Origin of the sequence: Hutsoniella sourekii ATCC 700629 (genome assembly GCF_000518205.1) — a bacterium.
GTDB classification, from domain to species: Bacteria; Bacillota; Bacilli; order Lactobacillales; family Aerococcaceae; genus Hutsoniella; species Hutsoniella sourekii.
The window spans coordinates 1-57671 of the sequence record NZ_JADD01000003.1 but is presented as its reverse complement, the minus strand read 5'-3'; the positions used below and the strand labels follow the sequence as shown (position 1 = coordinate 57671).

Below are 57671 nucleotides of genomic sequence, written 5' to 3'. Positions count from 1 at the left end.
ATAAATTCGCTGGCATCTTTAGCTTCATCTTGCAGTTCCACTAAATCTCGGAACCATTTTAGTTGCTTTTGAATATTATCTTCGGTCTCAATTTTTTCAGTGACACCTTCTTTATAAGCCCAGTGGGCAGCCACCCCATATTCTGCCACTTCATGCATTTGGTGGGTACGAATTTGAATTTCCACAGGCTTTCCCTTAGGGCCAATCACTGTCGTATGAATGGATTGATACATATTGGCCTTAGGCATGGCAATATAGTCCTTGAATCGCCCAGGCATCGGCTTCCATTTTGTATGAACCGCCCCTAACACCGCATAACAATCTTTGACCGTATCAACTAATACCCTTACCGCTAGTAGGTCAAAAATATCATCAAATTCTTTTTTCTGATCAACCATTTTGCGGTAGATGGAATAAATATGCTTGGGTCTACCGTACACTTCGGCTTCAATATCCAGTTCACCTAAGGCTGATTGGATTTGTTGAATAGTCTCTTGAATATAACCAACCCGTTCAACGCGTTTACTATTCATTTTCTCAACAATTTGGTAGTAAGCTTCTGGATTGGTGTACCGCAAGGAAATATCTTCAAGCTCCCACTTAAGATTGCTCATCCCAATACGGTCTGCCAGGGGAGCGTATATTTCAAGCGCTTCTTGAGATTTTTCAACTTGTTTTTCTGGCTTTTGGAATTTCATTGTGCGCATATTATGTAGACGGTCGGCTAGTTTCACGATAATAACCCGCATATCCTTTGCCATCGCTAACAGCATCTTGCGGTGATTTTCAGCTAAAGCTTCTTCCTTACTTTGAAACTTGAACTTCCCTAACTTAGTGACACCATCCACTAAGAATGCGATCGAATCAGAAAATTCAGAGCGAATATCTTCAATGGTATAGTCCGTATCTTCAACCACATCATGGAGAAATCCGGTAGCCACTGTATCTGGATCGGCATGCATTAATGCGAGGATACCAGCAACTTGAATGGGATGGATGATATAAGGCTCCCCGGATAGACGATATTGATCTTTATGGGCTAGTGTGGCCATTTCTAGTGCTTTTTCAACTTTAGCAACATTGGAATCGTTCATATATTCCTTACATAGATCAATGACTTCTTGACCGGTTAGATCACGTTGTTGGGCCATAATATCCACTCCTCAATTATTGTAATTATTCTATTATAAAGTAAAAATAAAGTGAATACAATCACCCAGCTAGTAAAGATGATATCAAAATTCCCTTATGATTATAGCTTATTAGAATTTAGCCTCCAGCCAAACTAATTTTGGCTGACGATTGCAATACCTTTAGAAGCACCAATTCGAGTGGCTCCCGCTTCAATCATTGCTAGAGCTTCTTCTCTATTGGATACGCCACCACTGGCTTTAACGCCATAATCTTCACCCACCGTTTCAGCCATTAAACGAATATCTTCTATAGTAGCACCACCAGTTGAAAAACCGGTTGAAGTTTTAACATAATCGGCGCCCGCTTTTACACTGGCTTGACAAGCCTTAACTTTTTCATCATCTGTTAAGAGGCAAGTTTCGATGATAACCTTGACAAGCGTATCATCAGAAACCGCATCAACCACCGCTTGAATATCCTCTTGAACCCCTTGCCAATCTCCATCTTTAGCTAAACCAATATTAATGACCATATCAACTTCATCAGCACCTTCCGCTTCAGCTAGTTTAGCTTCATTAGCCTTGGTCAAAGAAGCATTGGCTCCCAAAGGAAAGCCTATAACCGTACATACTTTAACATCAGAGTCTGATAATTCTTGCTTTGCTAAGGTTACCCAACAAGGCTGAATACAGACTGACATAAAGTCATAGTCCTTAGCTTCTTGACAGAGCTTGATAATCTCTTCTTTCTTTGCGTCTGCTTTCAATAATGTGTGGTCGATATATTTTGCTAAATTCATGGTAATTCTCCTTCTTATAATTCATATTGATAACTAATAGCACTCAACAAATAAACAGGTGCTGTTTCAGCTCTTAAAATCCGTGGACCTAAACTCACACTGATGAATCCGGCTTCCTTCAAGGTCTTCACTTCTTTATCACTAAGGCCTCCTTCGGACCCAAACACACATAAGATGCGACTTGAAGGTGGTAATTTTTGTAGGGCTTGCTTTAATTGACTATGTTGCCCTGACTTAGCCGTTTCTTCATAGGCAATTAATTTCAAATTAAAGCTCTGGCTTTCATGGATTAAAGTATCCAAGGATTCTAGGTAGGATACTCTTGGGATGAATAGTCGATGGGATTGCTCTGCGGCTTCTTTTGCAATTTTTTCCAATCTTTCAAGTCGTTTGCCTGCTTTTTTCTGATTCCATTTAACAACATCGCGTTCCATAGCCACTGGATAGAAGGTGTGGGCCCCTGTTTCTGTTGTTTTTTGAACCAACCAATCTAATTTATCATTTTTAGACAGTCCGCAAGCAATCGCTACTTCAACCGGTAATTCACTGGATTCCTGATCCAACTTTTCAAGTACCGTCGCTTGGATACTAGCCCCATCCACTTGGCTTACTTCTGCCAGCCATCTCAACTGCCTAGTATCGACCACTTCAAAGCAGTCCCCAACACGTACTCTCATCACGCGACTAAGATGATATTGATCTTCTTCAGCTAGCAAAACCGAAGCTCCTATAGTTAATGATTCTGTTACAAAATATTGTTGCATTAATAATCACCCGGCTTTTGAAGAATAATGCCCACCCAATTTTGATACTGATGGATTTGATACAGGTCAAATGGGTATTTTTCTAACTCCAATAAAAGATCCTCTGCCTTCTCTTCCAAAATACCGCCAATAATTAAGTAGCCACCAGCTACCAATTTCTTATAAGCATCTTCAAACAAGTTCACCAAAATATTAGGCACAATATTAGCAACAATAATATCAGCTTGATAATCTTGTCCTTCAAGAAGATCATTAACTTGAAAGTCAATCTTAGCTTGGTCGATCAAGGCTTGGATATTGTCATTGGCACTTTGATAGCGCAAATTATCCTTGGCACTCTCAATCGCTTGAGGATCTAAATCATAACCGTGAACTTCTCGGGCTCCCAGGCTCGCTGCAATAAAGGATAAGATGCCCGATCCTGTTCCAACATCAAGCACTAATTCTCCTCCACTCATCACTAATTCTAAGGCTTGAGCACTCAGCTGAGTGGTCGGATGCGATCCCGTTCCAAATGAAACTCCCGGATCTAGGAAGATTAATTGCTCACCCGGTCTACGCTTATAGTCATCCTTTTTCCAGATAGGAACCACAGAAAGAAAACGAGAGATCACTTGAGGCTGGTAGTAGTCCATCCAATTTCTTTGCCAGTCTTGATTGGCAAAGCTTTGACTGGTCACTTGGTAGTCTTTTCCTTGAACCCATGGACTAAGTTCCTGACAACAAGTCTCAATCAGTGCCGATGGATCCTCTTGAAAGTAGCCGACAATTTCTGTCGCATGATCTAATATTTCTTGAGGCAACTTTTCAGGGATTTCCCCAAATAAATTGGGATGATTTTCTAAGTAGCCTTGAGCATAGTTGACTTGGGTACCTAAGGCCCCTAGGTCGAATAGCACTTGACTGATCCCCTCAATGACGATAGCTTCCTTGCTATCTATTGTAACTATTAGTTGATAATATTCATTTGACACTTAATTCACTCCTAATCCATATAAACTCGACTATAACTATAGCGATGTCGGTCCATCATCAGTTCACGGTGTTGATTAAATTCTTTGTCGTTCCACTTTAATTGAAAAGTTCCTGATTGATTTTGCAAAATAAATTCCCACCATTGGCTTCTGGAGGAATTGGCAATAATTCTTAAATATTTAACAATGACAACCAGCTCCCCATACGGAATACCTAACTGAGGATCCACCGGAAAAGCACAAAGACACCGATCTCTATTGGGAACCAAAATATCCGGGCGATAAAAATATATGTTAGTCTCAAAAGGGACCGGATCCGCATGAACTTCTTGTCCCTGCTGGTCAATAAAGGTGATATGATGAGGGTTATCAAATTGAAACTGCAAGGTCAAAGTTAATACAGGAGAAGACTGCTGCCCTTCTACTAACCATTCACATTGAAAATAAGCCTCATCCATGAGTAAGATCAGCACATCTTTTAAATTGGTAATCTCCACGCTGCCCACCTTCTTTCTTCTATATTATTATGACTGAGCTGACTGCTGATTTCAATTTATTTCAAATCCTTCTTAATCGAATAAATGATGAAATAAAATCCCAGAAAAGTTCTTTTGATATTTTAGTCAATTCATAGTACAATTGATTGTGGCTTATTAAAAAACAAACGCATATCTTATTTAGTAAATACATGAGGTGAGGAAATGGCTGATAAGAACTTAACAGCAAAAGATATTTTACAAAAAGAATTCTCAAAAGCAGTGCGAGGATATAACACGGCTGAAGTTGATGAATATTTAGACAGCATTATTCGCGACTATGACTCCTATCAAAAGGACGTTGTTTACTTAAAAAACGAAAATGAGCGTTTAATCAGTAAGGTTGATGAATTAAGTAAGCAACTTGCTTTAGCTAAGAAAAACGCGCCAGCAAGCCCTGGCAGTGGGGTCACAAACTTTGATATTCTTAAACGCTTATCTAATTTAGAAAAGCATGTCTTTGGTTCTAAAATTGATTCAACAGATAATACGATCGATTACACAGAATCAACTAAATTCTAAGGACACTTGTAAGTAAGCTTATGGTAATTGCGGCAGTATGCTGAGGAAAGTCCATGCTCACACAAGCTGAGATGCTTGTAGTGTTCGTGCTTAGCGAAACAATAAGCTAAGGTATTCATTTAACGGCGGCAGAACAACCTAAGGTCCATCTAAGGTTCAGTAAGCCATAAAGTGCCACAGAGACGAGTCTTAGTGGAAACACTAAGAGTGGAACGTTGGTAAACCCCTCGAGTGAGCAACCCAAACTTTGGTCGGGGCACTCTTTCCAGTAGGAATTCAACCAAAGAAAGAGATACACAGGCGTGTATAGATAGATAATTACCCGGATTAAGTTGGCCTAAACTTAATCTTGACAGAACATGGCTTAAATAAGTTTACTTAATAGGCAAAAGAGCTGGAATTCCAGCTCTTTTTTTAATACAAATTTCCATAAGTATAAGCTTCTTTCATCGCTTCAACAAAGTAGCCATCTTGATTTAAAGGTGTTGGTTCATTCAAGGATAATAAGAAACTAAAATCTGGAATAACATCTTCCACAAAAGGATAGGCTGACTTGGAAAGCTCTTGAATAAGTCTCTTAAAATAAGGTATCAAATTGGGGTCTTGATCACTTAGTAACTGGTCACACTCTCTCAATAAACGCTTATAAATAGGCATATTGGTAAGTTTAACTAGACGTGACAAATCCAACTGATAAATTTGACCAAACCAAGAATAGGTCACTTCTTGACTAACCCCTTGATCTAGCAACCATTCAAGCATTTCTGTCTTTAAGTAATTAGCAAGCTGGTCATTAGCTAACAACTCCAGTATCACAGGGTAAGCATCCAGACCCAGTCGCATCAAGTGTCTCAGATCACGCATAATTGTTTGATCTTTTGAAGCCAGCAGACTTTCTAGCACGCCTTGGTAGGAATTTGAAGCTGTAGCTTGAGCGAGCTGGCGCTTTAACCCTAGTAATTGATGGGCTTCTTGAAAGTAGTCATCCAACCATTGATCTTCTTCTTGGGATACTTGTAGATATTCTCGAACTTGATATAATTCAATTAGATAGTCTTCCGGATGGACTTGATTGAATAAGGTCTCCAACCAAAGTTTGAGCCGGTCCTGGTCTTCATAGATTTGTTCAGAGTCTAAATACCACTGATCAAACAATTGATAAGCCTGGGTATATTTATTTTGTTCAAGCAGGCTTGTGATCCAGAGATTAAACACCTCTGGATCTTGATTAGCTTGGTATAATTGCTCTAAGTAATAACAAGCTTGATCAAGCTGATTTTGCTCCAATAATAATTGAATTTTTAAGAATTGTTCATACTCATTTAAATGTTTACTCAAGATACATCCCTTTCTCACTCACTAGATTGGAGTTCATATGATTACCCTACAAACTGACGCTGCCTACCAAGCCAAAAACAAAAGTGCCGGACTTGCCGGCATCTTAAGCCATCAAGGTCAAAAAGAGACCTTTCAATATTTTCTTACTGAAGTGGACGATAACCATCAAGCAGAATTTCAAGCACTCGTAAAAGCCTTGGATTTGATCGAGCGTATGGGCTGGCATTCCGAAATCATTATTATCAAGACGGACAGCCAAATTTTGGCTTCAAGTATCAATAAAAGATTTGTCAAATCCAAAAGCTATCAGCATTTACTAGCTGAAATTTTGCATTATTTAGATAATTATTCCGAATCTATCATTACTTGGGTTAGCGAAAATGATAACAAGCAAGCGGACTACTTAGCCAAACAAGCCTTGCATCAGCAGATTTCATCTTCTCAACTTTAAGCTTGGGACCAATATTGATAAAAGTCAACTTTAAGTGGACCATTGTATAATTTTCGTTTCTTGGTTGCTGGTTCACCATAATATTCTTCAAAATTTTCATCACTCGTGAGTATATATTTACTCCAAGTCTTCATCGGTCGATAAATATCACCCATTTGTCGATAAATCTCGTGAACTTGGTCCTCATCCAACAAGCGATCCCCATAAGGAGGATTGGCTATGAGAATACCATATTCTTTACTCGGGCGATAATCAGCTACTTGCATTTGCTTGAAAGTGATGCTCTGTTCAACTCCGGCTGCTTTAGCATTTTCTTGAGCCATCTCAATCATCCGGTGGTCGATATCTGCACCTAATATCTCCAAATCAACCTCCCAATCAATTTCGGCCTCCGCTTTTTGGCGGACAGCTTGGCTGGCTGATAAAGTTGGATCTAATAAATGCCATTTTTCAAAAGCAAAGTCGCGTTTTAATCCCGGCGCAATCTTGTGGCCCATCATGGCCGCTTCAATCACAATCGTTCCCGAACCACATGTAGGATCATAAAGAGGCCGATCTGGTCGCCACGTTGTCAACATAATAAGAGCAGCCGCCATATTTTCCTTTAAGGGTGCTTCTCCCTTAAATTGGCGGTAGCCTCGCTTGAAGAGACTCTCACCACTAGTATCTAAATGAAGTTCCACTTGATTTTTTCTAATAACTACTTCAATAGGATATAAATGACCTGTTTCTGGGAGGTGTTGACGACGATGGTAGAAGTCCATTAGTTTTTTACTGATAGCCTTCTTCGTTATCCGTTGAACGTTTGGAACACTATGCAGCTGACTTTTAATCGAGCGCCCTTTCACTGGGAACTCCCCATCCAAGGGGATAATATCCTCCCAAGCTAATTCATAAACTTGATCAAACAGCTCTTCAAAAGTGGTCGCTTTGAATTGTCCGACAATAATTTTGATACGATCAGCTGTTCTTAGATAGATATTGGCCTTGGCTATGTCTTCAATGCTTCCTTGGAAGCGAACCCGACCATTCTCTGTAGCTACTTGATAACCCAAGTCCTTAAGTTCTCTGGCTACTAGCGCTTCTAATCCAGCACCTGCTGTAGCAATTAGTTCATATTTTTTCATTTCATCCTCCTCAAATAACTAATATCATATTAGCTTGCTTGAACAAAAAAAACAACTTAGAAAGCAATTGCTCCTAAGTTGTTTAAGTTACATTTCTAGATCTTCAGCTTCTTTGAATTCGTTCTGGTCCTCCATAATTATGATATGGTCATCTTCTTCTTGGTGAGGAAGGCTAATAAAATCTTCAATATCTTTAAAATTAACAATCGTCCGATCTTCCATAATATCCTGCATAGAAGCATCTGAATAAGACCAATAAATCTCAACTACCGCACTATTAGTTAATAACTTAATAATTACTCCTGCCATCTGATTGTCCCGGAATCGGAACTTTATCTGGTCACCAAGCTCTGGTCTAATGGATTCTTTAACTTGATCGATCATTTCTTGCCCAACTTCGTATTCTACTTCAAGTAAAGTGGCAATACGAGATTTACTTGTGCCACGTCGCAATTCCTTTTCAATGATTTCACGTTGCTTTTTGGAAACTTTTGACTTTTTTGCCACGCGTATCCCTCTTTCTCTTAATAAACCAAACAACAAATGAATAGAGTATTAGAAATATTCGCTATTTATACACTATATCGTTTTCATTATATCATATTTTTGATTTTTAAGCTTGAATAGGGCTCAACTTAATTCACTAGTAGGCGCTTACGATTGGGAACATATACTCTGAGCACTTGGGGTTTAACCTCGAGCCGTAGGGGCAGACAAGGGCCTGGATCACCATCAACGTTCGTATCTACTGATGAACTAGATGCCTCCATTTCATCAATTAAGAAGAATTTATCTTCTAAGAATAACATTCGATCTGGATCTGTCTCCAAGATCCCTCCTTGAAAGATACTAGTAACAGCTTCTAAAGGATTAGCCCCCTTAACCGCAATTAAATACATCTTGCCGTCATTATATTTGGCTTGAGGATTCATTAATTCAATTCCCCCAACACTATTCGTTAAGCCTACCAAGAGTAGGTTCGTGTGAAGCTGTCTGACTTGTCCTTGACTATCGGTCACCTTTAAGTGATAACTCTTATCAGAGAAGAAGGCTGAGACCCCATCTTTAATATAAGCCAACACACCCAAGCGATTCTTATCTGAGGAATCTGTATTCATAACCGTCTCTGGAATGGGTCCAATGGCTACCACATTAATAAAAACCCGGTCATTGACCAAACCCACATCCATCGTATCAATTGACATATCCTTAAAGCGTTCGATCGCTCGATCGGGGTTCATGGAATATCCCAAGGCTCTTCCTAGGTCATTAACCGTTCCAAGTGGAACAAATGAAAAGCAAGGAGGCCTTTCCCCCTGCATGAGACCTTCAATCGTCTCTTGAACGGTTCCGTCCCCGCCAAGGCAGATCACAGAATCATAGTGCTCTAATTCAGCTTGTCGCGCCCAGTGGAAGGCATCTCGGTCACCTTGAGTTTCTTTGATGGTCACTTCGGATTGATAGTGATCCATCAACAACTGTCCCAACTTCAGGCCGTAGTGACTGGCGTGCCCCTTACCGGCGACTGGATTCACAATAATCAGCACACGCTTAAACATGGTTGGCCTCCTTTCTATTTAAATGCTTTATTAATTTTAGCATATTTACATAATCTTTGAAAAAAATAAGACTAAATATCTAGAAAAGATCAGATAAAGTATGACTAACAGGCTAAATCTTGTTATTAAAAAATCTTTTAAGTATAATATACCAGTGAAAAGCCTTATGCAACGATAGATTCAGAAGGAAGGTGACTTATGACTGACCAACCATCCAATCATACTCAACGCAAAAGCCGCTATTCTTCTAAAGAAGAAGAAAGAAAGGCTATCCAGTTACAACGATCCGTAAAAAAAGTGCGTGGAATCGAGCAAGAAGAAACTCAAACCAGTCGACCGCTTCCTAGTCCCGATGAAATTGACCAAGAAAGAAAAAGAAGAAGAGCCACTGAACAGTCTGAAAACATTGACTTAAGCGAAGAAAACTTAACCTATCAAAACAAGGTAAAGGCTAAGGAGCCTCAAAGCTCGGATAAGAAAAAAGAAAAAAGAAAAAAGAAAAACAAAGCCAAGATTAACTTGCAAGATAAGTGGATTCGATTCCGAAAGAAAACTAAAGATGAAGCAAGCAATCCCTACTCTCTTTCTCAATATGATGGTAAACAAAAAACTTTGTTTGGATTCAATGTAACCCTTAACATTTTAGGTAAGCTGTTCTTATATCTCCTCCTACTAGTCTTGCTAGGAGCTGCATTAGTGGCCGGAACCGGCTTGGGCTATTTTGCCAACCTAGTCGGGAATACAGAACCACCTAGCCATCAAGAGATGTCTAAACAACTGGGACAATTAGACCAACAAAGTACTCTTTTTTATAATAATGGCCAGCCGATTGCTAATGTCCAAACAGACCTAGTACGGACCAATATCCAATTAGACCAGGTCGCTCCAGATGTTATCAATGGATTTTTAGCTACTGAAGACGAATACTTTAAGATTCACAAGGGAATTGTTCCCAAAGCAATTATACGCGCGGCCCTACAGACCCTCTTAACGGGATCAGGAACAGGGGGGTCCACTATTACTCAGCAACTGGTCAAACAGCAGATGCTTTCAAATGATGTCACATTCTTTCGTAAGGCCAATGAAATCCTATTAGCATTAAGAGTTGAAAATCATTTTGATAAAGATGAAATTTTAACGGCCTACTTAAATGTCTCCCCTTTTGGGCGAAATAATAAAGGAGAGAATATAGCTGGTATAGAAGAAGCTGCTCAAGGTATCTTTGGTAAATCAGCTAAGGATGTCAATCTTAACCAGGCAGCTTTCCTAGCTGGTCTTCCTCAAGACCCATACTCCTACACTCCTTACCAACAAGATGGTCAGCTTCGTGAAGACCTTTCAGCAGGTATCGAGAGAATGAAGGAAGTCTTATTTAGGATGTACCGCGAGCAATTCATCGATAAGTCCACTTATGAGCAAGCCTTAAATTATGACATCGCACAAGATTTCATCGCCCCTCAGGCTAGACAAATTGAACGCCAATCCTATCTTTACCAAGCAGTCTTACACGGTGCCATCGAAAAAATTATGCACCTGAACATCGAAAAGGACGGTTATACTTGGCAGCAAGTTTATCAAGATGATGATTGGTATAACGATTATTATAATCAGGCTGAAAAAGAGATTCGAACCAGTGGCTATCAAATCTATTCGACTATCGATAAGGAGATTTATGACCAATTACAAGTTTCAGCCAAAGAATATGAGGACCAATTAGGTGTTACCTACGATGGCGTCTATGTAGACCCAGAAACGGGTCAAGAAACTTACTACGTAGAAAAAGTCCAAACCGGTCTTGTAATGATTGATAATCAAACCGGAAAAGTCCTCGGTTTTATTGCAGGTACTGATTATGAGAACAATCAAATTGACCATGCCTTCCAGATGAGACGTTCACCTGGATCTACTATTAAGCCCCTAGCCGTTTATGGTCCGGCAATGGAACACAATATCGTTAATCCAGCAACAATTGTACCTGATACGGCCTTTTATGAAGTCTATGAAGATGGCAGTTCTTGGGCCCCAACTAACTATGGGAACTATGTTAGCAATGAATTTATGTCGGTTAGAACGGCTCTTTATAAGTCGGATAATATCCCTGCTGTTCGAATCTACCAAGAGCTCTTAAATCAGAGTGTTCCAATTATTGACTATTTAAGCAAAATGGGCTTTAACACCGTTGATTCTTACACCAAAGAAGACACTGAAAATCTCGCCTTCTCACTGGGTGGTGTTACGACGGGTCCAACAGTCTTTGAGGAAACTCGCGCCTTTTCTACCTTTGCTAACGGAGGAAATTACCACGAAGGCTATCTTATTGAAAAAATAGTGGATTCAACTGGTAATACCATCTTCCAACAAGAAGCAGAACCGGTTCGCGTCTTTTCCGAAGATACAAACTATCAAATTTTAGATATTCTCAGAGATACGATGACTCAAGGAACGGGTCGAACAGCCAATGAATGGTTAGAAGTTCCTGGCGACTGGATTGCTAAGTCTGGAATCAGCGAAAACTCAAAAGATATTTGGATGATCGGTTCGACCCCTACTGTTACCATTGGATCTTGGATTGGTTATGATAGTCGTTACCAAGATTATTCAATTGATATCAACGATGGCTACGACCGAGAAAGTGTCCGCAGCCAGACCTATTGGGCCAAGATCGTTAATGATATCTACCGTATCCGGCCGGATATTTTTGGCTCCGACCAACAATTCACACCACCTTCCAGCGTACAAAAACAAACAATTCTTGAAGCAACCGGAACTTTACCTGGTAATATTACGATTAACGGTAATCAAATTAGTATTACCGGCCCAACCCGTGAAGATTGGTTTAAGGTTACCCATCCAGCTCCGAGCCTGCATTATGATTTTATGTTTAATGCAACCGATGAAGATCATGCTCGTTTCTGGAGTGAATACTTAGACAAAGCGAAAAAAGAGGCAGAGTTAAGAAGACAAGAAGCTAATAGCTCTAGCCAAAGCGATCAGAATTCATCTTCTAATCAAGATGAATCTGTTCACCAAGATGAAGCTTCACGTCCTAACCCAGATGGAGAGAGTCCTCCGGTAAATCCAAATCAAGTAAGCTCAATTGAAGCGGAGATTGTAAGCTAGATGTTCGTTTCATTCAGAATTCAAATAAGCCAGCAGAAATACAATCTGCTGGCTTATTTTTATTTAGCAATTATCTTATTTGTAAAGAGGATATTGAGCCGTTAAACTTAAAACTTCTTGAGTAATCTGCTTACGTTTTTCTGAGTCCTCCTTGGCTTCCAATGTTCTAATAATCAAACGTGCCACTTCGCGGCAAGCTTCTTCATCGAAGCCACGAGTTGTAATAGCTGGTGTACCAATCCGGATCCCACTTGTCACAAAAGGACTCCGTTTATCAAAGGGAACTGTATTCTTATTGACGGTTATTTTTACTTCATCTAATAATTCTTCAGCTTGCTTACCTGTTAAGTCAAAATCAGAGACATCAATTAACAAAAGATGATTATCAGTCCCACCTGATACCATACGTGCCGGTGAATCTTTAAATACTTCAGCCATGGCTTTGGCATTAGCTACCACTTGATGAGCATAATTTGTAAAGTTTTCTTCCAAGGCTTCCTTTAAGCATATGGCCTTAGCGGCAATAACATGCTCTAAGGGACCGCCCTGGCTTCCAGGGAAAACAACACTATTCAACTTCTTAGCGTATTCTTCCTTAGCCAAGATCATCCCACCACGAGGACCCCTTAATGTCTTATGGGTTGTAGTAGTAACAATATCTGCATAAGGAATCGGACTCATGTGGCTACCACCGGCTACCAAACCTGCAATATGAGCCATATCAACCCACAAAATAGCACCACAAGCATCCGCAATCTCACGGAAACGCTTGAAATCAATGGCTCTTGGATAAGCTGTGTAGCCTGCTATAATTAACTTAGGTTGTTCAGCAACCGCTAAGTCTTGGATAGCATCATAATCCAAAGTCTCGGACTCAGCATCTAATTGGTATGAAATAACCTGGTAATCCTTACCGGAAAAGTTGGCCGGGCTTCCATGCGTTAAGTGCCCGCCATGGTCCAAGTCCAGTCCCATATACTTGTCTCCATGATTGAGCATAGCTCTAAAAACGGCCATATTTGCCTGAGAACCTGAATGTGGCTGAACATTAACATACTCCGCCCCAAATAGCTCTTTGGCTCGGTCAATTGCCAATTGTTCAATTTGATCGATATACTCACAGCCCCCGTAATAGCGTTTATTAGGGTAGCCTTCAGCATATTTATGAGTTAAGATACTACCATTAGCCAATCTCACTTCTTCAGAGGTGAAATTTTCAGATGCTATTAATTCTATGTTATCCTCTTGTCTTTGCTTTTCTAATTCGATTAAGTCAAAGATTTCATGATCGAAAAACTGTGCCATTTATATCCCCTCATCCTCTTTTAATTAATCAAATAATACACAAAGTAAGAATTTTAGTCAATGTTTCTTAGAATTTAATTTGAATCGGTCAAAATTTTTAATGTAATTTGTTATACTGTGTGATCAAGGAGGTAAATATGACACTCAAAAAACTTTCCTATTTGTCTTTTATCTTACTTTGCTGTTTAGTCTTGACCATCTTTCTGTCTTCCAGCATGACCTACCAAGAACAATCACTGGTAAGCCAATTAGCTTCTTGGTGGCCCGAGCAACCGGGCTACAATTACTTAGCAAAAATACAATTTGTCTATGGAGGCCAACCGATTAGTATTGCTTCCAGTAATTATTATGCTTTTATTGAATTCTTTATCCGAAAAGGCGCCCACTTCTTGTTATTTGGCTTGATCGGTGCGCTCATATTTACATGGTTGACTCCCTACATTCGCCCCCTAGCTCTAAATGGATTCATTAGTGTCTGGCTCGTCTTCGGCTATGCTAGTTTTGATGAACTCAGACAAGCCTTAAATCCTGGTCGAAGTGGCTTAATAAGCGATGTTATTCTCGATACAAGTGGAGCCATCACTTTTATTTTACTTTCATATGTTATTATCAAGCTATTTGTAATAAAGGAAGACAAGCAAGTCAAGGATCCACATAAGGATGATCCTAAATAATGAAGACCCTATAAGCGAAACCATTACTAAGTAGTCTCGCTTATAGGGTCTTCATTATTTTAGTTAGATCTAGCCTTCTGCTTGATTCATTTCTGAGGCCAAGTCTCCATAATCAATGGAGCTTTCCATGAATTCCTGATGGTCCGTGGCAAAATTTTGCACCAATTGATCAATCGTTTGAATTGAAATTCTGGCATTCATGACTTGATGGTCGAGAACGTGGCCACCAAACTTTCTATCAGCACTAATAAAATGTGAATGATAACCAGCAATCGAAACCCCGTCAAACAATTTGGGGGTATATATCCCCACCACTGTCCCTTCCAAATTATAGGCTTCAAATTCTGGTTGAACTTTTGTCGCTTCAATGATTCTTGGATAGGGCTTATTTTGTTTTTCAACTGCACGGGTTTTTACATATTGGAAAAAGCCATCAATACGAAACACTGAAAAAACATTGGGACTCTTGACCTTATCCGTCAAAGTATTTCTCAAAATACTTAAAGAGCTAATACCATTCAAATTAATACGGTGGTCCGGCTCAAAAAAAGATACCGCCGCATAGGGAGTCTTCTGACTAGGTTCAACTTCTAGAACCTCCCCACTGGATTTGATTTGGTAAGCTTGCCCGTCAAGGACAATCAGTTCTCCATCAAAAGCATGAAAAGACCCGATGCCAGTATCGCCGTGCTTCAGTAAGTCTTCGATAGTCAATGTTCCATCAAAATAACCGGCCATTAAATCCCCTAAAGTCTGATGTTGAAATAGTTGCTTGGTCATTATAATCCTCCTAATAGAGTATATTTTGCCGAACTTGAGAGATAAAATAAAGTGAACCTGTGACTAACAACATTCGATTCGGATTATCCTTATATTCATTGATGAAGTGTTGAATATATTGTCGCCAATTAGCTTCATATCTTATTGGAAAATCGATAGTCAAGGAGCTTTCATCCACAATTTCTCTAAACTTATCCAATGGGACTGCTCGGTAATTATCAAATTCAGTAAAGATTAATTCTTCGGGTGCCATCTCAATAAGTAAATCAACTTGACTTTGTTGGTCTTTGGTAGAGATACCTGTATAAAGAATCGTTACTTGTTTATCGTAAAAGAATTGTTCCAGCATTTGCTTCATGGCCGTTAATCCAGCAGGATTGTGGGCACCATCTATATAGATCATCGGGGAATCAGAGGTTAATCGTTCCATTCGACCTTGCCAGACAGTTGATTTTAAGGCGGATTCAACGGCTTCACCTTCGACATTCAGCTCGTGATGGTCCATCCAGCGATAAAAACAGGCAAGAGCTACGGTAGCATTTTGAATTTGATGTTCACCTATCATTTGAATTTGCACAACTTGAGACTCCGGTGTATGATCAACCTCCATCTCCTCTTCATCACCTTGCGGATTAAGAAAATGATCCACATATTTAAAGCGTGATCCATCCGGCCCCAAAGAGTCGGGTTCAATATAATAATAGGAATGATTATAAATGGCATAATTACAATTCAAGCGCCGTGCCCGTTTCACTAAGATTGAGGTAGCCACATTCGGCACATTTCCTATAATGACAAGTGAGTTAGGCTTAATGATACCGGCCTTTTCAATAGCAACGGATTCCAATGAATTTCCAAGAATCCCTTCATGGTCTACACCAATCGTTGTAATAATTTGGGTATCTGTTGGAAATACGTTCGTACAATCTTGAAAGCCACCAATACCCACTTCAAGTAAGACTACATCAGGCTTTTTTTCCTTAAAATAAAGAGCAGCCATCACCGTATACAATTCAAAAAAAGTTAAAACACCAAATTCCGTAGTCTCCATATAGTCATTAACCGGTAGCATTTGGTTGATGACTTTGAGAAGATCACTATCCGAAATATATTGACCATCAAATCTAAAACGCTCGTTAAAATACATAATATGGGGTGAAGTAAAGGTTCCAACCCGTAAGCCTTGCTGAGTAAATAACTCCTTTAAAAAAGCACTAGTAGAGCCCTTACCATTGGTACCGGTGATGTGAATGATATGATCAATTTCTAAATGAGGATTGCCTAGATAATCTAAGGCTAGCTCAATTTTTTCAAGGTTAGGACGAGGAATATTGCTTTGCTGATTATCTAGCCAGTTAAGCGCCTCATTTAAATAAGTAAACGACATACGACTTCCTCTTTCTTTTCTTATTAGTTTATCCATGCTCCATCCAAAATATCTTCTTTAGCACCTACTGTTACCTTTGTCCCATCTGTGATAAAGGGGCGCTTGATTAACATGCCGTTATCTTGAAGTAGGTCTAGTATTTCTTCACTACTGAGTTGATCAAGCTTATCTTTTAACCCTAAGTCCCGATATAGTTGACCCGAGGTGTTGATTATTTTCTTAGGCTTGCCATTTGTTTCCTCTAATGCTAAAGCTAATAACTGTCTACTTGGCGTTTCTTCGCGATAATCGATACACTGATCAATGGTGACACCTGCTTCTTCTAAATATTTAATAGCTCGTTGAACTGTGCTACATTTTTTTATTCCATATAATTTTAACATGTCCATCCTCCTCAGCTTTATTATTCTATCAAAAAGAGCTGACCATTGAAATGGCCAGCTACTTGTAAGGGGAAATTTATTCTTTAGTTTTTAAGTCATTGATTTCTAAATTCTCTCTTCTTTGAGTGGATTGTTGAAAGGCTTGACGCAAATTATCAAACTTATCTGCCACTAGGGCATCTTTAATGTAGTCTAACTCAACTTCGAAATTTTCAATGGACTTCAATAGTTGCTCTTTGTTAGTGACAAATAACTGAGTCCATAGTTCATCATTAATTTTGGCAATTCGTGTCAGTTCTCGATAACTGTCACCAATAAATTTAACTGTTTCCCGCTCTGGATTATCACTATTAACTAAGGCTACCGAGATGACATGGCATAATTGGCTAGTATAGGCGATCATTTCATCATGTAAGCTTGATGAAACTTGACTAATTCTCTTGAAACCTAAGACTTGAAGCAAGCTTATGAACCGATTAAGATTCTCTTCAGTACTCTTCTCATGAGGCATCAACAAATAGTTAGCCCCCTTGAAAACTTCTGCGCTAGCATAGTCAAAGCCTTTTTTCTCCTTCCCCGCCATCGGATGACCGGGAATAAATTCTAAACTCTCAGGCAAATATTCCAGGATTTGGTGAATTAGGTCTCCCTTAACACCGGTCACATCGGTTACAATCGCCCCAGGTTTGAAATAATCCTTATTAGCCTTAATAAAGTCAACTAAGTCAAATGGATATAGGGTAATGATAACTAAGTCTGCCTCTTGTAGGATGGTTTGATTGTTTACCTCCCCCCGACTAATCACATTCGCTTGTTGAGCCTTCTGAAGTGTCACCAAATTGTGATCAATCCCCATTACATTAACAGGATATGTATCTTGTTGGGCCAAGGCTAAGGCAAAGGATCCTCCAACCACACCAAGGCCAACAATTGCTATATTGATTTGATCCATATCTAACTCCTAATCTAGATAGTCCATTAGTATCTCTAAAGGCTCATAACAAGCAATCACCTGCAAATAGGCCGTCGCATAGGATAAGGTTGACCAAAAAACATTCATATCCATTGATAAGTTACCGATTTCAACTTCTACAAAGAAACCATAGTTAAAAGGCTTATCTTTAATGGGGCGGGCGTCTAAGCTTTGTAAATTACAATCAAATAATTGGAAGGCATTTAGCAGCTTAGCCAAAGCCCCTGGTTGGTGAAGTGTCTCCACATACAACAGTAAACGGGTTCGTTCTGGAGATTGGTCTCGCCACTCATTTAAGTAGTCCCCATAGGATTTTTGCTCGAGATGTAATTTTTCGGTTGCAAAGAATTTGGTGGTATTCGTTAACTCCGATTGAATTTCACTTTCTAGTGCTTCTAACTGGTATAAAAGACCTGCACGAGGACTAGACAGGGCTGCTATTTCCGGATTCTTACTCTCAGATACCATCAAGGCGGCGCCAGCAGTATCAGTATAAGAGATGGGTTCTATCCAAGGGTGATCTTGGAAGAATTGCTGGCATTGGGACAATGCCTCTGGGTGGGAATAGACTTGTCTAATCTGGTTTATTTCACTACCAGGTAATCCCCATAAAGAATGACGCACAGGTTGGTATAGTACTTGAACCCCACATATCGGTTGATAGCGAAATAAATCCAAGGTTCGGGTAATCAAACCAGTGGTTGAATTTTCTACCGGTAAAATAGCTAAATCAAGTTCTTCAGATAGGAGACTTGAGGTAATCAAATTGAAAGCCGAAAAACCCCGTAACTCAGCTTTCTCCTGGAGAATTTGATGGTCTTGAAGATAGTCTTGGACTGTCATCTCGCTATAGGATCCTTGAATTCCTTGATAACCAATACGCATAGGTCTTTCCTTTCTAGTAGCTCGTAATACCTTGAATAAACTGAGCAGTTCTCTCTTCTCTTGGATGGTCGAATATCTGGTCAGGACTTCCCTGCTCTAGTATTCTTCCTTGATCCAAGAAGATAACTTGATCTGATACTTGTTTAGCAAAATTCATTTCATGGGTAACCATAATCATCGTTGTTTCATTATGGGCAATCTCTTGAATAAGGTCTAGAATACCCCCAACCAATTCAGGATCAAGAGCCGAGGTTGGTTCATCAAATAAAATAACTTCCGGCTTGATAGCTAGTGCTCGGGCGATACCAACCCTTTGCTTTTGCCCTCCAGATAATTTACTTGGATAGTAATGAATCCGATCTTTCATCCCAACCATTTCCAAGTATCCCTCCGCAATAGTCTGGGCTTCTGCCTTAGGAATTTTTTTGACCATTACCAAACTTTCCATCACATTTTCTAGGGCTGTTTTCTTAGAAAATAAGGCATAATTTTGAAAAACCATAGCTGTCTGCCGCCGGATCGCAAGAATATCTTTATTAGTTACTTGACTCACGTCTCTAGTGATCTCACCAATTTGCATGATTCCAGAGTCAGCTGGCTCTAGAAAATTAATGGTCCGGAGTAAGGTTGACTTACCAGATCCACTGGCTCCTATAATGGTTAATACGTGACCGGTCGCTACTTCAAGATTAATATCATTCAAGACACAATTATTCTTAAATGACTTTGACCATTGACTTAACTTAAGCATGACTAGCCTCCTCTACTCTAATATCTTCAAGTTCATGATTATCCACATTTAATCGCCCTTCCAACCACTTAACTGCCTGCTCAATCAAGATACAACAAATCCAATAAATTAAGGCTACAGCTATGTAAGCTTCAAAGAAACGTAAATTAGAACCGGCAATAATTCTCGCTTGTCCCATAATATCTATAATTGTAACGGTAAAAGCTAAAGATGTTCCCTTTAGTAATGAAATTAAACTATTCCCTAAGTTCGGAATTGCCACAATTAAAGCTGACGGCAAAATAATCCGGCGCATGGTCTGACTAGAGGTCAAGCCAATAGATTTAGCCGCTTCAACTTCACTTTGATCGACAGACAAGATAGCTGCTCTAAAGGTTTCAGAATTATAGGCTGCTTCATTTAAACCAAAGGCGATAAAAACATACGTTAAAGCCGGAATATTATTAACATCAAAGGTCCAGCCAAATTGTTGATTCAACCATCTAACAACCAACGGGAAACCATAAAAAGCTAAAAATAGTTGAACCAGTTGCGGTGTTCCTCTCATAAAGGAGACGAAAACGTTAAATAATTGAGATAAGACCGGCACACCTCGAATCTTAGTGATAGCAATAATAAATCCCAGAGATAGACCAATTAAAGCGGACACCAAAGTCATCAGTAAAGTAATCGGCAATTTGGACAAGATCGTTGGCATAATTTGACCGATCACTTCTGGTGCAAATAATTTCCCGTCAGTTGAAGACTTCGCTTCTGAACTTACGAGATCACTAGATTCCCTTGAATTTTCTTGGCCCGTTCGCTCTGCTTCGATTTTATCATTTTTTTCAATGATTTCAGGAGTTAACTGCGTATGATCTTCCCCTAGGTATTTCTCACTAATGGCAGCTAGAGTGCCATCTGCTCTCATTTCTGCGAGAGTCTGATCCATTAAGTTACGTAAATCTTGATCATCTTTACGATAGATAAAATAGGAACCGGGTGGACGAATGGCGTCCTCATTTTCAATGGCATGACTTTGTAGTTTAATTCCAAAAGTATCTTGGACATCGTTTAAGTAAGTCGTATTGTAAATCGTCGCATCAAACCGACCATTATAGACATCTCGAATAATTGTAGATGGATCAGAGTCTACATATTGAATGTCAACGGCTTGGTCAGGGTGGTCTTCATTCCATTTTTCTAAGAACATGGATTGAGGAGAAGCGGGGACAACTCCGAATGATTTACCTGTAAAGTCCTCCATTTTCATATTTTCTGGAGTACCGGTTTGTGTAATGACAACATTATGAGTAATAATATAGGGATAAAGTGAGAAGAGAAATTTTTCTCTTCTTTCTGGATTTTCTCCTAAGTTATTAGCCACTAAATCAAACGCTTGCGAATCGAGTCCTGCAAATAAGGAAGCAAATTCTGTAATTTCATAGTCGATAGTAATTTCATCTAATCTTCGATCAATTTCATTAAGGATATCGACTTCAATTCCTGTCAATTGGTTGGTATCTTCAGTGAAATAATTTAGTGGTTTGGTTTGACCACTGGTACCCACAATCACCTTTCGAGCAGACGATTGATCTGCTTGAGCAAGTGAATCATTATAGTCCATAATCTCTTTGGATAATTGACTATCATCTTGGCCAAAATATTTCTCGCTTAATTCTTTAAGGCTACCATCTTCACGCATTTCAGCTAAAACCTGGTCAATGGCATCTCTTAGTTGAAGTGATTCTTGGTTATCCTTACGGTAGAGGAAATAAGCACCTGGTGGCTGAATCTCATCTTCATTAGCAATCGGATGTCCTTTTAGTTTGATCCCATAGGTATCTTCTACATCTTTTAAGTAGGTGGTAGAATAGATCGTCGCATCATATTGACCCGATTCAACCCCTCGAATGATAGTGGAAGCATCTGTATCAACATAATCTAGACGTACGGCCTTATCAGGGTTAGCTTTGTTATAAGCCTCCATAAAAATCGACTGAGCAGAGCCAGCCACAATCCCCATCGAACGACCGGCTAAGTCAGTTAAATCTACTTTCTCACCCAATTCTGGCTTAGTGATCAAGACATTATGAGTGATCACATAGGGGTACTGACTAAATAAATATTTTTCCCGACGTTCTTCTTTATCACCAATATTATTGGCAATCAGATCGAATTTACCAGCATCCAAGCCAGCAAATAAAGAGGCAAATTCCGTTGTTTCATAGTTAAATTGATAAGCATCTAATCGTTGATCTATTTCTTTCAATAAATCAATTTCAAAACCGGTCAACTCCTGCTTGTCGTTGTGATAATTATAAGGCTTTGATTGAGCACTTACTGCAACTGTAACTTCTTGGGCAGCTTGAACTTTCAGCATATTCACTGATAGCACTAGAGCTATCAAGGCAATTGCTTGAAAAATCCCTTTAATTCTATTCTTCACTTTTTCCCTCCATACTTTTTTCAAAAATAAAAAACCTACATTAATCACTAATGTAGGTCAATTATAAGAATAATCATGTTCACCCTCAGGCCTACATTAGATTTATGATAATCTAATAAGGCACTTAAATAGGCTCCTATTAGATGCAATCAGCTACGTGCTTGCATCTGGAGAATGCAAGCACTATCTAAAGAAGCGATAAAAGTTTGACATAGATAGTTTACACTTAATTTGAGACATGGTTATTCTCCTTTCTGATAGAATTTATGATAACAAGGATCAGGGTTTATGTCAAGTATTTTTAATAATCTGTTCATTTTGTTCTCATTAGATATTAATTTTAGTTTTTTATCTATTTATTTTCTAATTACGAATTTGTATATTTGAGCGAATTTTATCGAATTTTTTTAATACATCTATGCTATAATGTTACTATTGTTTAGAGAAAGGTGTTCACAATGAGACGATCTTTGTATTTACCCCTTTTAGCCGTTAGCTTAATGATTTTAACGGCTTGTGGCAAAGAGCCTATGATTCAGTTTTCTCAGGAAAATGATCCTGCTAACCGAGCTCCAGTGCCCCAGCAAGAGCAAGCACTAGCCCAAAAAGAAGCCGAGGCCACTCAATATTCCCAAGATTATGATGAATTTAATAATGTTGACCATTTGGTTCAGTCTGTTATCACTCAGTATAACTATCCCTTGGATCAGATCAGTCTAGCTTATTATAATTACCAAACTCAAGAAGTCTACCTATTAAATGAAAAGCAAGCTTTTCCTGTAGGATCCATTCTAAATATTGGCTTGGCTCGCCTCTATTCAGATCTGGTCAATCAAGGCTTAGCTAATTGGCAAGATCAAATCAAATATGATGTCAATTTCCATCAAGTTGGTGAAGGTACGATTACGAATGGAGCTAAGAAAGAATCTTATTCAATCTATGAACTCATCTACCATGCACTCACAGAAGCCGATCCTACTGCTAGCAACCTTTTGGTAAACCATTACCAAACGAATTTTGGCGATTTAAGTCAAGCGCTAGTTAATCTTAGTAGCCTTCAATATCCTCAAGCCTACCCAGACAAGCAAATGGATGTTGCCATGATCTTAAATATTTTATCGCCAATCGCATTTGAAGAGAATTATGACTATATCCGAACTTGTCTATCAGAAGTTCACTTACCAGAAACTTTTCCAAGTTATCATGATACCCAATTACTACCCCAGATCAACCCTGATACAGACAACTATCATTTTGTTACCCTGGCCAATAAGTCTGGTCAACCACTTTATTCACTGGTAATTTTATCACATGGGGGAACGGACATTGGTCCCCTGGTTTCAAGTCTGAACTTGAAGCTTAATGAATGGTCTTGTTATAGTATGGATCATCCTGAGAAATTACTGCCAGCAGCGAATCAAGTTGAAACAGAAACCCACGCGCTTGAAGCGAATACCCAAGAATAGCTAAGCGTTGAGAAAGGAATAAAGCCGTGATTTTAGATTTGCTTACTTTTCTAACCGATACCTTGAGCCCGATTGTTGTTCATACCTTGGAGCTGATCGGTATTTTCATTATTGCTTATGGCAGTATCAAATCTTTCTTATATTTGTTGAAAAGTCGCTTTGATTTTAATAACTCTCTCGTCAAGCTTACCTTGGGGGAAGCACTAGCCCTAAGTCTAGAATTTAAATTAGGCGCTGAAATTATTAAAACTGTCCTCGTTCGTGATTTCCAGGAACTTGTTATCTTGGTCATTGTCGTCATTTTACGTGTCGTCTTAACTTTCTTAATTCATTGGGAACTACAACAAGTTGATTTAGAAACCGAAAAAGCTAAAATCATAAATAAATAAAAATAGGCCTCAACCAGATAAATGGTTGAGGCCTATTTTATTCTTTTGCTTAGTCTTATTAGTATTTAATACGACCTGGTTGTTCACCGTAACCTAGATAAGCATCTTCCATGATTTCCTTCATATGATCAACCATTGCTAAACGAGGGTTAACAGGTGTACATTGGTCACCATAAGCGTCATAAGCTAATTGCTCTGTTGCTTCAAACCATTCGTCACGGTCAATACCTTGATCTTTAAAGCTCATTGGGATACCAATCTTAACCCCTAGCTCATAACAAGCCTTGGCATATGATTCCACTGCTTCTTCCGGTGTAGAAGCTGGAAGGCCTAACATTCTTGCTATATCTTGGTATTTTTCATCCGCTTGGTAATGCGTATACTTCGGCCAGTTAGATAATTTAGTTGGGCGAGTACCATTGTAGCGGATAACATATGGCATTAAGATAGCGTTAGTTTCACCGTGAACGGTATGGAAGCGTCCACCAATCTTATGAGCCATTGAGTGGTTGATACCTAGGAAAGCATTACCGAATGCCATACCAGCCATTGTAGCGGCATCGTGCATTTGGTGACGGGCATCTAGATCCCCTTCATTAACAGATCTCACTAAGTTATCAAATACTAGTTTGATTGCTTGAAGAGCTAAACCATCAGTATAGTGACTAGCCATAATAGATACATAAGCTTCGGTCGCATGGACTAATACGTCATAACCCGATGCAGCAGCTACCTTGGCTGGTACTTTTTCTACTAAGGCAGAGTCAACAATCGCCACATTCGGTAAGATGGAGTAGTCTGCTAATGGGTACTTAAGTCCCTTAGCCTTATCAGAGATAACCGCAAATGGTGTCACTTCTGAACCTGTACCTGAAGTTGTTGGTACGGCAATGAATTGTGCCACAGATCCTAGGTCAGGGAAGCGGAAAGCACGTTTACGGATATCCATAAACTTCTGATGCATATCTTCAAAGTTGATATCTGGCTGCTCGTAGAACATCCACATAACCTTTGCCGCATCCATTACAGATCCACCACCGATAGCTACAATCGCATCTGGCTTGAAGCGGGTCAGGGCATCAGCACCCTTACGAACTGTTGTAATGTCAGGATCTGGTTCAACATCATTAAAGATATCATAGATAACATTATTATCACGAGCTTCGAGGCGGTCAACAACTTGCTGAACATATCCTAAGTCAGTTAAAGCATGGTCAGAAATGATCATCACTCGGTTCAAGTTATCCATTTCAGTTATATATTTAAGGGCATGTTTTTCGAAATAAACACGCGGTACTTTAAACCATTGCATATTATTTTGACGCTCTCCAATCTTCTTAAAGTTCAATAAATTCAGAATTTGTACATTATCTCCAACAGAGTTATTACCGTAAGATCCACATCCAAGAGTTAGAGAAGGGATAAATGAGTTGTAAACATCCCCAATTCCTCCCAGAGCAGAAGGAGCATTACGGACAATTCGAATGGTTTTAACGCGTTTACCATATTCTAATGCTACTTCATCATCTTGAGTATGAATAGCTGCCGTGTGGCCTAAACCATTGAATTCAACCATTTTCTCAGCTGCATCAAGTCCCGCTTCTGTTGAATCAACCTTTAATACAGCGTAGACTGGCGATAATTTTTCACGAGTGAGGGGTTCATTTTCACCCACTTCTGCTACTTCAGCTGCCAAAATACGAGTTTGTTCTGGCACTTCGAAACCAGCTTCTTTAGCAATCCATGTTGCAGGCATACCTACTTGCTTAGAGTTGAGGGCTGCCCCAGAGCAAGCTTGAGAATTAGCTTTCGCTCCAAACATGTATTCTTCAAGTTTGGCTTTTTCCTCAGCATTAACAAAGTATACTTGGTAGCTCTTCATCTCATCGATGACTTGGTCATAGATTTCATGATCAATAATGGCAATCGATTCAGTGGCACAGATCATACCATTATCGAATGACTTACTCATTACTAAGTCATTAACGGCCTGTTTAATGTCAGCTGTTTTTTCAACATAAGCTGGCACGTTACCGGCTCCAACACCTAAAGCAGGTTTACCGCATGAGTAAGCTGATCTAACCATCGCGTTACCACCGGTTGCAAGAATGGTTGCTACTCCATCATGATTCATTAAGGCATTAGTAGCTTCCATTGATAGTTCTTCAATCCATTGGATACAATTTTCTGGTGCACCAGCAGCAATTGCTGCATCACGTACAATTTCAGCTGCTCGAATTGAACATTTCATCGCACTTGGGTGGAAGGAGAAGATAATTGGATTTCTTGTCTTTAATGAGATCAGTGACTTAAAGATTGCAGTAGAAGTTGGGTTGGTTGTTGGTACAATCCCGCAAATAACCCCAACAGGTTCAGCAATGGTTGTGGTTCCTTTGAATTCATCACGGTCAACCACCCCTACTGTCTTAACGTCTCTCATATAGTTGGTCACATGTTCTGAAGCAAATAAGTTTTTTGTAGCCTTATCTTCAAAAACACCTCGACCAGTATCTTCTACGGCTAATTTGGCTAATTCACCATGGTGATCTAGAGCTGCAACTGAAGCTTTGCCGACAATATAATCTACTTGTTCTTGGTTTAAGCTCATAAAGTCATTCAGCGCTTGAAGACCTTTTTGAACCATTTTATCTACTTGTTCTTCTGGAGTTACAACTTTCTCTTGTTCAGTCATTAGTTAAACTTCCTTTCAATCTTTATTACATGTACATGTTAACTTATTCACAATGTTTTGTAAATAGGTTTGTGCATATTTTTTCAATGTAAACGTTTTCTATAAAGCTTTTGGAAGATAATGACTTTTAATTGCGAGGATATCGACACTTCTATTTGTGATTATATGAGCATATAGTTTTATTATTTTACAGATAGCTTTCTTTAGAGGCCTTATTAGATAGTCCCTATCTTTAGATAAAATAAAACAGCTAGACTATTCTTAGTCTAACTGTGATTCAATAATTAACCATCTAATCGCTGATCGGTGCTTCTTAAATTTAATCCAATTAATAGTAGGGGCTTCCATCTGCTTGAGTCCATAGAACTGGCTTATTTTCTTGAAGACTTTTCTTGACGTCAATAATTCGTTGATTTGATGACCCTCTGAATTGAAGCGTTAAATCTCTTAATTGATCTAAATAGCGACCATCAACTAAGACATCAACGTAACTAAGTAATTGTAGCTTGTCTTGAGATTCTTCCATCAACTCTTCCCAAGTATAACCTGTCCAACACCAAATATCCTTGCTACTAGCAAATCGGTCCCGTACTTTTTGGCAGAGGGGTAGTAAAATATTAGTATTTAACATCGGTTCCCCACCCAACAAAGTTAGCCCTTGACAATAAGAAGCCTGTAAGTCATCAAGAATCCGCTCTTCTAATTCATCTGTGTAATCAACACCATAGTTAAAGTTTTGCACAGCTAAATTGTAGCAATTGGGACAGGCAAAAAGACACCCACTCACGTAGAGCGAACATCTAACGCCCTCTCCATCGACAAAATTGTAAGGTTTATAATCAGCAATTTTTCCCCTAGACCAATCACTAGCCAACCATTCTTTAGGTAAAGGATTCTTAGGAGCCTTCATCTTCTTTATTCTTCTATTAGAAGCAATACTTGCCTGATTTGTTTCAAAGTCTTGAGAGACAGGCTGAACAGGCTGGAAACTTTCATGTTTTCTATCCGGTTGATGATTCAAGAGCTAGGTCTCCTTCCTATTCATTCAAACCATTGATTACCGTTGAAGAAACATGTTTGACACGTGAAGCGATTTCCTTGTGGCGACCATGGACCATCGGTCTTTGTTGTGGATTACCTAAATAGCCACAAGTCCGTTTAACAACGTCACAGGTTTCTGGATCATTATTACCACATTCAGGGCATTCAAATCCACGTTCCGTTGGCTCGAAATCCCCATCAAAGCCACAGGCGTAGCAATGGTCAATTGGTGTATTGGTACCTAGATAGCCGATCCGATCATAGGCAAAATCCCAGACTGCTTCCAAGGCTTTTGGATTTTGACGCATATTAGGGTACTCGCAATAGTGAATAAAGCCTCCACTGGCATACTTGGGGTAATCTTTTTCAAATTCAATCTTTTCAAAGGGCGTCGGATTTTTACGCACATCATAGTGAAATGAGTTAGTATAGTAATCCTTGTCCGTAATATCTTCTATAAGACCAAATTCTTCTTGGTCTAAGCGACAAAAGCGGTCAGTTAGACTTTCAGAAGGAGTCCCATAAACACTAAAATGATAATTATAGCGCTCAGATAATTCATCGGCTTTGGCTTTGAGCGATTTTACTATATCGATGGTAAAATCTTTAGCTTCTAAATTTGCCTCCCAATTAGGGCCATAAAAACAAGCTGCCGCCTCATATAGGCCAATATAACCAATTGATACGGTTGCTCGTCGATTGGTAAAGAGACGGTCTACAGCCTCTCCTGCTGATAAACGTTCACCAAAAGCCCCATGCATATACAGAATCGGAGCATTCTCTGGTAGCGCCTCCTTGACGCGATTAATGCGATAAATGAGTGCCTCTTCCACCAAGTCTAATCGATCTTGGAATAAATGCCAAAACTGATTAAAATCTCCTTGAGATTTCAAAGCGATTCTTGGTATATTCAAAGTGACTACCCCTAGATTCATTCGGCCATTGTTTACTTCTTGACCATCTTCATTCTTCCATCCTTGTAGAAAAGACCGACAACCCATAGGTGCCTTAAAGCTTCCTGTTAGTTCAACAATTTTATCGTACATAAGAACATCTGGGTACATTCGTTTGGTGGAACATTCAATGGCTAATTGTTTAATATCATAGTTAGGATCTGCTGGTTCCAGGTTAACGCCACGCTTCAAAGTAAATACTAATTTAGGAAAGATTGCTGTCCGTTTTTCTTTACCCAAGCCTTCAATTCTCACTTGCAAGATTGATTTTTGAATCGCTCGTTCAATCCAGCTCGTTCCCAGACCAAATCCCAGCGTTGTAAATGGAGTTTGCCCATGAGAAGTATAAAGGGTATTGATCTCATATTCTAAACTTTGCATGGCATCATAAATATCTTTTAATGTCCGTTCTTTGGCATAGGCTACTTGCTTTTCTTCACCTTCAATCCAATCTTTAGCAACTTCCATATGCTTGTCATAATTAATTTGAGCATAAGGAGCTAACAATTCATCCACGCGATCTGCGGTCGTGCCACCGTACTGACTAGAGGCAACATTGGCAATAATCTGTGCCATTTGAGCAGCAGCTGTTTGAATAGATCGCGGACTTTCCACTTCGGCATTACCAATCTGAAAGCCTTCAGCAAACATTCCAGCAAAATCAATCAAGCTGCAGTTAGTCATGGGTGAATAAGGTTGATAGTCCAAGTCATGAATATGGATTTCCCCTTTTAAATGAGCGAGCGCCACCTCAATAGGTAATTCTTGCAAGCCAATGGCTTTAGCGACTGCCCCTGCGGTTAAATCACGTTGTGTATTAAATACATTACTGTCTTTATTCGCATTCTCATTAATAACTGTGCGATCTTTTCCAAGTAATTTATCTACTTGGGCTTGGATATTGGTCGCCTCACTATATCGTTTTCTCATTTGATTCAAATAATCTTTACTTGATTGCTGTTTTTTATCTTTTATCGCCGGCAAAACAATACCCTCCTTCCAAATGATTAGGCACAACAAATTGTGCCACTAGCTGGTATCTTACCACTATATCTTGTGTTTTTCAAGCCTTCTAGAGACTTCATTAAAACACACTCAGTTATTCTCAAATAAAAATCCACTCCTAATTGGAATGGGAGTGGATTTTAAAGCTAATCATTTATTTCAGCTAATCTAATTGTAATTCTACAATCTCACCTTTGGAATTAAATTTAAAGTGGATATCATCGCCAGATTTGAGGAATGGCAAGTGTTTACTCAGGTCAATCTTAGCGCTGTATATCTCATTGTCTACCAATAGATAATAATAAGTATAACCATCTAAGACGACGCTCTCAATTGCTTCAATCTTACCTTGCTCTTCACTTACATCACCAATCTCTTCTAAGAGCCTTTGATCTTGTCCCTGATCACTAGCATAAGCTTCAATTAATGATTTGACATTGGGAGCAACATAAACATTTTGATAGTTTTGAACGTCCACTAAGGCATAATCTTTAATTAAACCTGAATTATCCTTCAAGGTCAAAATATACATCGGACGGCCTTTGATATTTATCAAGAGCGGAAAAGTTGCCGTATAGCTTGTTTCTTGAACACTACCCTCTGCTGATCGCATGGCTGAGAATTCCTCAGCTGCAGTTAATGGATACATAACTGCTTCTTTGGTCCGCATATTGACTAATATAAAGCCAATATTTGACTCATCGGCTACTACAGAAGTAATGCCCGTGTATAAATACAGATCGTCACCTATCGGCAAATAATTATAACCCGCCGTCGGCTCAGTGACTCCTTCTTTGGCAAATAATGAGTTCCAAAAACCATTGCGATAATGTCCTTGCATAGTAACCTGATGCAGAATGAGATCTGCGCTATAGACTCGGTCAACCCAAGAAGGAATCTGACCTAAGTCATAGGCTTTGGTTTCTCCAGTAATCGCATTTAAGATAATTAAGCCATTAGGCTCGGGTTCCCGCAAGAAGAATCGCTTACGATAGGTAGTAGCAATATAGTAAGGCTCACCTTGATCATCGACTTCAAAACTTGGCTTAGAAAAAATAGTGAAAGGATGTTTCAAACGTAAGGCTCTAAGTACATCACGGTGAAAAAGATCAGAATAACTATATTTCATAGGCTGACTAGGCGTTTGAATAGATACCTCCCCAGAGACATTATCCACTTGAATGTAATGAGGGATTCCTTGTTGAAAATTATTTAACCATCTAAAAAATCCTGCATACTCTAAAGGGGTAACCCGGTAAGGTTTACCTTCGATAGTTACTTGTGTATAATCTGGTGCTGCTTCAAATTGAGAGACAATATGAGTTAAAGCCCCCAGATGTCGATTACCTAAACGTGTAGCTGTATCGCGGTCCACCAAGGGAATTTGGTTTAAATTAGTTTCTGGAAAATCTTTTTCAAATTCTTTAGGCTGGATTTCAATCATTGACGCATAATTAGCTGAAAAGAAAACAGGAGAATAAACAACATATACTAAGCCAGCTATCGCTAGAGATAAAAGGATCAGACCAGTAATGATTCTGTACTTATTTAACCCAGTTTTTGATGCAGATTCGCTCTGATGGGCTTTTGATCGTTCCACTAGATCATTTAGTCCTTCAATAACGATTACACCCAATAAAAACAAGCCTATAAATAACCAAAAATCCACCGAAGCCCAATGGATAGGTGGCAAAACAAAATAATAATAGACTAATAAAGCTAAAAATAAGAAAAAGTAAAGCTTACGTCCATTAAAAGACTGAAACTTACTGGCTTGATTAACAAATTTTTCTTTCACATCTTTGGGAGTTACATCTTTCATTACAGCATCCTCCTAGCTAGGCTTTTAAATAGCGTGGACATCATCAGTAATCTTTTGACCGTAAATATTGACATAGAGGTCTTGGTAATCTTGATAGCTTAGATTCGGTTGATTGGCCATCAATTCCATCGGCTCACCAAAATATGAAACATCCAGATTCTGTAACTGATAATTATTCCACTCATAAAAGGCTAAACGACGCATTCTTTGCTTTTGGTTGCTAACATTTTCAAGAGTGGTTGATTCGATTTCCAAACAGATAGTTACATCTTGATAAAAATCACCTAAAAGTGCTAGAGCCTTTGAACCATACCCCTGATTCGAAGCATTGGGATCAATTGCAATATATTCGATTAGGACTAGGTCCTTGTTTTTTAGGGTCACCGCAAATCCGACAAACTCATCCTGATCATTCAAAAAGACAAAGATATCTGATTTATCTTTTAAGGCATGATCATATAGTTTATCGATGCTTTTACGCTCAACTTCAGGAAAACTTGATAGATACAAAGCTTCCACTTGATCACTATATAGATCTGTAGCTGATTTAATTTGATTATAATACATAATTACCTCCTACCCCATCCACTCTAACAAAGTCCATCACAGGCTTCAAGTTCAAAAAGCTAAGAATCTGCTAAATAATGGAGCCATTAATTTTAACTATTAAAAAATCGGTAAGTCCATGACCTACCGATTTCATTAACATTACTTACTCAGCTGAGTGAAGGATTATTTTAGCAGGAACTCCTACAGCAGTCGCATAAGGTGGTACATCCTGTAAGACAACGGCCCCTGCCCCTACTTTACTGTGGTGACCGATGGTTACATCGCCTAGAATCGTAGCACCTGTTCCAATTTCAACATGATCTTCAATAGTTGGATGACGTTTAACACCCTTTTCCTTACCCGTACCACCTAAGGTAACATTATGGTAAAGCTTAACGTATTCACCTACTATTGCTGTCTCGCCAATCACCAATCCCATCCCGTGATCGATAAAGACAACCTCACCTAATTGAGCGCCTGGATGGATCTCGATCCCTGTTAATTGACGAGCCTGTTCTGAAATTTGACGGGCTAAATATTTCTCCCCTTCCAGATAAAGACGGTGGGCCGTCTCATGGGCCTGCAATGCCTTAATAGAGGGATAAAGATCGTATACTTCCTGCCAACTTGAAGCAGCTGGATCTTGTTCATAAATAATCTTAGCCAAGCGAATCCAACGATCAGGATTAGACTTATTCACCGTCTACTTCTCCGAAGCGCCCAGTAGACAAGTAACGCTCACCTGTATCTGGGAAGACAACGACTACATTTTTGTCAGGTCCTAATTCTTTTGCTAAAGCGAGAGCAGCTAAATAATTGGCACCTGATGAAAAACCAGCTAAAATCCCTTGTTCCTTGGCAAGAGCAACTGCTGCTTGAATCGCATCTTCACTTGCAACTTGGTGAACTTTATCTAATACACCTTGATCTAAAATTTGAGGAATAAAGTTTGCTCCAAGTCCTTGAATTTTATGTGAGCCAGCCTGACCTTCGGTTAATAAGGGTGATTCTTTAGGTTCAACGGCCCAGATTTTTGCTTCTGGTTTTTCAACCTTCAATATTTTACCTACACCTGTGACTGTGCCGCCCGTTCCAATACCAGCAACAAAACCATCGATATTAGGTAGGTCAGATAAAATCTCTTGAGCAGTTGTTTGCTCGTGGGCTTTAACGTTGGCTTCATTTGTAAATTGACCAAAAATCGGTGCATTTTTTTCTTTGGCAATTTCTTGAGCCTTTTCACCTGCCAATTTCATTCCCCCTGAACCTGGGGTTAAGACAACCTCTGCACCGTAGGCCCGCATTAATTGGCGACGCTCAACACTCATCGTCTCAGGCATCACTATGATCACGTGAATACCCATTGCTGCACCGAGCATTGCTAGGGCAATACCTGTGTTACCACTAGTTGACTCAACAACCGTACCGCCTACTTCTAATAAGCCACGATCCATTAAGTCTTGCAAGATAAACTTGGCCGCCCGATCTTTAACCGATCCGCCCGGATTTTTGGATTCCAACTTGGCGTAAATAGCTGCACCTTGGTCATCTTTAGTCTTTAATTTGATTAATGGTGTGTAACCTACCGCATCCACTAAATTTTCAAATAACATACACATTCCCCCATTAGGTTTTGATTAGAATAAATAATAATAAAAGTAAGGTCTTTCGTCAACTTATCTGACTAAGCAAATTAATATTTGATTTTTTATAAAGAAAGAGGAGGCACCATCCTCCCCCTTCTAAGAATTATTTAACTAATTCAGAATATTCAACATAGTCAAAATGACTAGTTTCTGCCACCGCTTCGTTGGTTAGCTTACCGCTAGCAGCATTAACACCCGTATAAATAGTTGTGTTATCTTTAGCCGCTTGAACAATACCTTTATTAGCAATTTCAGTCACATAACGCATGGTTGCATTAGTTAAAGCTAATGTAGAAGTTTGCGGAACTGCTCCTGGAATATTGGCAACAGTATAGTGAATGATACCTTCACGTACATAAATAGGATCATCGTGAGTGGTTGCATGATCAGATGTTTCAAAGTTTCCACCCTGGTCAATGGCCACATCAATGACAACTGATCCTGGTTCCATAGATTGAATCATCTCTTTGGTAACTAAGATTGGAGCCTTCTTACCTGGAATCAGAACTGAACCGAGGACAATATCGGCGTCTTTTACTTCACGGGCAATGTTAAAGGCATCTGAGTGGACAGTATTGACATTTCCTTGGAAGATATTCTTCAATTCAGCTAAGCGAGCTGGGTTAAGGTCCAATACCGTTACTTCAGCACCCATTCCTAGGGCAATACGAGCTGCGTATTCACCAACCTTACCTCCACCAATAATGACAACCTTACCTCTAGAAACACCCGGTACCCCACCAAGTAAGATACCTTTACCTCCGTGGCGGCTCTCAAGGTAGTGAGCTCCTGCTTGAATAGCGTAAGAACCAGCAACCTCACTCATTGGAGCGAGTAGAGGTAGCGTACCATTCAATACCATTGTTTCATAAGCAACAGCAGTCATCCCTGATTCAACAACAGCAGTTGTTAATTCTTCATCTGAGGCCAAGTGAAGATAAGTCATCAAGATAAGATCTTCACGGAAGTATTTGTATTCTTCCTTTAAAGGTTCTTTAACTTTTAAGACCATTTCAGCTGCCCATACTTCTTCAGCTGTGTCTTTGATTTCTGCACCATATTTAGCATAGTCTTCATCAGAGAAGAAGGATCCTTCCCCAGCACCTTTTTCGATGTAGATCTTGTGACCGCTATGAACTAGGTTAGCAACATTTCCCGGTGCAATAGCAACACGGTTCTCATTATTCTTAATTTCTTTTGGTACACCTATAATCATTTAGATTCCTCCTTGATATATTGACTCGACTCTATAGGGTAAGTATAACAAATATATAAGACAATACCAACCAATACACTAATTTAAAATAAACTGTACTTATTTCTTTAAATCAAATTAGGCCTATATTGACACTGAATCGAGGCTTTTATCGAAAATAATAGTACAGGATTATAAGATAAATGATACAGACCCCTTGATATTCTAGAGATTAGTCTTCTCCAACTTCCTGAATATTTCACCCTCTCTTTTATCTAGCTATCCCGTCAACAAGCCAACAAACAAAAAAAGCTTCCAAGCAGAGTTAGAAGCTTTTTCAAATAGAAACCTAAATACTAATCGCTTAATAGATTCATTAGGAATTCACTACTATTTAGTTATGTTGTTGTTTGTTACGATAGGATAATTGACAATACCGCTCATACCAAATATCTATAAATTCTTGAGAAAAAGGCCCCTTCTTCTCTTCAATCCAACGAACTAATTCTTGGATTTGATACTTGATAATTTGATCAATTTCATCGGAATAGTGGTAACGTCTACCGTGCAACTCATATTCATCCAAGTCTAAAAGTCTTTTTTCACCATCAGGAAAAACCTTGATATCTAAATCATAATCAATATACTTCAAGGCTTCATTATCCATCACATAGGGCGAAGCAAGGTTACAATAATAAGTAACCCCTCGTTTCCTTAGCATGGCAATAATATTAAACCAGAAATGCTTGTGATAATAGACTAGAGCCACTTCGCGAGTCGTCCATCGACGGCCATCCGACTCAATAACTAATGTATGATCATTACAGCCGATTATGGATTGGTCGCTGGTCTTTAAGACCATATTATCACGCCAAGTCCGGTGCAAAGATCCATCGTGTTTATAACTTTTAATAGTGATGAATTCCCCTTCTCTTGGTTGTTTCATCACTTGACCTACTTTCTATGTAAAATCTGATTCAATGCTTTGAATCTATACCCACTAATTATAACACAGAGTTCAGTTCAAGTGAAAATGAATTAACTATTTACTAGCCAATAGCACACTAATTATCAGAATAACTTAAACCATTTTGGGCTTCTTGTAACTGATAATAAAAGCCTTTTGCCTGCATGAGCGAATGATGGTTGCCCTGTTCAATGATGTTGCCATCCTTCATAACTAGGATCAAGTCAGCTTTTTGAATAGTTGAGAGTCGGTGAGCAATAATAAAGCTAGTCCGACCTTCCATCAGGCGGTCAAAGGCTTCTTGAATTAGGACCTCCGTTCTAGTATCAATTGAAGACGTGGCCTCATCTAAGATAAGTAGATTAGGCAAACGAACAAAGATACGGGCAATCGCAATCAGTTGTTCTTGTCCGGTTGATAACTTCAATCCACCTTCCCCAATCACAGTGTCATAACCATCTGCCAAGAGACTGATAAAGCGATGAGCGTGAGCAGCCTTAGCAGCCCTAATTACTTCTTCACGACTAGCATCTGGAAAGCCGTAGGCAATATTGTCATGAATACTAGCATATTTAATCCAAGAATCCTGAAGAACCATACCAAATTCTTGGCGAATACTCTTTCTCGTATACTGTCTAATATCCACTTGATCTAGGCAAATACGCCCTTGGTCAACATCATAAAATCGCATCAATAAATTAATAAGAGTCGACTTCCCTGCACCCGTTGGACCCACAATAGCTACCGTCTGTCTGGCCTGAACATTGGCATTAAGGTCTTGAATAAGAGGATGCATAGGATCATAGGAGAATTCAACTGCATCAAAAGTAACTGCACCAGCCACCGATTCAGCAACTAGTTCAAGCTCTCCGGTCTCTTCTTCAGGTGCTAAATCAATCAATTCATAGAGGCGAGCAGCACAGGCTAGAGCCGATTGGATCTCAGCTAAGACACTAGAAATATCATTGAAAGGCTTGGTATACTGATTGGCATAATTTAGAAAGGTAGCCAACTGCCCTACTGTCAAACTCCCCTGCATAATTCGCCAAGCCCCTAATAAGGTCACCACTGCATAAATTAAGGCATTAATGAATCGAGTGGTGGGATTAATTGTTGAAGAATAAAAGGTAGCAGCCTGAGCGTAGTCTGAATAAACCTGGTTAATCTGATTAAATTTTTCCTTTGCTAACTCCTGACCATTGAAATAACGGATTAGGTCTAATTCTTGGATGGATTCTTCAATTAAGTTTGCATGTTTTCCTCGAGATTCAGTCTGTTTTTGAAAAAGTTGGTAGGAACGATTAGCAATAAAGCGGGCAACAAAAATAGATATAGGAGTCAATAAAATCACAGTCAACATCATGTAAGGGTCTAAGCTGGCCATAGTGAAGATAGTTACCACAATTGTTAATATTCCCACTAAAAATTGGTTAAAGACCATCAGTAGGCCATCAGCTAATTGCTCACTATCTGTAGTGATCCGACTTACTAAGTCCCCTGTCGACTGTTGGTCCACGTATGACAAGGGGAGGTGATGAATTTGATAGACCAAGCGATCACGCAGGCTTTGAATCCCTTGATAAATAAGCTTGGAATAAATTCTAGGATTAAGCCACTGAACAAAAGCGTTGACCAGGATAACAATAATCATCTGGCCTAAAATCTGTGCAAGCTGATCAAAATTTACCACCCCTACCGTGACAATTTGATCCACCGCTCGTCCAATCAAGATTGGCATGTAAATAGTTAAGCCGACTTGGATACAAATTGCTAGAAAGCTTAAGACTACCAGTGGCCAAGGGGTAAGAATCTCCCTGAACAGTCGGATTATTAGGCTATTGCGCTTGCTTGTCATGACTCCACCTCCTCAAGATGCTGTGAATGATAAATCTCTTGATATACTCGGTTGTTTTCAAGTAATTCTTGATGGCTACCCAGACCTACTTGATGGCCTTGTTCAAGAATAAGTATCTGGTCTGCCTCAACGAAACTATGTGTTCTTTGCGAGATGATTATTTTAGTCAGATCTTGATATTTTGTATTTAAGACTCGGTATAATCTAGCTTCTGTTAAATAATCCAAAGCCGAGGTAGCATCATCAAATATTAAGAGTTGTCCGGGCCTTAATAAAGCACGAGCGATAGTTAATCGTTGCCGTTGACCACCTGAAAAGTTGCGCCCAAATGCTTCTACAGGAGCATCTAACCCTCCCTTTAACTTGGCTACAAAATCTTTGGCTTGGGCATCTTCTAAAGCTTGCCACATTTCTTGATCACTTGCCTGAGGAGCTGCTAATTGTAGGTTGCTTCGAATTGTGCCTTGAAGCAGAGCTACTTCTCCTGAAACGACACTCATCTCTTGTCTAAGTGTTTGGAGATTAGAAGTATCAAAGAGTCGAGGATTAAAGCTGACTGCTCCGTCCATATTTCTATAAAAGCCTGTCAATAAATACAATAGACTTGATTTACCCGCTCCGGTAGAACCCACAATGCCAAAGAAATCACCTTTTTGGACAACAAAGTCGATAGCTTCAAGTGTCGGTGCTTCAGCGTCAGGATAAGTAAAACTAAGATTATCAACGACAATCGCAGTATCAACTGTTACCGGGTGACCTCCTCTAGTAGAATCAATCGGGGAATATGATTTTTGAATCCAGGATTGGTCTTCTTCTTGAATTTCTAAAACTTGGTTTACCCTCTTAGCACTCGCCCATGAGCGGTTAAGGGTCATAACAATGTTAGCTAATTTTATCAATTCAACTAGGATAGCCAGCAAATAATTAACAAGAGCCACCAGTTGACCTTGACTGATATGGCCTAAATTAACTTGAAATCCACCTTGCCTAATCACTAAAATAAGTGAAATATTAACAATTAAGAAGGTTAATGGATTCATCCAAGCATTTCTTTTCTCAGAGTCTATTTGATCTTGAATCAATTGATCATTAAGACTTTGAAACTCTTGAAATTCACGTTCTTCTTGGAGAAAGGCTCGAATCACTCGGATCCCACGAACCTGCTCTCTAGTTATTTGAACCAGGCGATCGAACTCCTGACGGATGCCAGAAACAATAGGGTTGATCCAATAAATAAGGGAATAGACTACAATAAATAAACAAATAACCATGCTTAAAAAAATCACAGTCATGCTATGATCAATCTGCATGGCCATTACCAATGACCCAAAAACAATAAAAGGTGATCTCAAAAATAATCTAAAGAAACGGTTAAGTCCATTTTGTATCTGAAAGGTGTCATTAGTCAATCGACTAATTAAACTCGCTGAGCTGATCTGCTTAATGCTGGTTCTTGAAAGATAAATAATCCGTTGAAAAAGGTCTTCACTTAAATTTCTTGTAAAACCAATAGCTGCCTTAGCAGCAAAGTATTGAGCGGTCAAGGCAAAGCCTAGGCCAATCAGGGCAATAGCAAACATACCGCCAATTGATAAGAACAATAAGTTTAAGTCCTGACTAGGAATTGCCTGGTCAATAATTGAGGCAACTAATAATGGAACACAAAGCTCCAATAAAGCCTCAGTCAGCTTAAACAGAGGACTTAGAATCGCTTCTTTTCGGTAACCGGTAAAATATTTCAGTAAATTTTTCATATAGACCCCCTTTATCTATCATCTCTTTTGACGAGTGAAAATAGTTTCTCTTGCAGTGTAGAGTGTGGCAAGTTAGTAATTTGATCCGGTGAAATCCATTTAAGATCTTCTTGATTTTCAATTTGGTATTTATTTGATTTTAGCTTTGTAGGGATAATTTGAAGATGCCATATTCGGTGGCTAAAGACATGCTTCACAGGAGGGAACCGTTTATCAAGTTGATCCCAACTCTGCTCTCCTAGATAACTGCTATCTAATTCTAGCGGGGATTCTTCAAGCAAGAGCTTACTTTCCTTGTTGTACCATTCAGAAGCTGCCTCTATCAGTTCTTTGGGGCTCGCTGACTCAAGAACTATATCCCTTTCAATCAAAGGGAAATGCCATAATCCTCTCAACAATTCTCCTTCCTGATGACGTCTCATCAACCACTCGCCCTCAGGGTTGCTTATTAGATAAGCCAATCCAAAATGCTCGCTGACTTTCGTTTTTGATTTTTTGACAGGATAAAGATGGCTGGTGCCATTTTTAGCGGATTGATCAAATGAGGCTAGAGGATTATTGCTAGGTTGATAATTAGTTGGTGTCATAATGGTAGCACCCAGATCCATCAAAGCCTGGTTAAAGTCTCCTGGTCTTTGAGGGTCAATCAATTGATAACCGATGCTTTGAAATATTTTCTTAGACTTTGCCTTGGAAATATCTTCCTCCACTTCAAAAAGTCTGGAAAAGACCCGCATCAAGTTACCGTCAATTGCAGGTTCCACCCGGTCAAATGCCATTGAGGCAATAGCCCCTGCTGTGTAGGGGCCGATTCCTTTGAGGGTTAGCAGTCCCTCTAAAGTATCAGGCATTTGCCCAGACCAATCTTCCATGACTTGTTTGGCAGCTGTCTGCATATTCCTTACCCTTGAATAATAGCCTAGTCCCTGCCATAGAGACATGAGCAGATCTTCAGATGCACGAGCCAAGTCCTGAACAGTCGGTAAGTGAGTGATAAAGTTTTCGTAGTAGGGAATTACGGTATCTACCTGCGTCTGCTGGAGCATGATTTCACTAACCCAAATCTTATAAGGATCCTTTGTTGAACGCCAAGGTAAGTCTCTTTTATTAGCGTCATACCAATCTAATAACAATCGCCTAAATTCTAGAATTTGATCCGGTGATAAGTTGATTGGATATAAAATTTCTGAATGATTTTCTTTCACGATAACACCTTATTTCTATAACATTATGAAGATTGAGAGCTTGTCGACTTGGACAAGCTCTCAATCTTCGATAAATAAGTCTTCATGTTGATTAATCCAAGTTTGTATCTGGTCCATATGAAATCCTTTACGATACAAAGCTTGTACCAGCTTTTGCTTGAGTGTCCAGCCCCTATCACGTCTTGAACGTTTACGATACTCCTTGGCTGCCATTTCTTCAAGCAGATGCTCTTCTGATTCGGAGTCTTCCTGATTTCTAACACTTAAATAAGCATTAATCAGATCATTAGGAAAGCCCTTAGCCACCAAATGATGTCTTAACTTCTGAGAAAGCATTTTTGCTGTTAATTTCTTTTTACTGCGAGCATATTTTTCAGCTTGATAATTTAGGTTTTCAATTTCTTGATCTTGGCTATATTCTAACAAAGCCTCTTCTATTTCATGATCACTTAAGCCCTTGGCAATCAAGTCTCTATAAATCTGCCTAGAGCCTTTACGATTGACTGTTGCTAGGGTTCTAACATAACTTTGCCCATATACTAAATCATTTAGATAGCCTTGATCTATTAACTTATCAATAACGGCATCAACGACCTGGTCATCTTGATAGTCACTTGATTGATGGGCTATACGATCTTTTCGCCCTTTGGCAAGATAGTCTTTAACTTCTTTAATGGATCTCAGGCCGTATGATAGATAATGAATAGCCTGAGAGTATACCTTATGATTAAACTCGGCTGCTTGGATCTTTTCTTTAGCTGCTTGATCCAAAATTTGTCCCTTATGGAGGGCATAATGAATTAATACTTCTTCCCCTACACCCAACCAAAATTTATCGTCCACATACACAGAATAGCGATCTTTGGCCTTAGCTTGTTGTTCGATCTTGGTTATTTTCATTCTTCATCCCAACCATACTCAGGATAAGTGGTTATGTCATAGGCCAAGCCTAGAGGATTATCTTTTATAAAATCACTAATTAAGACAGACTGGCGAATAAAACTATGTTTTTCGATTTGGTCTGCAAATTTATGAATACCACGTTGAAAAGTAATACAATCGCCTTCATCTTCGAACTTCAAGTAGTGAGCATAGTCATAGTTACCGGCCACCGAAATTTTAATCAATTGAGGCTCCATTCTTGTATACACAAATGCAGAATAACAAAATTCAATATTTTCCATTAGAACCTCCAAGATACTAAAATTACTAGATGAAAACGTTTAAAATCATTATCTAGTCGAGTTATTTCATTCAATATGTTACCATGAATTCAAAGAGAATCCAACTAGCCTAACTAGGATTCAATATGATTGAGGTGAGAAATATCAATAAACATTTAAAACAAGTTGCTGAAGTAGCGGGTTTAGCAGGTCGTATTATGCTGGAATCTCATGCTGAAAGTTATCGAGTTGAAGATACCGTCGTAAGAATTTTACAAACAAGTGGCTTATCTTATTGTGAGGCTGTCTCCAATACGACAAGTTTAATAATTACTCTGGACGATGAAGATGAAAATTTCGAGCCCATTACTATTGTTCGTCGCATTAGTGAGCGGGGAAATCACCTAAATAAGATATACCGCGTCAATAATATTTCTCGCTTAATTACATCCAATCAAATTAGTTTAGACGAAGCTTATGAACGCTTATCAGTGATTGATGAGAGTGAGTATACCCCTTATAGTAAAGACCTGTCTGTAGCTATAATGGTGGTCGCCTTCGCTATTCTATTGGGAGGAAATTTTTGGGAAATCATCTTTTCCTTTCTAGCAGGTGCTGTGGTCGCTTCAGCTCGGCTAGGGAAGGAAGCCCTAAATATGAATGAATTCCTATATGGTATCTTTTCAACTATGATTACATCCTTCTTTATTACTTTAGGTATGGATTATATGCCGGTAGAAATGTCTAGCCATATCTTAATTATTTCTGCCCTCATGCCACTATATCCTGGAACTGCTTTTACGAATGCCATTCGTGACACACTTAAGGGGGATTATTTAGCTGGTTTAGCTCGGATGACTGATGCTGGAGTGAGCGCTCTGAGTTTAGCGATTGGTGTGGTCATTGGCTTGAGTTTATATAATGGGGTGAGTTTATGGCTTTAATCCATCAATTATTTGCTAATCCAATTTTTCAATTTGTTTTTCAAGTTTTCGGTGCCTATCTATCAGCAGTCACTGCATCTATGATGCTTGAAGCTCCGAGAAAATTAATCCAACAGGCAGGGGTAGTTGGTGGTATCGGTTATGTGGCCTATTTACTAGTCCTACCCAACAGTACAGTTCCTCTAGCTACTTTCTATGCTTGTGTAGTTGTTGCCATCTGCGCTCAAGTCTCTGCTAGGGTATTCAAAGCTCCGGTAACAATTTTTTACATCCCTGCCTTCTTCCCATATGTACCGGGATCAGCTATCTACCAGACAGCGCTGACCTTTATTCAAGGAGATACTGCTGCTAGTGCCTCCCATCTCAGTCAAACCCTAATGATCGCTGGTGCGATTGCACTAGGAGTCTTTACTGTTGATTCTATGTTGGAAATCTATAATTACTTATCGCAAAAGAGAAAGGCTTAAATAAATAATAAAAAGGTGCCAAACAAGCTTTGATCGCTTGCTTGGCACCTTTTTAGAATTCTTTTTAATTTTCTACGATATTTTGTTCTTCACCTTGAAGAAAACTGATCGCATTATCGAAAGCTATTTCGGCTCGTTGAACCATTGCTTCATCAGTTAAATAGCCAACATGTGGGGTCATCACAATGTTCTTGGCTGATAATAATGGATAGTCATCATCTAATGGAGGTTCTCCATCAAAGACATCAATTCCCGCTCCAGCAATTTTACCTTTGTTTAGCGCTTGAGCTAAGGCTGCATTATCGACAATTGGGCCACGGGCTACATTCAAGAGAATGGCAGAATCTTTCATCAATTCTAATTCTTGAGCCCCAATTAAATGCTTCGTTTCATCGGTCGCTGGTAGGTGAATCGTGACAATATCACTTTCTTTTAATAATTCCTCCAAGGTAACATATTTGATTCCTAATTCCTTGGCTTCTTCCTTTTCTGAGCGGTTATAACCTAACAAGTTAACCTCGCCAAAAGCTTTAAAAATTCTTGCAGTATTAATGCCGAGTGATCCTGTCCCGATAATTCCAATCGTTTTGCCCTTTACTTCTTGACCTTGAATCGGCCCCTCAAAATCAGACCCTAAACGAATATCTTGGTCACCTTGAACAATCGCACGGTATAATGCCAAAGTTAGGCCAATCACCAATTCAGGAACTGCTTGATTGGAATACCCGGCTGCATTGGCCACCTTAATTCCTTTTTCTTTGGCAGCACTAAGTCCAACATGATCCACACCTGTGAAGGCGACATCAATTAACTTCGTTTGTTCTAACTTTTCAATCACCTCATCCGGATATGGATTATTGGCAATCATCACAATATCTGCATCCTTACTGCGTTGATATAGTTCTTCTGGATCTGTGGTTTTCTCTGAATAATACTTAAATTCATGACCAGCATCCAAAATCGGTTGAGCTAGTTGATTGATTAAGTCCTCAGAGACACGTAACGGTTCTAATAAAGCTACTTTCATATCATCACTCCTATAGCTTAATCTTAGGGAAAAATCTTCTTTAAAGCAAGCTATTCATCTTCTCCAACCTATGGCCTAAAAAGAAAACCTATCGATCATCAAGACCTAAACTTGATGCTCAACAGGTTTTTCTGATAGGGGCTAAGTTCTTCGCTTCACCGCATTTAAGACATAAGACGTGAAATAGTAGAGACACTGCCAGAGAGGAAGTTTCTCCAAATGACGGTAAGTATGCCAGGTTCTCTTTAAAGCTCTTAATTTATTGCTGGATATTGATCCTGCTACTTGACGGTAGTGGTTGAGGACTTGGTCTAGACCGTAGGCAGTAAGGCCTTGCTCCCGCATCAACATCAGCCAAGTTGCCGTATCTTGTCCCTTTCTAACTAATGGCATCCGGAAATCCCCTACAGTATGACGATCAATTACAACAGTCGAGCAAGCAATGGCTGTATTTTTGAGGAGTTGTTGATAATTTAATTGTTTAGGGAGGGGGACCGCTTCTTTTAGAATAGCTCCTTCTTCATCTACTAAGGCAAAGTTAGTGTAGGTAAAGTCATAGTCATTTTCTTGCATAAACTGGAGCTGGCTCGTTAGCTTGTTGGGCAACCAGCAATCATCACTATCAATAAAGGCAATATATCTACCCTTAGCCATCTCCAAACCCTTGTTTCGAGCGACGGCCGCCCCACTATTTTGAGCGAGATCAATTAGTTTGATACGCGGATCTGTCTCTGCTCGCTTTAAGATACGTTCCCGACTGCTATCCGAAGAGCAATCATTAATCAGTAGGTATTCAAAATCTGAATAAGTTTGATTAACTACACTATCAATAGTTGCTTCAATAAAACGCTCGGCATTATAGACAGGCGTAATAATTGAGACACTTGGATTCATCATCAATCACCTAATCTTCTATTAAATGAACGATAGTAACGGGCTGTTGATAAACTTGTGCCAAGGTATGTTGATCTTGATACCATTTCTTACTCGTTGTGCCCGAGTGAACCAATATAACAATAGCACCTGGTTCAAGTGTCGATTCGGCAAAGGAGTCCAAGGATTGATAAGTGCTCCCCTGAATATCATCGCTTTGAATTTGATCGAGATAGATAACCTGGCTCGGATAAGAATCATTCAAAACACGGCTCACTTGTGGCCAGGAAAGATCTGGTCGAGATACCAATAGGTGGTTTTCATCTAAATCCCAAGCATACTCAAACGCATAAGTAATCTCATCTTGCAAGATTTGTCGAACAATCAGGGCGACAAGAGCAATAAAGGCACCAATAATCAGACCTAATATGGCGTAAATAACCATTTTAAGTGGAGACAGGCCTAGATAAATACTTAAAGATTGGGGTGTTGCGACGCTAGGTAAGGCTTCTTCAGGTAACAGCTCAGCTATCACTGGTTGCGTGATAATTTGAATGTGGTGATTGTTAAAGGGATGACGACCCTCTTGTAATAACTTCGCATAGGCTTGGGCAATTTTTAAATTATCTTCAGGTGATTGGGCGACGGCAAAACGAAAAGTAAATAAGCCAGAAGCATTATCCCGAATCGCTGCCAAACCTCCACGAAAACTCGTATTCTTATCCAATTCTAGCGCACGTTCACTTTGGGCCCATTGTCCAAATTGAATACCCGTCTCAGCTTCAATCGCTTGAACAACATCTTGACTAGAAAAGTATTCATCATAAACATTGGCATTAGCAAAAAGTTGCCCATCCTCAATTGTAATAATCGCTTGAAATTCAGCAGGATCTTGTTGATATGCCTTTCTTAAATAAGCTACTTCTGCTTCTTGATCGCTGACGATGAGGTGATTTATTAATACTCTTAACCCCAATACTAAACCCATGCCTAAGAAAGCACCCAAGACTAATTTCCAACTATGTTTCTTGATGAAACGCCATAATTCTTTAAATAAGGTGGTGATACTCATAATGATCCTCCAATCCAATCTTTTCAATAGTCAAATGTTGCGGGAAAGTCGTTTCAATTAATTTTATATAAGTAATAATTAACCCAAAGAAGACCCAATGCCATTCAATTAACATATTATTCGCACTAGTAATACTCGCTGCTATATAGATAACCAAGAAACTAATCAAAGAGTTATTTACTAATCTTAAATTAGCAGGTAAAGATCGTCTGGACAGCCAGAGTTTACGAACCATCATCACATAAGCAAGTACATAAAGAATAAATGTTGAAATACCATACGCCACTAAGATTTCCAACCACCAATTATGCATATTGGTGATACCATTTAAGGGCAATAAATCGAAATGCTTCATCCATACTTCAATATTGCCTGCCCCTACTCCTAGACCTAAAGTGGTGGCTAAGAAGTGAAGTCCATTCCGCCATAGATTGAGTCGCACGACATCACCAGTTAACAAAGCATTCCCACCTGTATACACCAAGCTAAATAGCTTATGACGCAGAGGGGGTATGAAGGCTAGTACTGCTATCCCAATGACTGCAGCACTTATTAAAAGTTTAAAAAATATTTTTTTATCAAGATCCCAATCAAATTGCAATAAGATAAAAACTATAAAGAAAACGACTAAACTTAACAAGCTCATACGCGAGCCACTTCGATAAATTAAATAACTAATTAGAAGCAATGATCCGACGTAATAACTCTTCATCCACCAAGACCGGCTCCAATTAAATAAAATCAAACCCAAGGGTAAGCTAGCTAAAAGCATGGTCGCATAGTCATTTTGATTTTCAAAATGAGTGATGGGAATTCTAGTCAAGGGCTGGCTAGCGAATGTATTATACTTATCTAACTTAGCCATATCCGCAAAAATATAATGATTACTGATTAATTCAAACATCCCCCAAATAGCTAGGAGAAAAATCATTACCCAAGTGGTCTGTATCAGAATACGCCAAGTGAAAAGATCGTGAACCCAGAAAAATAAAGCTAATATAACGATAACCCCTAAAGCGAGTAGGAATGTATTTTGGAACCAATGCTTGAAATCCAAGGCCCAGGCTACAGAAACAATGGCCCACAGCAACCAAAATAAGTAACTATAGATGACAAAACTTGCCGTCCCCTTATAGGTCCATTTAAGGGATGAATGATCTTGCCATAACTGGTAAACAAAAAGGCCAATTGAAGCTAAATTGAGCACACGGTATAAAGTTATCTGTAAAAAGGGAGTTGGTACAGCTAGAAGTTCCGTTCCAATAAAGACACTAGCAACTAAGAAAATTAAATAATAAAGCATTGAAGACCTCCTTTCAGCAAATCAAGATTACGCTTAGCTTAATTAAAATCCCAATCTTGACTGTTGGCTCGAATATCTAAACCTGTTTGCACAGTTGACCACTGAACAAACAGACACAAAAATCCAAGTGCCAAGGTCAAGCCCTCAACATAAGGAATAGGATAGGCATTTATTAAACCTGCTAGAAGCATCAAAAATATTGAAATAATTTGCTTGCGCTGGCTGAAGTAAAAGCCAGTTAAACTTGAGAAGAAGGTCCTAGCCAGATAAAAAATGATATATGAGGCAGTGGATGCCAAAGCTGCTCCAAGATAACCCCATTTAGGAGTTAACCAGTAGTTAATTAAAAGACTTGGAACTAAAGACAGGAGGCTGACTAAAATATTAAAGTGTGTCCGCCGAGAAAAAACAATCCCTAAAGTTGTGGTTTCAGACAAGGTATACATAATATGAGGAAAGCTTAGAAGACCTACAATATACATTACCTCACCATACATGCTTTCACTATAAGCTAGGTCCAGCATCCAAGTAATCGGCTTTTTGATCAATAAAAGTCCAAAAAATAGACCGGTCAATAAAAACAAAATAGCATCACTGATAAATTGATAATGCTTGATCGACTTACCTTCACCATACCAACGATAAGCGGTTGGCGTCCAAAAACTCGAAAAGGCTGTCTTTAAGATACCAATCACACTAGCGATCTTAAACGCTACACTATAAATTCCCTTGTCACTATCGCTAGCAAATTGGGTCAGGAAAACCATATCCACACTGTTTAAAATAGAGGATAAAGAAGCCGCAATCATAACTGGTAGACCAAAACGAAACATTTGCTTGATAATAACTGGATCCAACTGGAAGCCGCTTAAATTTAAGATCGAACGATAACGCCAAAATAAAAGTAAATCAACTAGAATTTGACCAAAGATTAAGCCGTAAACAATCACTCGAAAGTCTCGCATTCCTAGAGCAATCAAAAGGAGGGAAACAATGAATACACCTAACTTTAATGCAAGTGAGAACATGGAGTATTCCACCGCTCGCTCTTCCATTCGAATCGTTAATAACATAAATCGTTCAACCACCGTCGCTAACACCCAGACGCCTGAATACCAAGCTATATAGGCGTAGCTTGGATCATTGAAAAGCCAGGTTGAAATCTCTTGATCAAAGATAATAAAAAACAAAAACAAAGCTAGGCCCGCTACCATTGGTGGTAACATGGCTTGTTGGACTAATTGTTTGGAATCTTTATGGTGATGATACTCCCTAGTATAAGCTTGATCTAAGCCTAAATAAATAAAGTTAGGAATTTGAACGAGGAGCGTTTGAAAGCCTCCCGCTCGACCGTATTCACTCACCGTTAAAAAATAAGTTAAAACAGGAACTTGGATAAAAGATATAATGGCTCCCAGAACGGGACCTAAACTAAATCCAAAAAAACGTTTAATAAAATGATTCATGATAATCCCTACCCTTATCTGACTTCTCCGCGGATAAAACGTGTGTAAAGCCTAGCTGCTTGATTATTGGTGAATTTATGGCTATTTAGAGCTTCCAAGCGGTTATCGGCACTTGGTTTTTCTTTACGACTTGCTTCTACTAAAGCTTCATACCACTCGGCTGGTGATGCCTCCAAGGATAACCGACTAATCAAATCTAAACCTAGATCCGATTCTCGTGTGATCGTCTCATTCATGACAATGGGTATTCCTGCCGCCTGCCCTTCAATAGCGACTGTCCCCAGCCCTTCTTTGAATGATGGTAAGATAATTGCATCCAAAACAGGCAGAAAGTCAGAAACAGGTGAAACTCTACCCACTAAACGCACTTGATCGTTCAAGTCCTCCTGTTTAATGGTTTGCTCCAATTCCTCCGCAAGCTCACCAGCACCCACAAACAGAATAACTCCTGGTAATTGGTTACGCTTCATGTAACGAGCAATTGCTAGAGATAATTGATGGTTTTTTATTGGATGGAGCCGTCCGATATGTCCTATCACCGGCTGATGTGATTCTAGGGCGAATTGTTGTCTACCTTCTTTTCTTAACAGTTTCTCACTGTATTCATCTTTAACAAAGGCTGCTTCATTAATGCTATTCGGTATAATAATCATCTGATTAACCGGGGTCTTAAAGCCATAAAGGGACCGGATGGCCTCTCGACTACACCCGATAAAAGCATCAGAGACATAATTATTAGCCCATTGGTCAAGCCACAATTTGACCTGCTTTAGTGGTGCTGTTGACTCATGGTCGGCAATGTAATGGGCATGAACAAATATTTTCCTTATCTGATACTGACTTGCTAAGTACTTGTAGACCAATGAACGGTAACCAGATATATGGCAATGAATCAGATCATAATCATACAATTCTAAGATACGTGTAAAGGACTTTCTAAACTCAAACCAGCCCGCCTTCTTTGGATTCTTCAATTGATAAACATCACCACCCGTTGATTGAATGGCCTGCAAAAATTCGTCAGAAACCCGGTCATAAGTGACAACATCAAACTGGATGCCGTAAGATTGGATTTCACTTGCAATGTTATGGATAAAAGTTGAAATGCCACCGCCATAGCCACTCATAATATGCAAAATTCGCATGGCAGGTTGTTTGCGATATTGGAACATCCGAAAACTCCTTTCCTTGAATAATTTAAATCCACTGTTCAATGGATAAGTGAAATTTCACAAAAATAAGGAATAGGCCAAACGAAGGCCTATCCCTGATCAAATTGTCTCTGCCTAACGAGCAAGGTCACGGCGTGTTGGATAATTAGATCTAGCTTCTTCAGCTTCAGTCGATTCTTGGCTAGCCGCTGAATTACTTTCAGAGGCCGGATAATTCAAATTAGAATCAATTAAATCTTCCGGGCTAACATGAGAAATTTCCACTACGGCATCAGGAATCAAATCGAGTAATGGCTCGTCAAAGTCTTCTGCCTCTGCTTGAGGTAAATTTAATTGTTGCCGGAATAAATTAGACACTGCCAAGCGGTCACCCACCGGCACATGAAAATAGAAGACCTCATCATAGGTAATCTCTTCCAAGTTTTGGAAACGAACAGAATCTAGTTCATTGACTGCTGGTAAATAAAGACGATAAGAGTCTAGCGCTTGTCTTAAATCAACATTCGTTTCCACATTGTCAGCTACAACCTGTAACAACTTGGGATAGGCAATCACTGAATTTAAAGATAAGGCTTTATTTATAATCGCTTGGATAACTAATTTTTGACGCTTTTGGCGGCCGATTTCTCCTTCAGGATCATCGTAACGCATACGGGCGAAATTCATCGCTTTAACGCCATCTAGTTTGCGTGTTTCTCCTTTATTGAATTGCGTTCCACGGTATTCAAAAGTTAAGGGGCTTGTTACTTCAATTCCACCTAAGGCATCTATTAATTCTTGAAGCCCCTTCATGTTGACAACCGCATAGTAATCTATAGGTATTTGTAGGAAATTTTTCACAGTTGCTAATGTACGGTCAACCCCTCCGTAGGCAAAGGCATGATTAATTTTTTCTGGCTGCCCACGCCCGGCAATATTGGCCAATGAATCACGCAGTATACTTAAAACGAGGGTTTGCTCTCTGTCAGGATTAACATTTACTAACATCAAAGTGTCAGAACGACGAGCTTCTTGAGAATCTGCTTCGCCATCAGTCCCGATTAACAAGACATTAAATGGCTCACCCGTTTCAATCACAGCCTCAGCTGCTTGTTGCTGATCATTTCCAGACCTTTCGGCATTGGTATTGGAGGATTGGCTAACTTGGTCTAAAGTAATATTTACCTTGTAGGTTAAATAACCAAAGCCAGCTACTAGAAAAATTAATAAGATGACAATAAAATTCCTTAGTGTTTTCCAAGGACTAATTTCACCATAATCATTCAGAAAATACTTCTTCATTGTTCCCCTCTCTCTGATTACTTGTCAATAGATTGTAAAGCTTCTTGATAAGGACCTATACCCAGATGAAAGAACCATTCAAATGGCATATCTGAATAGACCCCATCCTCTAACAATTGAAAAGCTTGCGTCAAGTGAAGCCAGTGTTCCTTGGACAGCAATTGGTCAAAGATAGCCAATAACAAACGTCGCTTACGATCTTGATAATTTATGATCGATTCGCCTTCTAATTTACGACTAAATTGCTCAAATTGGCGACCCGTTAAATAAAAATCTTGATTAGCTGGAACCCTTGAATCACCTAAGGCCACTGGTTGGTCAACTTGAATCGTAATGCCATCTATAAAATCAATCAAGCTTCTTAATTGCCAAAAGCGTACAATAATCACTCTATCAATGGGGCGACCTACTTGCGCTTGAATCTTTTTCTTCAACTGATCCAAACCTTGCTGGTCTCTCATCATCGAGAGATCAAACTGACTTAATTCCACTTGCCCACTCAAATCTTCAAGTTGGCCTTCTTTATTTGAGCGCTTCAAACTGAGCCAGTCTACTATTTCTAATTCTTCATTGCCCATTCGACCTGAATGAGGATAATCAAGCCCTAAAACCAAGAGATTCATAGTGTCAAACTGGGTCAATGGTGCTAACAAAGAACTTTCTTGGCTACTTTGATTAATATTCTCCTGATAAGACCAACGAGCCTCTTGATAATGATAGATACAAAGCCAACTCATAATGACAAAAATAATCATTAAAACAAAGACAAAAACCCAGCCCTTACCACGCTTAGAGCGGGCTTGTCGTGGGTTTAAGGTCTCATAGTTATAAATCGGACTCTGGTTAAGCCTAGACATTCATAGCACCAATATTTCCATCTTGATAACCTTGAGGATTATTTTTCTGCCAACGCCATGAATCTTGGCACATATCCTTTAAAGACTCCTGGGCGGTCCAGCCTAAAACCTTCTCAGCCTTACTTGGATCTGCATAACTAGTTGCAATATCACCTGGACGTCGTTCAACGATTGTGTAAGGAATATCAACACCATTCGCTTCTTGGAAACTTTCTACAAGATCCAGAACACTATAACCCTGTCCTGTTCCCAAGTTAAATATTTCGACGCCTTGCTGCTTTTCTAAATGCTTTAATGCCGCTAAGTGACCTTTTGCTAGATCCACTACATGAATATAATCCCGTACACCGGTACCATCTGGGGTTGGATAATCATTACCAAAAATACGCAATTGGTCCAACTTACCGACTGCAACCTGAGTAATATAAGGCATTAAGTTATTTGGAATGCCTTGGGGATCTTCGCCGATCAATCCGGACTTATGCGCCCCAATCGGATTAAAGTAGCGTAAAAGTGTAATTTTCCATTCGGGATCCGCTACAGCTAGATCCTGCAAAATCCTTTCATTAACAATTTTGGAATAACCATAAGGGTTCGTGGCATCGCCAATTGGCGTTTGCTCATTAAAAGGTGCCTGATTATCCATCCCGTAAACAGTAGCAGAGGAACTGAATACAATCTCTTTCACCTGATACTTACTCATAACATCCAGTAGACTCAATAAACCTGCCACATTATTCTGGTAGTATTCCAACGGCTTCTCAACCGATTCACCGACAGCTTTAAAGGCTGCAAAGTGAATGACTGATTCAATGTCATTTTCTTCAAAAACCGAAGCTAACGAATCAGTATCTAAAATATTATAAGGATAAACCTTTACAGGGTGTCCCGATAGTGTTTCGATGCGCTTGACCACTTCAGGATAGCTATTTGAATAGTCATCCACAATGATAACTTCAAGACCCTCTGCCAATAACTCAATACTAGTGTGGCTCCCAATATATCCAGCACCGCCAGTAATTAAAATTGCCATTCTGTACGCTCCCCTCCTACTTATTTGAACTCCCCAATTATAGCACAATCCACCGGCAAATAGCTATTCATTATTAGTCAATCACTGAATTTTCTTATGCCGATGTTGAATTCATATTTAAGTTAGCCCTTGCATTTGATATAATAGGTTAGAATAAGCATTTTATGCTCAAAGAGTTGAAAGGATTGATGAAATGGCTGAAGCCTTAATTATATACACCAGTCTAACTGGAAATACTGAAGCATGTGTCGACATCGTTGCCGATTGCCTGGAAGATAATGATATTGATGTAACCATTTACGATGTAATGGAAGCTGATGCTGAAGATTTTCTAGACTTTGATATCGTCATGGTAGGCAGTTATACCTATGGTGTCGATGGCGTTCTCCCTGACGAGATGGAGGACTTTCATGAAGATCTAATGGAATTAGACCTATCTGGTAAAATCTATGGCGTCTTCGGATCCGGTGATGACTTCTATCCAGTCTTTTGTACAGCGGTGGATGATTTTGAAGCTGCCTTTGATAAAGCAGGAGCCACTAAAGGGGCTGAAGGTGTTAAAGTGAATCTTTATCCTGAAGCAGAAGACGAGGAGAAGTTAAGACAATTGGCTGAGGCGATTGTCGAGAAAGTTAATCATTAAGATCCACAAAAGGAGAAAATCATGACCCTAGAAAACTTTGATAATCTATTAGATAAATATGCCAATCTTATCATTCAAAAAGCAATCGCTGTCAAAAAAGGTGACTATGTTCAAATTAATACTGACATAGAGTTAATCCAACTTGTTCGCCGATTAGTCAGTGCTGCCTACCAGGCAGGTGCTAGCAAGGTAGTAGTTAATTGGAGTGATGACCAAATCACTAAATTACACTATCTTGGACAAGATGAAGAAACTCTAGCTGATATTCCCCAATATGAGGTCGATAAGGCTTTTGATCTTTTGGACAAACGGGCCAAGCGAATCGCCCTACGCTCAAGCAACCCTCAAGCGCTCAAGGGCGTACCAGCTAGTAAGATTGCTACCGCTCAAAAAGCAAATAGTCAAGCGTTTCAAGATATTTCTATTGCTACTCAAGCCAATGTTGTCTCTTGGGTAGTGGCTGCTGGTGCCGGACTTGAATGGGCTAAGATGGTCTTCCCTAATGTGAGTGATGAAGAAGCGGTCGATTTATTATGGGACCAAATCTTCCAGACAACACGGGTCTATAAAGAAGATCCTGTTCAAGCTTGGGATGATCACGAAGAAAAGCTTCAAGAAAAAGCCCGATACCTAAATAAAATGCAATTTGACCAACTCCATTATCAAGGTCCGGGAACGGATCTATACTTAGGCTTACCGGCTGACCATGTGTGGGAAAGTGCAGGCAGTATCAATCAGGCAGGTGAAGTTTTTATTGCTAACATGCCAACTGAAGAAGTCTTCACAGCGCCTGATTTCCGACGGGCTGAAGGGGTCGTTCAATCAAGTAAGCCCTTGAGTTACGGAGGACATATTATTGATCAGATGTCTTTTACATTTAAAGATGGAGAGATCACTGAATTCTCGGCCGCTAGTGGTGAAGAAACACTTGCTAAACTGATCCAAGACAATAAGGGATCCAGATCACTGGGTGAAGTTGCTCTAGTTCCTCACCAATCCCCGATCTCTCAGTCAGGATTAACCTATTATAATACTTTATTTGATGAGAATGCTTCCAACCATTTAGCTATTGGCCAAGCCTATGCTAGTTCCATTCAAGGTGGCGTTGAAATGAGTCAAGAGGAACTCAAGAGTGCCGGGCTCAATCGTTCCAATGTTCACGTGGATTTCATGATTGGTAACGCCCAAATGGATATTGATGGTATCACTAAAGACGGTCAACGCTTTCCTATTTTTAGAGAGGGTGAATGGGCCTTTTAACTAAGGAGAGATGGATATGAATAAGGATGATCATTTAGGGACAATCATTGAACAAGAAATTGCTAAACAATTGCATGATATTGATACCCATGGTGATAAGAATAATTGGTTGTTTCTTGTTATCGTTTTGATAGGTCTGTTTCTTGTATTGAACTTGTTTATGACCTACTCACCTACTTATAATCAGAATCGTTTACAAAATACTAATGCCAACCAGCAAGCGATCGAATCATTGGAAGCGCGCGTGGACTTATTAGAAGAACAGCTCCAGCAGCTTTCCAGCAACTAAGGAGGATGGGACGAGTGCGTATTTTACATATCAATTCTTACTTTTCAACTACGGGACTATTCAAAGAGTTCTACGATCGCCAAGTCCAAGCAGGTGACTGCTTGGATGTTTATGTGCCCATTTCTGATTCCTACCCAGAAGATCGTCTGGCAACCAGTGGCGATTATACCTCGGTTGTCAGGAGCTTCAAGCAATATGAACGTTGGCTGTTTCCTATTAAACACCAAAAGATTCTAAAAGATTTAAAGAGACGCTATAATGCCAACTATGATATCATTCACGGTCACTCGCTCTTTTCTAATGGTTGGCTTGCTTATCAAATGGCTAAAGAGCTTCAGATTCCCTTTATCGTGAGTGTGCGCAATGCCGATATTCGAACTTTCTTCCAGAAGATGCCTTGGATGCGAAAGCTAGGCCTTGAAATCTTGCAAGAAGCCCACGAAATCATTTTTATCTCTAAAAATGCTTATAATGAAGTCTTCGACCACTATATCCCAAAGCATTTAAAGTCCAAGCTACAAGCTAAATGTCACATTATTCCTAACGGGATTGATGATTTTTGGCATAAAAATCGCTATGTCGATAAAGAAGCAAAGCTTCATCGTCCCTTAAGAATTATTTCAACAGGTAAACTGATGGCACTCAAACGTTTTGTCCAATTAGCTGAAATGACCAAGGAATACCACTTAAATATCCAGCCCCTTGAATTACACATCGTAGGACCAGCTTGGAGTCAGCGTATCAAGGAGCAATTGCTCAAATACCCTCACGTAACCTACCATGGTAGCTTAGCCAAGGAGGAGCTTAGTCTTCTCTACCGGGAGATGGATCTTTTCGCCATGCTTTCTTCACCCGAGACTTTTGGTCTAGTTTATGTTGAAGCTATGAGCCAAGGTTTACCTGTGATTTATACTCAAGGTGAAGGGTTCGATAGTTTCTTCCCTAATTACCAAGTAGGAGTATCGGTCGGAAAATCTGACCAGCTGGGTTTAAATGCGGCGCTGGACTATATCCAAAACCATTACCAAGAACTCTCTAGTCAAGCTCTTCAAGCGAGCGAAATCTTTCGTTGGGATCAAATTGTCGATCATTACCGACAAATTTATCAATCTGTGATTAAAGAACATGAGGAGGATACTAATGAAAAAAGTTAGAAAAGCGGTGATTCCTGCCGCCGGGCTGGGCACTCGCTTCTTACCAGCTACCAAGGCAATGGCAAAAGAAATGCTACCGATCGTGGATAAGCCAACCATTCAATTTATTGTAGAAGAAGCCGTTGATTCAGGTATTGAAGATATTTTAATTGTCACTGGAAAGAGTAAACGTACAATTGAAGACCACTTTGATGCTAATATTGAATTGGAAGAACATCTGGCTCAGCAAGGTAAAGAGGATCTACTCGCCCTAGTTAAAGAATCAGCTAATGTTAACTTGTATTTTGTTCGTCAACCTTATCCAAAAGGACTTGGTCATGCTGTCCTTCAGGCAAAAGCCTTTGTCGGTAATGAGCCTTTTGTTGTCATGTTAGGAGACGATATAATGGCTGATGAAGTGCCTCTAACTCGTCAACTAATGGATGTTTACGATCAAACCCATGCTTCAAGCATAGCAGTTATGGAAGTACCACATGAGGAAACCTCAAAATATGGGATTATCGACCCAGAAAATCAGCACCAAGCAGATCTTTATAATGTTCGATCCTTTGTTGAAAAACCTGCACCTGAAGATGCACCTAGTAACCTGGCCATTATCGGACGCTATTTATTAACGCCTGAAATCTTTGACCTATTAGAAACTCAAGCACCCGGTGCAGGTGGAGAAATTCAATTAACAGATGCTATCAACGAGTTAAACAAGACTCAACGAGTCTTTGCCAAGCAATTTAAGGGTAAACGTTATGATGTCGGGAATAAATTTGGTTTTATTCAAATGAGCATTGAATACGGCCTTAAACATCCACAGATCAAGGACGAGCTTAAAGATTTTATTATTCAAACAGGACAAAATTTAAACAAAAGAGCCGAAAGTTAAATTTTGCCTAGCAAATTAAATAAAATAAGGGCCGTGAGAGAAGTTTTGTACTGACCCCCAAAAGTTAGAGTTAAAAATCTAACTTTTGGGGGTTATTTTATGTCCAAAAAATATTCTTACGAATTTAAATTACAAATTGTACAAGAGTACTTAAAAGGTCGGTTAGGGTACGAGTCACTGACCAAAAAATATGACGTTTCCAGTTCTTCCTTAGTCAAAAAATGGGTAGCTCAGTTTCGAGAGGAAGGCCCGTCAGGGCTTAAGAAAAGGAAGTCAAACAAACACTATCCATTGAATTTTAAACTGAATGTATTAAGATTTAAGCAGGAGACCGGCGCTTCTTATCAGGATGTAGCTATTC

Annotated in this window: 53 protein-coding genes, 1 other RNA gene and 1 pseudogene (1 of these 55 running past the window's edge); 15 read left to right on the top strand and 40 right to left on the bottom strand. The window is 39.4% G+C overall.

Annotated elements, in window-relative coordinates; translation table 11 throughout:
- The 5 genes from T408_RS0100270 to T408_RS0100250 all read right to left on the bottom strand — a co-directional run.
- Positions 1-1151: the 5' portion of a RelA/SpoT family protein gene (locus T408_RS0100270; RefSeq protein WP_028118165.1), read on the bottom strand. The gene continues 1045 nt to the left of window position 1, outside the view; 1151 of the gene's 2196 nt are visible here — the first part of the coding sequence; the start codon lies at positions 1149-1151; its stop codon lies beyond the left edge, outside the window.
- 134 nt (positions 1152-1285) lie between these two features.
- On the bottom strand, positions 1286-1933 hold the full coding sequence (gene deoC, locus T408_RS0100265; protein ID WP_028118164.1) for a deoxyribose-phosphate aldolase: 648 nt from the start codon (positions 1931-1933) through the stop codon (positions 1286-1288).
- Positions 1934-1947: 14 nt separating this feature from the next.
- Positions 1948-2697 carry a 16S rRNA (uracil(1498)-N(3))-methyltransferase gene (locus tag T408_RS0100260; protein WP_028118163.1) on the bottom strand — a complete coding sequence of 250 codons (750 nt, stop codon included), beginning with the start codon at positions 2695-2697 and terminating at the stop codon, positions 1948-1950.
- The gene (locus T408_RS10310) at positions 2697-3671 is read right to left on the bottom strand and encodes a 50S ribosomal protein L11 methyltransferase (RefSeq protein WP_035419606.1); all 975 of its coding nucleotides are present in this window, start codon (positions 3669-3671) and stop codon (positions 2697-2699) included. The genes T408_RS0100260 and T408_RS10310 overlap by 1 nt, the downstream gene beginning before the upstream one ends.
- Positions 3672-3682: 11 nt before the next feature.
- Positions 3683-4168: a DUF3013 family protein gene (locus T408_RS0100250; protein WP_028118162.1), complete on the bottom strand. Its 486-nt coding sequence runs from the start codon at positions 4166-4168 to the stop codon at positions 3683-3685.
- Positions 4169-4372: 204 nt separating this feature from the next.
- On the opposite strand from T408_RS0100250, the gene gpsB reads away from it, so the two are divergent.
- Together gpsB and rnpB are read left to right on the top strand one after the other, a co-directional pair.
- Positions 4373-4729 (top strand): cell division regulator GpsB, encoded by a 357-nt coding sequence (gpsB, locus tag T408_RS0100245; RefSeq protein ID WP_028118161.1) that lies wholly within the window; start codon positions 4373-4375, stop codon positions 4727-4729.
- Between the two features lie 15 nt (positions 4730-4744).
- Positions 4745-5101, top strand: an RNA gene (gene rnpB / locus T408_RS11935) — RNase P RNA component class B.
- A gap of 42 nt (positions 5102-5143) precedes the next feature.
- Here rnpB and T408_RS0100240 read toward each other — a convergent pair.
- On the bottom strand, positions 5144-6067 hold the full coding sequence (locus T408_RS0100240; protein ID WP_028118160.1) for a hypothetical protein: 924 nt from the start codon (positions 6065-6067) through the stop codon (positions 5144-5146).
- A 37-nt stretch (positions 6068-6104) separates the two neighbouring features.
- Between T408_RS0100240 and T408_RS0100235 the strand changes: the two genes are divergently transcribed.
- Positions 6105-6518 (top strand): ribonuclease HI family protein, encoded by a 414-nt coding sequence (locus T408_RS0100235; RefSeq protein ID WP_028118159.1) that lies wholly within the window; start codon positions 6105-6107, stop codon positions 6516-6518.
- Here T408_RS0100235 and T408_RS0100230 read toward each other — a convergent pair.
- From T408_RS0100230 to T408_RS0100220, 3 genes are all read right to left on the bottom strand, one after another.
- A complete protein-coding gene (locus tag T408_RS0100230; RefSeq protein WP_028118158.1) occupies positions 6515-7645 on the bottom strand; it encodes a THUMP domain-containing class I SAM-dependent RNA methyltransferase in 1131 nt (376 codons plus the stop codon). The two genes, T408_RS0100235 and T408_RS0100230, sit on opposite strands and share 4 nt — an antisense overlap.
- Positions 7646-7732: 87 nt before the next feature.
- A complete protein-coding gene (locus T408_RS10305) occupies positions 7733-8152 on the bottom strand; it encodes a DUF2187 family protein (RefSeq protein WP_051444685.1) in 420 nt (139 codons plus the stop codon).
- A gap of 128 nt (positions 8153-8280) precedes the next feature.
- On the bottom strand, positions 8281-9204 hold the full coding sequence (locus T408_RS0100220) for a diacylglycerol/lipid kinase family protein (RefSeq protein ID WP_035419603.1): 924 nt from the start codon (positions 9202-9204) through the stop codon (positions 8281-8283).
- Between the two features lie 198 nt (positions 9205-9402).
- Between T408_RS0100220 and T408_RS10300 the strand changes: the two genes are divergently transcribed.
- Positions 9403-12324 (top strand): transglycosylase domain-containing protein, encoded by a 2922-nt coding sequence (locus tag T408_RS10300; RefSeq protein WP_051444684.1) that lies wholly within the window; start codon positions 9403-9405, stop codon positions 12322-12324.
- Between the two features lie 75 nt (positions 12325-12399).
- Here the strand turns inward: T408_RS10300 and glyA are convergent, their stop codons facing one another.
- A complete protein-coding gene (gene glyA, locus T408_RS0100210; protein WP_028118156.1) occupies positions 12400-13629 on the bottom strand; it encodes a serine hydroxymethyltransferase in 1230 nt (409 codons plus the stop codon).
- Positions 13630-13766: 137 nt separating this feature from the next.
- Here glyA and T408_RS0100205 point away from each other — a divergent pair, with 137 nt between their 5' ends.
- Entirely contained in the window at positions 13767-14303 is a 537-nt protein-coding gene (locus tag T408_RS0100205) for a VanZ family protein (RefSeq protein ID WP_035419601.1), read from the top strand.
- Between the two features lie 69 nt (positions 14304-14372).
- On the opposite strand, the gene budA is transcribed toward T408_RS0100205, so the two are convergent.
- The 7 genes from budA to T408_RS11930 all read right to left on the bottom strand — a co-directional run bounded on the left by budA (position 14373) and on the right by T408_RS11930 (position 21890).
- Positions 14373-15083, bottom strand: a complete 711-nt coding sequence (gene budA, locus T408_RS0100200) for an acetolactate decarboxylase (protein WP_028118154.1) — start codon at positions 15081-15083, stop codon at positions 14373-14375.
- Positions 15084-15093: 10 nt separating this feature from the next.
- Positions 15094-16506: a bifunctional folylpolyglutamate synthase/dihydrofolate synthase gene (locus T408_RS0100195; RefSeq protein WP_084543844.1), complete on the bottom strand. Its 1413-nt coding sequence runs from the start codon at positions 16504-16506 to the stop codon at positions 15094-15096.
- A complete protein-coding gene (locus tag T408_RS0100190; RefSeq protein ID WP_028118152.1) occupies positions 16494-16853 on the bottom strand; it encodes a Spx/MgsR family RNA polymerase-binding regulatory protein in 360 nt (119 codons plus the stop codon). The genes T408_RS0100195 and T408_RS0100190 overlap by 13 nt, the downstream gene beginning before the upstream one ends.
- A 76-nt stretch (positions 16854-16929) precedes the next feature.
- Positions 16930-17805: a prephenate dehydrogenase gene (locus T408_RS0100185; protein ID WP_211230814.1), complete on the bottom strand. Its 876-nt coding sequence runs from the start codon at positions 17803-17805 to the stop codon at positions 16930-16932.
- Positions 17806-17814: 9 nt separating this feature from the next.
- The gene (locus T408_RS0100180; RefSeq protein ID WP_028118150.1) at positions 17815-18711 is read right to left on the bottom strand and encodes a prephenate dehydratase; all 897 of its coding nucleotides are present in this window, start codon (positions 18709-18711) and stop codon (positions 17815-17817) included.
- A 13-nt stretch (positions 18712-18724) separates the two neighbouring features.
- On the bottom strand, positions 18725-19462 hold the full coding sequence (locus tag T408_RS0100175) for an amino acid ABC transporter ATP-binding protein (protein ID WP_028118149.1): 738 nt from the start codon (positions 19460-19462) through the stop codon (positions 18725-18727).
- Positions 19455-21890, bottom strand: a complete 2436-nt coding sequence (locus tag T408_RS11930) for an ABC transporter substrate-binding protein/permease (protein WP_084543843.1) — start codon at positions 21888-21890, stop codon at positions 19455-19457. Before T408_RS11930 ends, T408_RS0100175 begins: the two co-directional genes overlap by 8 nt.
- Positions 21891-22348: 458 nt before the next feature.
- Between T408_RS11930 and T408_RS0100165 the strand changes: the two genes are divergently transcribed.
- A complete protein-coding gene (locus tag T408_RS0100165; RefSeq protein ID WP_028118148.1) occupies positions 22349-23356 on the top strand; it encodes a serine hydrolase in 1008 nt (335 codons plus the stop codon).
- A 26-nt stretch (positions 23357-23382) separates the two neighbouring features.
- Positions 23383-23745, top strand: coding sequence for a DUF1622 domain-containing protein (locus tag T408_RS0100160; RefSeq protein WP_051444683.1), 363 nt, complete (start codon positions 23383-23385; stop codon positions 23743-23745).
- Positions 23746-23803: 58 nt separating this feature from the next.
- Here the strand turns inward: T408_RS0100160 and adhE are convergent, their stop codons facing one another.
- The 14 genes and pseudogenes from adhE to T408_RS0100090 form a co-directional block, all read right to left on the bottom strand.
- Positions 23804-26437 carry a bifunctional acetaldehyde-CoA/alcohol dehydrogenase gene (adhE, locus tag T408_RS0100155; protein ID WP_028118146.1) on the bottom strand — a complete coding sequence of 878 codons (2634 nt, stop codon included), beginning with the start codon at positions 26435-26437 and terminating at the stop codon, positions 23804-23806.
- A gap of 328 nt (positions 26438-26765) precedes the next feature.
- Positions 26766-27347 (bottom strand): anaerobic ribonucleoside-triphosphate reductase activating protein, encoded by a 582-nt coding sequence (gene nrdG / locus T408_RS0100150; protein WP_035419633.1) that lies wholly within the window; start codon positions 27345-27347, stop codon positions 26766-26768.
- A 127-nt stretch (positions 27348-27474) separates the two neighbouring features.
- Positions 27475-29406, bottom strand: a pseudogene (nrdD, locus tag T408_RS10285) (anaerobic ribonucleoside-triphosphate reductase); the annotation flags it as partial.
- Between the two features lie 193 nt (positions 29407-29599).
- Positions 29600-31258 carry a hypothetical protein gene (locus T408_RS0100140; RefSeq protein ID WP_028118144.1) on the bottom strand — a complete coding sequence of 553 codons (1659 nt, stop codon included), beginning with the start codon at positions 31256-31258 and terminating at the stop codon, positions 29600-29602.
- A 24-nt stretch (positions 31259-31282) separates the two neighbouring features.
- The gene (locus T408_RS0100135; protein ID WP_028118143.1) at positions 31283-31825 is read right to left on the bottom strand and encodes a GNAT family N-acetyltransferase; all 543 of its coding nucleotides are present in this window, start codon (positions 31823-31825) and stop codon (positions 31283-31285) included.
- A gap of 145 nt (positions 31826-31970) precedes the next feature.
- A complete protein-coding gene (gene epsC / locus T408_RS0100130; protein ID WP_028118142.1) occupies positions 31971-32507 on the bottom strand; it encodes a serine O-acetyltransferase EpsC in 537 nt (178 codons plus the stop codon).
- Complete coding sequence (gene cysK / locus T408_RS0100125; protein WP_211230813.1) at positions 32500-33426, bottom strand: cysteine synthase A; 927 nt, start codon at positions 33424-33426, stop codon at positions 32500-32502. Before cysK ends, epsC begins: the two co-directional genes overlap by 8 nt.
- Before the next feature lie 130 nt (positions 33427-33556).
- Positions 33557-34669, bottom strand: coding sequence for an alanine dehydrogenase (gene ald / locus T408_RS0100120; protein WP_028118140.1), 1113 nt, complete (start codon positions 34667-34669; stop codon positions 33557-33559).
- A gap of 373 nt (positions 34670-35042) precedes the next feature.
- Positions 35043-35594 carry a DUF402 domain-containing protein gene (locus T408_RS0100115; RefSeq protein WP_028118139.1) on the bottom strand — a complete coding sequence of 184 codons (552 nt, stop codon included), beginning with the start codon at positions 35592-35594 and terminating at the stop codon, positions 35043-35045.
- A gap of 118 nt (positions 35595-35712) precedes the next feature.
- The gene (locus tag T408_RS0100110) at positions 35713-37470 is read right to left on the bottom strand and encodes an ABC transporter ATP-binding protein (RefSeq protein WP_028118138.1); all 1758 of its coding nucleotides are present in this window, start codon (positions 37468-37470) and stop codon (positions 35713-35715) included.
- The gene (locus tag T408_RS0100105) at positions 37467-39224 is read right to left on the bottom strand and encodes an ABC transporter ATP-binding protein (RefSeq protein WP_028118137.1); all 1758 of its coding nucleotides are present in this window, start codon (positions 39222-39224) and stop codon (positions 37467-37469) included. Before T408_RS0100105 ends, T408_RS0100110 begins: the two co-directional genes overlap by 4 nt.
- Positions 39225-39235: 11 nt before the next feature.
- A complete protein-coding gene (mutY, locus tag T408_RS0100100) occupies positions 39236-40429 on the bottom strand; it encodes an A/G-specific adenine glycosylase (RefSeq protein ID WP_051444682.1) in 1194 nt (397 codons plus the stop codon).
- Between the two features lie 60 nt (positions 40430-40489).
- On the bottom strand, positions 40490-41329 hold the full coding sequence (locus T408_RS0100095) for a RecX family transcriptional regulator (RefSeq protein WP_028118135.1): 840 nt from the start codon (positions 41327-41329) through the stop codon (positions 40490-40492).
- Entirely contained in the window at positions 41326-41613 is a 288-nt protein-coding gene (locus T408_RS0100090; protein ID WP_028118134.1) for a hypothetical protein, read from the bottom strand. Before T408_RS0100090 ends, T408_RS0100095 begins: the two co-directional genes overlap by 4 nt.
- A gap of 125 nt (positions 41614-41738) precedes the next feature.
- On the opposite strand from T408_RS0100090, the gene T408_RS0100085 reads away from it, so the two are divergent.
- On the top strand, positions 41739-42536 hold the full coding sequence (locus tag T408_RS0100085; protein WP_028118133.1) for a threonine/serine exporter family protein: 798 nt from the start codon (positions 41739-41741) through the stop codon (positions 42534-42536).
- Entirely contained in the window at positions 42527-43003 is a 477-nt protein-coding gene (locus tag T408_RS0100080) for a threonine/serine exporter family protein (protein WP_051444681.1), read from the top strand. The genes T408_RS0100085 and T408_RS0100080 overlap by 10 nt, the downstream gene beginning before the upstream one ends.
- Positions 43004-43067: 64 nt before the next feature.
- Here the strand turns inward: T408_RS0100080 and T408_RS0100075 are convergent, their stop codons facing one another.
- The 9 genes from T408_RS0100075 to galE form a co-directional block, all read right to left on the bottom strand.
- Positions 43068-44030 (bottom strand): 2-hydroxyacid dehydrogenase, encoded by a 963-nt coding sequence (locus T408_RS0100075; RefSeq protein ID WP_028118131.1) that lies wholly within the window; start codon positions 44028-44030, stop codon positions 43068-43070.
- 141 nt (positions 44031-44171) lie between these two features.
- Positions 44172-44924 carry a glycosyltransferase family 2 protein gene (locus T408_RS0100070; protein ID WP_328285581.1) on the bottom strand — a complete coding sequence of 251 codons (753 nt, stop codon included), beginning with the start codon at positions 44922-44924 and terminating at the stop codon, positions 44172-44174.
- A gap of 10 nt (positions 44925-44934) precedes the next feature.
- The gene (locus T408_RS0100065) at positions 44935-45975 is read right to left on the bottom strand and encodes a YveK family protein (RefSeq protein WP_028118129.1); all 1041 of its coding nucleotides are present in this window, start codon (positions 45973-45975) and stop codon (positions 44935-44937) included.
- Positions 45953-47278, bottom strand: a complete 1326-nt coding sequence (locus tag T408_RS10280; RefSeq protein ID WP_051444680.1) for an O-antigen ligase family protein — start codon at positions 47276-47278, stop codon at positions 45953-45955. Before T408_RS10280 ends, T408_RS0100065 begins: the two co-directional genes overlap by 23 nt.
- A gap of 38 nt (positions 47279-47316) precedes the next feature.
- Positions 47317-48744 (bottom strand): lipopolysaccharide biosynthesis protein, encoded by a 1428-nt coding sequence (locus T408_RS0100055; protein ID WP_028118128.1) that lies wholly within the window; start codon positions 48742-48744, stop codon positions 47317-47319.
- A gap of 14 nt (positions 48745-48758) precedes the next feature.
- Complete coding sequence (locus T408_RS0100050) at positions 48759-49916, bottom strand: glycosyltransferase (protein WP_028118127.1); 1158 nt, start codon at positions 49914-49916, stop codon at positions 48759-48761.
- A gap of 114 nt (positions 49917-50030) precedes the next feature.
- Positions 50031-51197 (bottom strand): LCP family protein, encoded by a 1167-nt coding sequence (locus tag T408_RS10275; RefSeq protein ID WP_051444679.1) that lies wholly within the window; start codon positions 51195-51197, stop codon positions 50031-50033.
- A 17-nt stretch (positions 51198-51214) separates the two neighbouring features.
- Positions 51215-52054: an LCP family protein gene (locus T408_RS0100040; RefSeq protein WP_028118126.1), complete on the bottom strand. Its 840-nt coding sequence runs from the start codon at positions 52052-52054 to the stop codon at positions 51215-51217.
- Positions 52047-53087, bottom strand: a complete 1041-nt coding sequence (galE, locus tag T408_RS0100035; RefSeq protein WP_028118125.1) for a UDP-glucose 4-epimerase GalE — start codon at positions 53085-53087, stop codon at positions 52047-52049. The genes T408_RS0100040 and galE overlap by 8 nt, the downstream gene beginning before the upstream one ends.
- 193 nt (positions 53088-53280) lie before the next feature.
- Between galE and T408_RS0100030 the strand changes: the two genes are divergently transcribed.
- The 6 genes from T408_RS0100030 to T408_RS0100005 all read left to right on the top strand — a co-directional run.
- A complete protein-coding gene (locus T408_RS0100030; protein ID WP_028118124.1) occupies positions 53281-53730 on the top strand; it encodes a flavodoxin in 450 nt (149 codons plus the stop codon).
- A 21-nt stretch (positions 53731-53751) separates the two neighbouring features.
- Complete coding sequence (locus tag T408_RS0100025) at positions 53752-54990, top strand: aminopeptidase (RefSeq protein WP_028118123.1); 1239 nt, start codon at positions 53752-53754, stop codon at positions 54988-54990.
- Positions 54991-55006: 16 nt separating this feature from the next.
- Complete coding sequence (locus T408_RS0100020; RefSeq protein WP_028118122.1) at positions 55007-55279, top strand: hypothetical protein; 273 nt, start codon at positions 55007-55009, stop codon at positions 55277-55279.
- Positions 55280-55293: 14 nt separating this feature from the next.
- Positions 55294-56433, top strand: coding sequence for a glycosyltransferase family 4 protein (locus T408_RS0100015; protein WP_028118121.1), 1140 nt, complete (start codon positions 55294-55296; stop codon positions 56431-56433).
- Complete coding sequence (galU, locus tag T408_RS0100010) at positions 56420-57310, top strand: UTP--glucose-1-phosphate uridylyltransferase GalU (protein ID WP_028118120.1); 891 nt, start codon at positions 56420-56422, stop codon at positions 57308-57310. Before T408_RS0100015 ends, galU begins: the two co-directional genes overlap by 14 nt.
- A gap of 99 nt (positions 57311-57409) precedes the next feature.
- Positions 57410-57671 (top strand): helix-turn-helix domain-containing protein (locus T408_RS0100005; RefSeq protein WP_028118119.1); only part of this gene is annotated, 262 nt, incomplete at its 3' end.

Bases quoted from the DNA above. Each gene is read 5' to 3' on its own strand.
- deoC (WP_028118164.1), bottom strand. From the start codon at position 1,933: ATGAATTTAGCAAAATATATCGACCACACATTATTGAAAGCAGACGCA.
- T408_RS0100260 (WP_028118163.1), bottom strand. From the start codon at position 2,697: ATGCAACAATATTTTGTAACAGAATCATTAACTATAGGAGCTTCGGTT.
- gpsB (WP_028118161.1), top strand. From the start codon at position 4,373: ATGGCTGATAAGAACTTAACAGCAAAAGATATTTTACAAAAAGAATTC.
- T408_RS0100235 (WP_028118159.1), top strand. From the start codon at position 6,105: ATGATTACCCTACAAACTGACGCTGCCTACCAAGCCAAAAACAAAAGT.
- T408_RS0100230 (WP_028118158.1), bottom strand. From the start codon at position 7,645: ATGAAAAAATATGAACTAATTGCTACAGCAGGTGCTGGATTAGAAGCG.
- T408_RS0100220 (WP_035419603.1), bottom strand. From the start codon at position 9,204: ATGTTTAAGCGTGTGCTGATTATTGTGAATCCAGTCGCCGGTAAGGGG.
- T408_RS10300 (WP_051444684.1), top strand. From the start codon at position 9,403: ATGACTGACCAACCATCCAATCATACTCAACGCAAAAGCCGCTATTCT.
- glyA (WP_028118156.1), bottom strand. From the start codon at position 13,629: ATGGCACAGTTTTTCGATCATGAAATCTTTGACTTAATCGAATTAGAA.
- T408_RS0100205 (WP_035419601.1), top strand. From the start codon at position 13,767: ATGACACTCAAAAAACTTTCCTATTTGTCTTTTATCTTACTTTGCTGT.
- budA (WP_028118154.1), bottom strand. From the start codon at position 15,083: ATGACCAAGCAACTATTTCAACATCAGACTTTAGGGGATTTAATGGCC.
- T408_RS0100195 (WP_084543844.1), bottom strand. From the start codon at position 16,506: ATGGATAAACTAATAAGAAAAGAAAGAGGAAGTCGTATGTCGTTTACT.
- T408_RS0100190 (WP_028118152.1), bottom strand. From the start codon at position 16,853: ATGTTAAAATTATATGGAATAAAAAAATGTAGCACAGTTCAACGAGCT.
- T408_RS0100185 (WP_211230814.1), bottom strand. From the start codon at position 17,805: ATGGATCAAATCAATATAGCAATTGTTGGCCTTGGTGTGGTTGGAGGA.
- T408_RS0100180 (WP_028118150.1), bottom strand. From the start codon at position 18,711: ATGCGTATTGGTTATCAAGGAATTCAAGGATCCTATAGCGAGATGACA.
- T408_RS0100175 (WP_028118149.1), bottom strand. From the start codon at position 19,462: ATGCTTAAGTTAAGTCAATGGTCAAAGTCATTTAAGAATAATTGTGTC.
- T408_RS0100165 (WP_028118148.1), top strand. From the start codon at position 22,349: ATGAGACGATCTTTGTATTTACCCCTTTTAGCCGTTAGCTTAATGATT.
- adhE (WP_028118146.1), bottom strand. From the start codon at position 26,437: ATGACTGAACAAGAGAAAGTTGTAACTCCAGAAGAACAAGTAGATAAA.
- nrdG (WP_035419633.1), bottom strand. From the start codon at position 27,347: ATGAAGGCTCCTAAGAATCCTTTACCTAAAGAATGGTTGGCTAGTGAT.
- T408_RS0100140 (WP_028118144.1), bottom strand. From the start codon at position 31,258: ATGAAAGATGTAACTCCCAAAGATGTGAAAGAAAAATTTGTTAATCAA.
- T408_RS0100135 (WP_028118143.1), bottom strand. From the start codon at position 31,825: ATGTATTATAATCAAATTAAATCAGCTACAGATCTATATAGTGATCAA.
- cysK (WP_211230813.1), bottom strand. From the start codon at position 33,426: ATGTGTATGTTATTTGAAAATTTAGTGGATGCGGTAGGTTACACACCA.
- ald (WP_028118140.1), bottom strand. From the start codon at position 34,669: ATGATTATAGGTGTACCAAAAGAAATTAAGAATAATGAGAACCGTGTT.
- T408_RS0100115 (WP_028118139.1), bottom strand. From the start codon at position 35,594: ATGAAACAACCAAGAGAAGGGGAATTCATCACTATTAAAAGTTATAAA.
- T408_RS0100110 (WP_028118138.1), bottom strand. From the start codon at position 37,470: ATGACAAGCAAGCGCAATAGCCTAATAATCCGACTGTTCAGGGAGATT.
- T408_RS0100105 (WP_028118137.1), bottom strand. From the start codon at position 39,224: ATGAAAAATTTACTGAAATATTTTACCGGTTACCGAAAAGAAGCGATT.
- T408_RS0100095 (WP_028118135.1), bottom strand. From the start codon at position 41,329: ATGAAAATAACCAAGATCGAACAACAAGCTAAGGCCAAAGATCGCTAT.
- T408_RS0100090 (WP_028118134.1), bottom strand. From the start codon at position 41,613: ATGGAAAATATTGAATTTTGTTATTCTGCATTTGTGTATACAAGAATG.
- T408_RS0100085 (WP_028118133.1), top strand. From the start codon at position 41,739: ATGATTGAGGTGAGAAATATCAATAAACATTTAAAACAAGTTGCTGAA.
- T408_RS0100080 (WP_051444681.1), top strand. From the start codon at position 42,527: ATGGCTTTAATCCATCAATTATTTGCTAATCCAATTTTTCAATTTGTT.
- T408_RS0100075 (WP_028118131.1), bottom strand. From the start codon at position 44,030: ATGAAAGTAGCTTTATTAGAACCGTTACGTGTCTCTGAGGACTTAATC.
- T408_RS0100070 (WP_328285581.1), bottom strand. From the start codon at position 44,924: ATGAATCCAAGTGTCTCAATTATTACGCCTGTCTATAATGCCGAGCGT.
- T408_RS0100065 (WP_028118129.1), bottom strand. From the start codon at position 45,975: ATGAGTATCACCACCTTATTTAAAGAATTATGGCGTTTCATCAAGAAA.
- T408_RS10280 (WP_051444680.1), bottom strand. From the start codon at position 47,278: ATGCTTTATTATTTAATTTTCTTAGTTGCTAGTGTCTTTATTGGAACG.
- T408_RS0100055 (WP_028118128.1), bottom strand. From the start codon at position 48,744: ATGAATCATTTTATTAAACGTTTTTTTGGATTTAGTTTAGGTCCCGTT.
- T408_RS0100050 (WP_028118127.1), bottom strand. From the start codon at position 49,916: ATGTTCCAATATCGCAAACAACCTGCCATGCGAATTTTGCATATTATG.
- T408_RS10275 (WP_051444679.1), bottom strand. From the start codon at position 51,197: ATGAAGAAGTATTTTCTGAATGATTATGGTGAAATTAGTCCTTGGAAA.
- T408_RS0100040 (WP_028118126.1), bottom strand. From the start codon at position 52,054: ATGTCTAGGCTTAACCAGAGTCCGATTTATAACTATGAGACCTTAAAC.
- galE (WP_028118125.1), bottom strand. From the start codon at position 53,087: ATGGCAATTTTAATTACTGGCGGTGCTGGATATATTGGGAGCCACACT.
- T408_RS0100030 (WP_028118124.1), top strand. From the start codon at position 53,281: ATGGCTGAAGCCTTAATTATATACACCAGTCTAACTGGAAATACTGAA.
- T408_RS0100025 (WP_028118123.1), top strand. From the start codon at position 53,752: ATGACCCTAGAAAACTTTGATAATCTATTAGATAAATATGCCAATCTT.
- T408_RS0100020 (WP_028118122.1), top strand. From the start codon at position 55,007: ATGAATAAGGATGATCATTTAGGGACAATCATTGAACAAGAAATTGCT.
- galU (WP_028118120.1), top strand. From the start codon at position 56,420: ATGAAAAAAGTTAGAAAAGCGGTGATTCCTGCCGCCGGGCTGGGCACT.